Annotated in this window: 50 protein-coding genes (1 of these 50 cut by a window edge); 23 read left to right on the top strand and 27 right to left on the bottom strand. The window is 46.5% G+C overall.

The window, feature by feature from the left end:
* Positions 1-110: 110 nt before the first annotated feature.
* On the bottom strand, positions 111-884 hold the full coding sequence (locus BLR32_RS32910; RefSeq protein WP_089838814.1) for a C40 family peptidase: 774 nt from the start codon (positions 882-884) through the stop codon (positions 111-113).
* Positions 885-964: 80 nt separating this feature from the next.
* Here BLR32_RS32910 and BLR32_RS32905 point away from each other — a divergent pair, with 80 nt between their 5' ends.
* The 4 genes from BLR32_RS32905 to BLR32_RS32890 all read left to right on the top strand — a co-directional run bounded on the left by BLR32_RS32905 (position 965) and on the right by BLR32_RS32890 (position 3,826).
* Positions 965-1,537, top strand: a complete 573-nt coding sequence (locus BLR32_RS32905) for an RNA polymerase sigma factor (protein ID WP_089838812.1) — start codon at positions 965-967, stop codon at positions 1,535-1,537.
* On the top strand, positions 1,530-2,633 hold the full coding sequence (locus tag BLR32_RS32900) for a tetratricopeptide repeat protein (protein ID WP_176842518.1): 1,104 nt from the start codon (positions 1,530-1,532) through the stop codon (positions 2,631-2,633). The genes BLR32_RS32905 and BLR32_RS32900 overlap by 8 nt, the downstream gene beginning before the upstream one ends.
* Positions 2,634-2,848: 215 nt before the next feature.
* Positions 2,849-3,415 carry an RNA polymerase sigma factor gene (locus BLR32_RS32895; protein WP_089838808.1) on the top strand — a complete coding sequence of 189 codons (567 nt, stop codon included), beginning with the start codon at positions 2,849-2,851 and terminating at the stop codon, positions 3,413-3,415.
* 57 nt (positions 3,416-3,472) lie between these two features.
* Positions 3,473-3,826, top strand: coding sequence for an anti-sigma factor family protein (locus BLR32_RS32890; protein WP_089838806.1), 354 nt, complete (start codon positions 3,473-3,475; stop codon positions 3,824-3,826).
* A gap of 75 nt (positions 3,827-3,901) precedes the next feature.
* Here the strand turns inward: BLR32_RS32890 and BLR32_RS32885 are convergent, their stop codons facing one another.
* Positions 3,902-5,155 carry a tetratricopeptide repeat protein gene (locus BLR32_RS32885; RefSeq protein WP_089838804.1) on the bottom strand — a complete coding sequence of 418 codons (1,254 nt, stop codon included), beginning with the start codon at positions 5,153-5,155 and terminating at the stop codon, positions 3,902-3,904.
* 129 nt (positions 5,156-5,284) lie between these two features.
* Positions 5,285-7,873, bottom strand: coding sequence for a DNA gyrase subunit A (gene gyrA, locus BLR32_RS32880; protein ID WP_089838802.1), 2,589 nt, complete (start codon positions 7,871-7,873; stop codon positions 5,285-5,287).
* A gap of 117 nt (positions 7,874-7,990) precedes the next feature.
* Between gyrA and BLR32_RS34540 the strand changes: the two genes are divergently transcribed.
* Both BLR32_RS34540 and BLR32_RS32875 read left to right on the top strand, forming a co-directional pair.
* Positions 7,991-8,113, top strand: coding sequence for a hypothetical protein (locus BLR32_RS34540; RefSeq protein ID WP_262487455.1), 123 nt, complete (start codon positions 7,991-7,993; stop codon positions 8,111-8,113).
* Positions 8,114-8,280: 167 nt separating this feature from the next.
* Entirely contained in the window at positions 8,281-9,606 is a 1,326-nt protein-coding gene (locus BLR32_RS32875; RefSeq protein WP_089838800.1) for a saccharopine dehydrogenase C-terminal domain-containing protein, read from the top strand.
* A 94-nt stretch (positions 9,607-9,700) separates the two neighbouring features.
* On the opposite strand, the gene BLR32_RS32870 is transcribed toward BLR32_RS32875, so the two are convergent.
* On the bottom strand, positions 9,701-10,384 hold the full coding sequence (locus BLR32_RS32870; RefSeq protein WP_089838798.1) for an SIR2 family NAD-dependent protein deacylase: 684 nt from the start codon (positions 10,382-10,384) through the stop codon (positions 9,701-9,703).
* 82 nt (positions 10,385-10,466) lie between these two features.
* Between BLR32_RS32870 and BLR32_RS32865 the strand changes: the two genes are divergently transcribed.
* Positions 10,467-11,324, top strand: a complete 858-nt coding sequence (locus BLR32_RS32865; protein ID WP_089838795.1) for a phosphatase PAP2 family protein — start codon at positions 10,467-10,469, stop codon at positions 11,322-11,324.
* Positions 11,325-11,349: 25 nt separating this feature from the next.
* Here BLR32_RS32865 and BLR32_RS32860 read toward each other — a convergent pair whose 3' ends face one another.
* From BLR32_RS32860 to pdhA, 6 genes are all read right to left on the bottom strand, one after another.
* Positions 11,350-12,255 carry a DUF4349 domain-containing protein gene (locus BLR32_RS32860; protein WP_089838793.1) on the bottom strand — a complete coding sequence of 302 codons (906 nt, stop codon included), beginning with the start codon at positions 12,253-12,255 and terminating at the stop codon, positions 11,350-11,352.
* Between the two features lie 64 nt (positions 12,256-12,319).
* Positions 12,320-12,730, bottom strand: coding sequence for an EVE domain-containing protein (locus BLR32_RS32855; RefSeq protein ID WP_089838791.1), 411 nt, complete (start codon positions 12,728-12,730; stop codon positions 12,320-12,322).
* Between the two features lie 30 nt (positions 12,731-12,760).
* On the bottom strand, positions 12,761-13,480 hold the full coding sequence (locus tag BLR32_RS32850) for a (Fe-S)-binding protein (RefSeq protein ID WP_089838789.1): 720 nt from the start codon (positions 13,478-13,480) through the stop codon (positions 12,761-12,763).
* 125 nt (positions 13,481-13,605) lie between these two features.
* Positions 13,606-14,097, bottom strand: a complete 492-nt coding sequence (gene ribH / locus BLR32_RS32845; protein WP_089838787.1) for a 6,7-dimethyl-8-ribityllumazine synthase — start codon at positions 14,095-14,097, stop codon at positions 13,606-13,608.
* 19 nt (positions 14,098-14,116) lie between these two features.
* Positions 14,117-14,821, bottom strand: a complete 705-nt coding sequence (locus BLR32_RS32840) for a tetratricopeptide repeat protein (protein ID WP_089838784.1) — start codon at positions 14,819-14,821, stop codon at positions 14,117-14,119.
* A 141-nt stretch (positions 14,822-14,962) separates the two neighbouring features.
* Positions 14,963-15,973 carry a pyruvate dehydrogenase (acetyl-transferring) E1 component subunit alpha gene (gene pdhA, locus BLR32_RS32835; RefSeq protein WP_089838783.1) on the bottom strand — a complete coding sequence of 337 codons (1,011 nt, stop codon included), beginning with the start codon at positions 15,971-15,973 and terminating at the stop codon, positions 14,963-14,965.
* Between the two features lie 182 nt (positions 15,974-16,155).
* On the opposite strand from pdhA, the gene recF reads away from it, so the two are divergent.
* From recF to BLR32_RS32820, 3 genes are all read left to right on the top strand, one after another.
* A complete protein-coding gene (gene recF, locus BLR32_RS32830; RefSeq protein WP_089838781.1) occupies positions 16,156-17,238 on the top strand; it encodes a DNA replication/repair protein RecF in 1,083 nt (360 codons plus the stop codon).
* Between the two features lie 46 nt (positions 17,239-17,284).
* On the top strand, positions 17,285-17,551 hold the full coding sequence (locus BLR32_RS32825; RefSeq protein ID WP_245705584.1) for a DciA family protein: 267 nt from the start codon (positions 17,285-17,287) through the stop codon (positions 17,549-17,551).
* 73 nt (positions 17,552-17,624) lie between these two features.
* Positions 17,625-18,044, top strand: a complete 420-nt coding sequence (locus BLR32_RS32820; protein WP_089838778.1) for a DUF3828 domain-containing protein — start codon at positions 17,625-17,627, stop codon at positions 18,042-18,044.
* Between the two features lie 118 nt (positions 18,045-18,162).
* On the opposite strand, the gene BLR32_RS32815 is transcribed toward BLR32_RS32820, so the two are convergent.
* The 6 genes from BLR32_RS32815 to BLR32_RS32790 all read right to left on the bottom strand — a co-directional run bounded on the left by BLR32_RS32815 (position 18,163) and on the right by BLR32_RS32790 (position 22,589).
* Complete coding sequence (locus BLR32_RS32815) at positions 18,163-18,672, bottom strand: DUF4252 domain-containing protein (RefSeq protein ID WP_089838776.1); 510 nt, start codon at positions 18,670-18,672, stop codon at positions 18,163-18,165.
* 29 nt (positions 18,673-18,701) lie between these two features.
* Positions 18,702-19,226 carry a DUF4252 domain-containing protein gene (locus tag BLR32_RS32810; RefSeq protein WP_089838774.1) on the bottom strand — a complete coding sequence of 175 codons (525 nt, stop codon included), beginning with the start codon at positions 19,224-19,226 and terminating at the stop codon, positions 18,702-18,704.
* A gap of 35 nt (positions 19,227-19,261) precedes the next feature.
* Complete coding sequence (locus BLR32_RS32805) at positions 19,262-19,768, bottom strand: hypothetical protein (protein ID WP_089838772.1); 507 nt, start codon at positions 19,766-19,768, stop codon at positions 19,262-19,264.
* On the bottom strand, positions 19,758-20,273 hold the full coding sequence (locus tag BLR32_RS32800) for an RNA polymerase sigma factor (RefSeq protein ID WP_089838770.1): 516 nt from the start codon (positions 20,271-20,273) through the stop codon (positions 19,758-19,760). The genes BLR32_RS32805 and BLR32_RS32800 overlap by 11 nt, the downstream gene beginning before the upstream one ends.
* 170 nt (positions 20,274-20,443) lie before the next feature.
* A complete protein-coding gene (locus tag BLR32_RS32795; protein WP_089838768.1) occupies positions 20,444-21,496 on the bottom strand; it encodes an ABC transporter permease in 1,053 nt (350 codons plus the stop codon).
* 4 nt (positions 21,497-21,500) lie between these two features.
* A complete protein-coding gene (locus tag BLR32_RS32790) occupies positions 21,501-22,589 on the bottom strand; it encodes a BT_3928 family protein (protein ID WP_089838766.1) in 1,089 nt (362 codons plus the stop codon).
* 84 nt (positions 22,590-22,673) lie between these two features.
* Between BLR32_RS32790 and folP the strand changes: the two genes are divergently transcribed.
* Positions 22,674-23,543: a dihydropteroate synthase gene (folP, locus tag BLR32_RS32785; protein WP_245705583.1), complete on the top strand. Its 870-nt coding sequence runs from the start codon at positions 22,674-22,676 to the stop codon at positions 23,541-23,543.
* A 29-nt stretch (positions 23,544-23,572) separates the two neighbouring features.
* Positions 23,573-24,382, top strand: coding sequence for a diadenylate cyclase CdaA (gene cdaA, locus BLR32_RS32780; RefSeq protein WP_089838762.1), 810 nt, complete (start codon positions 23,573-23,575; stop codon positions 24,380-24,382).
* 422 nt (positions 24,383-24,804) lie between these two features.
* Here the strand turns inward: cdaA and BLR32_RS32775 are convergent, their stop codons facing one another.
* Together BLR32_RS32775 and BLR32_RS32770 are read right to left on the bottom strand one after the other, a co-directional pair.
* Positions 24,805-25,686, bottom strand: coding sequence for an FKBP-type peptidyl-prolyl cis-trans isomerase (locus tag BLR32_RS32775; protein ID WP_089838760.1), 882 nt, complete (start codon positions 25,684-25,686; stop codon positions 24,805-24,807).
* A gap of 27 nt (positions 25,687-25,713) precedes the next feature.
* Positions 25,714-26,718: a DHH family phosphoesterase gene (locus tag BLR32_RS32770; RefSeq protein WP_089838758.1), complete on the bottom strand. Its 1,005-nt coding sequence runs from the start codon at positions 26,716-26,718 to the stop codon at positions 25,714-25,716.
* A 161-nt stretch (positions 26,719-26,879) separates the two neighbouring features.
* On the opposite strand from BLR32_RS32770, the gene BLR32_RS32765 reads away from it, so the two are divergent.
* From BLR32_RS32765 to BLR32_RS32755, 3 genes are all read left to right on the top strand, one after another.
* The gene (locus BLR32_RS32765; RefSeq protein ID WP_089838755.1) at positions 26,880-27,299 is read left to right on the top strand and encodes a nucleoside-diphosphate kinase; all 420 of its coding nucleotides are present in this window, start codon (positions 26,880-26,882) and stop codon (positions 27,297-27,299) included.
* A gap of 88 nt (positions 27,300-27,387) precedes the next feature.
* A complete protein-coding gene (gene xerD, locus BLR32_RS32760) occupies positions 27,388-28,284 on the top strand; it encodes a site-specific tyrosine recombinase XerD (RefSeq protein WP_089838752.1) in 897 nt (298 codons plus the stop codon).
* Positions 28,285-29,140: 856 nt separating this feature from the next.
* Entirely contained in the window at positions 29,141-30,112 is a 972-nt protein-coding gene (locus tag BLR32_RS32755) for a phosphatidylinositol-specific phospholipase C (RefSeq protein WP_089838749.1), read from the top strand.
* A gap of 136 nt (positions 30,113-30,248) precedes the next feature.
* Here the strand turns inward: BLR32_RS32755 and BLR32_RS32750 are convergent, their stop codons facing one another.
* On the bottom strand, positions 30,249-31,115 hold the full coding sequence (locus BLR32_RS32750; protein WP_089838747.1) for a hypothetical protein: 867 nt from the start codon (positions 31,113-31,115) through the stop codon (positions 30,249-30,251).
* Between the two features lie 431 nt (positions 31,116-31,546).
* On the opposite strand from BLR32_RS32750, the gene BLR32_RS32745 reads away from it, so the two are divergent.
* The 4 genes from BLR32_RS32745 (at position 31,547) to BLR32_RS32725 (ending at position 35,153) form a co-directional block, all read left to right on the top strand.
* Positions 31,547-31,957: a hypothetical protein gene (locus BLR32_RS32745; RefSeq protein WP_089838746.1), complete on the top strand. Its 411-nt coding sequence runs from the start codon at positions 31,547-31,549 to the stop codon at positions 31,955-31,957.
* A 692-nt stretch (positions 31,958-32,649) separates the two neighbouring features.
* Positions 32,650-33,453 carry a sensor histidine kinase gene (locus BLR32_RS32735; RefSeq protein ID WP_089838741.1) on the top strand — a complete coding sequence of 268 codons (804 nt, stop codon included), beginning with the start codon at positions 32,650-32,652 and terminating at the stop codon, positions 33,451-33,453.
* Between the two features lie 139 nt (positions 33,454-33,592).
* Positions 33,593-34,252: a response regulator transcription factor gene (locus BLR32_RS32730; RefSeq protein ID WP_089838739.1), complete on the top strand. Its 660-nt coding sequence runs from the start codon at positions 33,593-33,595 to the stop codon at positions 34,250-34,252.
* Positions 34,253-34,316: 64 nt separating this feature from the next.
* Positions 34,317-35,153, top strand: a complete 837-nt coding sequence (locus tag BLR32_RS32725) for a DUF2911 domain-containing protein (protein ID WP_089838737.1) — start codon at positions 34,317-34,319, stop codon at positions 35,151-35,153.
* Between the two features lie 126 nt (positions 35,154-35,279).
* Here BLR32_RS32725 and BLR32_RS32720 read toward each other — a convergent pair whose 3' ends face one another.
* The 5 genes from BLR32_RS32720 to BLR32_RS32705 form a co-directional block, all read right to left on the bottom strand.
* Complete coding sequence (locus tag BLR32_RS32720; protein WP_089838735.1) at positions 35,280-36,989, bottom strand: sodium:solute symporter family transporter; 1,710 nt, start codon at positions 36,987-36,989, stop codon at positions 35,280-35,282.
* A gap of 134 nt (positions 36,990-37,123) precedes the next feature.
* Entirely contained in the window at positions 37,124-37,285 is a 162-nt protein-coding gene (locus BLR32_RS34215) for a hypothetical protein (RefSeq protein ID WP_176842517.1), read from the bottom strand.
* A 9-nt stretch (positions 37,286-37,294) separates the two neighbouring features.
* Positions 37,295-39,772, bottom strand: coding sequence for a PIG-L family deacetylase (locus BLR32_RS32715; RefSeq protein ID WP_089838733.1), 2,478 nt, complete (start codon positions 39,770-39,772; stop codon positions 37,295-37,297).
* 80 nt (positions 39,773-39,852) lie between these two features.
* Positions 39,853-40,182 carry a DMT family protein gene (locus tag BLR32_RS32710; RefSeq protein WP_089838730.1) on the bottom strand — a complete coding sequence of 110 codons (330 nt, stop codon included), beginning with the start codon at positions 40,180-40,182 and terminating at the stop codon, positions 39,853-39,855.
* A 542-nt stretch (positions 40,183-40,724) separates the two neighbouring features.
* On the bottom strand, positions 40,725-41,039 hold the full coding sequence (locus BLR32_RS32705) for a peptidase associated/transthyretin-like domain-containing protein (RefSeq protein WP_089838728.1): 315 nt from the start codon (positions 41,037-41,039) through the stop codon (positions 40,725-40,727).
* Positions 41,040-41,424: 385 nt separating this feature from the next.
* Between BLR32_RS32705 and BLR32_RS32700 the strand changes: the two genes are divergently transcribed.
* The 3 genes from BLR32_RS32700 (at position 41,425) to BLR32_RS32690 (ending at position 46,582) form a co-directional block, all read left to right on the top strand.
* Positions 41,425-41,964: an RNA polymerase sigma-70 factor gene (locus BLR32_RS32700; protein WP_089838726.1), complete on the top strand. Its 540-nt coding sequence runs from the start codon at positions 41,425-41,427 to the stop codon at positions 41,962-41,964.
* 146 nt (positions 41,965-42,110) lie between these two features.
* Positions 42,111-43,124: a FecR family protein gene (locus tag BLR32_RS32695; protein ID WP_089838724.1), complete on the top strand. Its 1,014-nt coding sequence runs from the start codon at positions 42,111-42,113 to the stop codon at positions 43,122-43,124.
* Positions 43,125-43,138: 14 nt separating this feature from the next.
* On the top strand, positions 43,139-46,582 hold the full coding sequence (locus tag BLR32_RS32690; RefSeq protein WP_089838722.1) for a SusC/RagA family TonB-linked outer membrane protein: 3,444 nt from the start codon (positions 43,139-43,141) through the stop codon (positions 46,580-46,582).
* A 342-nt stretch (positions 46,583-46,924) separates the two neighbouring features.
* Here the strand turns inward: BLR32_RS32690 and BLR32_RS32685 are convergent, their stop codons facing one another.
* Both BLR32_RS32685 and pyrR read right to left on the bottom strand, forming a co-directional pair.
* Positions 46,925-47,866, bottom strand: a complete 942-nt coding sequence (locus tag BLR32_RS32685; RefSeq protein WP_089838720.1) for an aspartate carbamoyltransferase catalytic subunit — start codon at positions 47,864-47,866, stop codon at positions 46,925-46,927.
* Positions 47,867-47,950: 84 nt separating this feature from the next.
* The gene (gene pyrR / locus BLR32_RS32680) at positions 47,951-48,472 is read right to left on the bottom strand and encodes a bifunctional pyr operon transcriptional regulator/uracil phosphoribosyltransferase PyrR (RefSeq protein WP_089838718.1); all 522 of its coding nucleotides are present in this window, start codon (positions 48,470-48,472) and stop codon (positions 47,951-47,953) included.
* Positions 48,473-48,574: 102 nt separating this feature from the next.
* Between pyrR and BLR32_RS32675 the strand changes: the two genes are divergently transcribed.
* Positions 48,575-49,087, top strand: coding sequence for a peroxiredoxin (locus tag BLR32_RS32675; RefSeq protein ID WP_245705582.1), 513 nt, complete (start codon positions 48,575-48,577; stop codon positions 49,085-49,087).
* 338 nt (positions 49,088-49,425) lie between these two features.
* Here the strand turns inward: BLR32_RS32675 and pruA are convergent, their stop codons facing one another.
* A protein-coding gene (gene pruA, locus BLR32_RS32670; RefSeq protein ID WP_089838716.1) for an L-glutamate gamma-semialdehyde dehydrogenase crosses the window boundary here: on the bottom strand, positions 49,426-49,899 show its end. The gene runs 1,161 nt beyond the window's last position; the window shows 474 of its 1,635 coding nt (coding positions 1,162-1,635); its start codon lies off the right edge, out of view; its stop codon occupies positions 49,426-49,428.

The following is a 49,899-nucleotide window of genomic DNA, read 5'->3' as shown; positions in this document are numbered from 1 at the left end:
AGGGGTCTTGTGTTTGTAGCGCGGGGTGATAACCCGGGGAACCCAAACGGCACCCCAGGCCCGGGAAACGGAACGCATGCAATTCCGGAACAAACGGTATCATTCAACCGTTAAAAATATCGTTTAATGATCCTCAGTTTATGCGTTCTCACCCCCGTATCTGTATTGGTAATTCCCTGGTTGTCAATAGGGTCTACTCTCACTTTACCTGACGAATGAATAATCTCATGATCGTTCAGCAATATCCCTACATGCGTAATACGGCCCTCTGCATTATCAAAGAAAGCCAGGTCTCCCAGGCGTGCTTCCTGCAGAAAATCGACCGTCGTTCCCTGCGTAGCCTGCTGATAGGCATCCCTTAACAGGTCGATCCCTAATGTCCTGTACACTGTTTGTGTAAACCCTGAACAATCCGCTCCAAATACAGATTTACCACCCCATAGATAAGCCGTGTTCAGATACTGGAAAGCAGCTGCAGTCAACGCTCCTTTATCTACTGCATCTGCCCTGCCTGGCGCAGCCAGCTTTTCCTCAAACTGTACCGTCACCCTTCCCCAGTTTGTCACAGGCCCTGTTCCCGGCTTTACAGCGCATCCGAAAGGCACATGCATAGGCTTACCGTTCAGCTGTACTTTATTCACCCAGGCAGTCGTATAATGCGTATAAGGCGCAAGGAATAATGCCTCGTCAATGGTTTCCAGGTGATTAAAAGTAGCCCATCCCTCATAACCGTCAAACTGGCATTTTACTTTTACCCAACCATCCGTTCCGGTAGTAATAATTTCACTGCATTCCCCCCACAAGGCTTGTGAGATAATTTCACTTTTATGAGATGGTTCCGACCGTAATGGCATTACCGGTACAACTGTAATCGCGTATGGCATACTAATTGTCTAAAATAATTATATGTCAAAGACAACAAAATGAACATTTTTGTCTTTAGTATGTAAATATAGGTAACACTATGCTACAGCAGTTAACTAATTTATCAGATAAAGAATTGATTTCCCGGGCAAGAAAACTCAAGGACCAGGAAGCAGAAGGTGTACTAATGGAAAGATACAGCCACCTGATGGTTGCTGTTTGCCTCCCTTACCTTAACAATGGTCCCGGAACCGCACCCGAAGAGGTTTATCCCAGGCTGCTGCAGCGCCTCAGCGCCAGTCTTAAAACCCAGACGATCCCGAAAGCCAATGAATGGATACACTATACTATCAGGGCACAACAGGCCCAGACAGAAAAGAATAGTCCATTTTTTCCCAGTACGGAATCCAGGGAACAGCAACAGATGGAAAACAAGGTAGAGAAAGTAACTACCAACCTTAAAGAACAACAAGTGCTGGCAGCAGCGATGGAACAAGCCCTTGACAAGCTGCCTGCAGAAGACAAATATTTCCTGAAAGAATTTTACGTGAACAATAAAACATTTACAGAACTGGCAGCCACTAAAAAGTATAGTGTTGAAAAAACGAGGCAGATTCTACAGCAGGCAAAGCAAAAAATGGCTTCCTTATTGATGAATGAAACCTATGAGTAACTTGGAAAACAATCAAAGAATACTGAAGATCTTCAGTAACATCCGCTGTTTGAACAGGGATCAGCTTCCCCGTTACCTGGATGGTCGTCTTACAGATGTTGAAAAGCACCTGGTGGAGCAACATCTGGTTGACTGCGACCTCTGTTTTGATGCATTACAGGTACTCCAGCAATCCCAATACCGGGAAAAATACCAGCCGCTTGCTACCAGCATGCAGCAATACATCCGCAGCAGTATCAAGCGGGCATCTCAGGTACATAAGGTAGAACGCTACCAGCGCCAGGAGCAGAAAAAGGAAAGCTTCCTGATCTACTTCTGGATAGTGGCGGCTATCGGCATCGGTGCAGGTAGTATATACCTCGTACAACAACAGGGCAAGTTTAAAACGCCTGTGTCCAAAGCAATTGCCAGTAATACAGACCTCCGCACCACACAGTCTGAAACGCCGCCTGTACAGGCGTCTATCGTTACTCCTGTGCGCGAGGAAAATGAAGTCAGCCGCAAACCTGCGGAGCCAGTTACAACTCCTGTTGCTGCACCTCCTGTGGTAGCAACACCTCCGCCTGCCGCTGTACCTAAACCAATAGTAAAGGACTCTGTAAAAGCAACTGTTAAGCCACCGGCAACAGTCACCGCTGTTAAAGACAGTATCAGGGACAGCGCCCGGAAACAATTAGCTGCTACGCCTAAAGCCCCGGAAGTAAAAGAACCGCCTAAGGATAAACCTCCTACTCCGGATCGTAAGGATACACCCACTGTGGTGAAGAAAGCAGAAGATAAACCGGAGCCTAAAGCTCCGCCAAAGAAAGAGGCTTCAGACGAAAAGAAGGCCGCTGCAACGCCCACAAACACGGATGAATTCCTCTATAAGGCTGCTATGGTATATCACCAGCAGGGAGACCTGAATGAGGCTATTTCCCGCTATAAACACCTTTCTGAAAGCCCCGGCAAATATGGAGAACTATCCCGCTATCAACTGGCTGTCTGCTACCGCAGTAAAGGCCAGACCGGTAAAGCCCGCCGTATGTTCAAGGAAGTGGTGCGTATGAACGGCAGCATGAAAGAAAAGGCACAGGCGGCGCTGGATAATCTCTGATCAATATTCATAACCCGATACCCGGTAAACGGCTTAAGCAGCCCTTAAAGCATTCCCAATACCCCATAAAACGGAGTTCTTTACAGGCGGTAACAGGCCTTACCTTATCGCACAACACAACAACCTCTTCCCTGCCCCATTGACTAATGCTTTTATTTTTATGGAAATTCCCCGGCTAAGGCATCTTTATATTACAAGTATTTTATCTTTATCCAGTGATTTATAAGAATAGCCAGGAATTAACAGACGAAGAGCTGCTGGAACGGTTCAAAGCCGATGATAACAGCGATTGGATAGGCATCCTGTTCGACAGGTATGCGATCCTATTATTGGGTATGTGCATGAAATACCTTAAAAATGAAGAGGATGCGAGGGATAGTGTACAACAGATCTTCCTGAAGGTATTAGCCGAGATCAATAAGCACAAGGTACAATTCTTCAGGGCCTGGATCTACCAGGTAACCAGGAACCATTGTCTGATGCAGTTAAGGCAAAAGAACCAGGTAAGACAGGAAGAAGTCAGTGAGAAACACCTGAACAATCCTACAGAACAGGAAGAGGATAAAGCCAGATTCGTTGAGAAGGATAATATGCTGGAGAATATGCAGCATGCGCTGGAACAGTTAAACCCTGAACAGCGTATCTGTGTCAAACTATTTTACCTGCAGAAATTATCTTACCAGGATATTGCCGGTCAGACCGGTTATACTTTATTGCAGGTAAAGAGTTATATTCAGAATGGAAAGCGTAACCTGAAGCTGTTATTGAGTGCACAGGGATAGCAATGTATTGTATGAACGCATCAGATAGTATGCACGAATTTAATTATTGACGATTTTATGAACGAAGAATACCAGGATATTTTCACCACAACGGCTTGTCCTACACAACAGCAATTGCTGGATTATGTGCAGGATCGGTTAACGGCAGAAGAGCGGCATGAAGTAGAACTTCATCTGGCTGATTGTGAGATGTGCAGTGAAGCTGTGGAGGGATTATCTGCGTTTGAGCAGAAAGAAAAGATCCCTGTATGGCTGCGCCAGATGAAATGGCAGATGCTGCGTAAACTGCGTGCCCGCAAGCGCCGTAAGCACCAGGTGTCCTACTTTATTGAACTGGCTATCATCGTGATCGTGGTCCTGTTCATTATGCTGGGAGCATTCTGGGCGTACCATTTCATGTCGCATAAATAGAAATCTTTCACACATAAAAAAAGTCCCGGCTGTATATACAACCGGGACTTTTTTATGAAAAATGTATCAATACTATTATTTCAGACCTTCCAGCTTTTTCTTAACAACTTCTACTTTCGCATTGTCGTTCTTGATAGCGTAGATCTTCTGCAGTGCATACAGACAGCTTTCGTAAGTCTGTTTGTCGCTTGGCTCCAGGCTTGCAGCTTTAGCAGTGAAGTTTTCGTCTGCTTTCTCGAAGAAAGGCAGCGCCTGATCCATCAGACCAGTAACTTTTGTCTGCAGTTCTTTTGCTTTAGGAGTGCTCAGCGATTTGCTGTCCATTGCATTCAGCTCTTTATTGAAGCCTACTGCACGGTTGAAGTACAGTGCACCTAACTGGAAGTTGGCAGTAGCATCGTCTGCTTTCAGTTCGATCGCTTTTTTGTAAGCGCCTTCTGCTTTGTTCATCAGCTCATCGTAGTTAGCTGGTTTTGCAGCATCCTGACCGTTTTCACCACGAGGGTTAGCCAGGTTGTCTACACGGATACCGTAGTCCAGTACTGTCTGGAAATCATTTGGATTTTCCGCCATTTTCTTTTCCAGCATAGTCAGTAACTCTGCAGTTTTACCGGTTTTGGAGTAGTACATCAGCTCCATATCGTTAAAACGCTTGTCTTTAGGGAAGGTAGCTTTACCTTCTTCGATGGTTTTCAGCCAGTTGGCGTTGTCACCTTTTTCTTCGTAAGTCTGCGCCAGGAGCACATACAGGGCTGGTTCAGCCTTGAAATGCATGTCAGCAGCTTTTCTCAGATAAACCAGGCCATCGTCTTTCTTGCCAGCCTGGTTAGCAGCGTAACCAGCGTAGAAAGTCATAGAAGTATCTGCAGGAATAGAACCACCTAAGTTCTTACCGTTATAGAATTCAGCAATGCTGAAAGCGTCTTTGAAATGTAAATACGCGGAATCCCATTTCTGGTCATTCAGGTTAGCGTAACCTGCGTTACCAACGGTAGCATACAGGTTAAACATGCGCTGGTTCATTTCCAGCAGTGCTTCAGGTAATTTAGCATTGATATCCAGTGCTTTCTTGTAAGCATCGAACGCTTCCAGTGCTTCTTTAGGATCTTTCTTCTCAGTAGCAGTTGCTTCGAAGATCTTACCCTTTACATACCAGGTTTTAGCCTCTCCTTTAGTTTTTTCATTTTCCAGTGCTGCCTGAATATCAGCTTTCGCTTTATCATAGTCTTTTTTAGTCAGTGCTTCTTCTGCGCTGTTTACCTTCGCACGTTGCGCTACAGCAACCAATCCTGCACTGCAAAAGACCAATGATACCAGTAATTTTTTCATGTTGCTCAATATTTTTTTGTTTTCTTAAGTATGGCCTTAGATTTTAATGCCTGTTACAACCATAATAAATACAATCTGCCGCAGGTTAACCATTATTAGTTCGCACAAATATTTTGCGGTTTCTTATAATTATTCTGCAGGCGTTTCATCTTCCGAAGCCTCAGCTGCTGCTGTTCCCGGATCTTCTGAGCTGTCATCCCGGAGCTGTTCGCTTCCTTCTCCTTCCATACCTTCAACATCGAGCTTTTCTTCTTCCTGTTCGTCCAGACGTGCTACAGCTGCGATTTCATCAGTGTCGTCCAGTCTGATCAGGCGAACCCCCTGTGTAGCCCTGCCCGCCTCGCGGATGTCAGCTACCGCCATACGGATGGTGATACCGGACTTACAGGTGATCATCAGGTCATCTTTCTCTGTTACGTCAAGGATCGCGATCAGGCTACCTGTCTTTTCTGTGATATTGATGGTTTTAACCCCCTTACCACCGCGGTTGGTAATTCTATATTCCTCAATATCAGTACGTTTGCCGAATCCTTTCTCAGAAACCACCAGTACAGTACGTGTGGCATCCTCCTTATTTACACAAATCATACCAACCACTTCATCTTTGTCATTATCCACCTCGATACCCCTTACACCGATCGCGCCACGGCCTGTGTCACGTACGGTATTTTCAGGGAAGCGGATAGCACGGCCGCTCTTAATTGCCATCATGATCTCGCTGTTACCATTGGTCAGTTTAGCTTCCAGCAGCTGGTCGCCTTCATTGACAGTGATAGCGTTCACACCATTCTGACGCGGACGGGAGAAGTCTTCCAGCAGGGTCTTCTTGATGATACCATTCGCTGTACAGAGTACAATATAGTGGGAGCTGATAAAATCTTTATCACTCAGGTCCTTAATATCGATAATTGCCCTGATCTTGTCATCTGTAGGCAGGTTGATCAGGTTCTGGATAGCACGTCCCTTACCGCTCTTCTCACCCTCTGGGATCTCGTACACTTTCAGCCAGTAACAACGGCCTTTCTCGGTGAAGAACAGCATGGTATGGTGGGTAGAGGCTACGAACAGATGCTCGATATAGTCCTCTTCACGGGTCTTACCACCCAATGCACCACGACCACCACGTTTCTGCTGACGATAGTCATAGGCGGAAGTACGTTTGATATAACCCAGGTGGGAGATAGTGATCACCACATCTTCTTCTGCGATGATATCTTCCATACGCATTTCGCTCGCCAGGTACTGGATCTCGGTTTTACGCTCGTCACCGAAACGTTTCTTCACATCTTCCAGTTCATCCTTGATGATCTTGAAACGCAGTCCCTCGTCAGACAATACATCCTTCAGGTAAGCTATCAGTTTCATTACTTCCTCGTATTCTTCCTTGATCTTATCGCGCTCCATACCGGTCAGACGTTGTAAACGTAGTTCCAGTATCGCTTTAGATTGGATCTCACTCAGTTCGAAGCGGCTCATCAAACCATCTTTCGCTTCTTCCGGCGTACGGGAAGAACGGATCAGGGCGATCACTTCATCCAGGTGATCCAGCGCTATCAGATAACCCTGTAAGATATGCGCTTTCTCCTCAGCTTTACGCAGTTCAAAACGGGTTCTGCGTACTACTACCTCATGACGGAACTCTACGAACTCCGACAACATTTCTTTCAGGTTCAGCACACGCGGACGGCCTTTTACCAGGGCCACGTTGTTGATACCATAAGAAGTCTGCAGTTCTGAATATTTATACAGCTGGTTGATCACCACGTTAGCGATCGCTTCACGTTTCAGATCAATTACCAGGCGCATACCGTCGCGGTCACTTTCATCACGCGCTTCGGAGATGCCTTCAATTATTTTGTCGTCAGCCAGCTGCGCGATTTTCTGGTGCAGGGCAGCCTTATTGATCTGGTAAGGCAGCTCATAGATCACCAGGCGCTCACGGCCTGCCTTAGAGGTCTCTACGTTGATTTTACCACGCACCACTACCCTTCCGCGACCAGTTTCAAAACCCTGTTTCACCCCTTCATAACCGTAGATGATACCTCCGGTCGGGAAATCAGGCGCTTTCACATGTTTTATCAGCTCTTCAATCGTAATGTCACGGTTGTCGATGTAGGCGATCAGACCATCCACTACCTCTGTCAGGTTGTGCGGCATGATGTTGGTAGCCATACCCACCGCAATACCGGATGCACCATTGATCAGGAGATTTGGAATACGTGTAGGCAATACAGTAGGCTCTTCCAGGGTATCGTCAAAGTTCAGGGAGAAATCCACTGTTTCTTTGTCGATGTCTTCCAGCATGGCCTCTGCCATTTTCTGCAGACGGATCTCCGTATAACGCATTGCTGCCGGCATATCCCCATCCACAGATCCGAAGTTACCCTGACCGTCTACCAGCATGTAACGTAAGCTCCATGGCTGGGCCATACGTACAATGGTATCGTAGATTGAGGAGTCACCATGCGGGTGGAATTTACCCATTACCTCCCCCACGATACGCGCCGACTTCTTGTAAGGCTTGTTACTGTTGTTTCCTAACTCATTCATACCAAACAACACGCGGCGGTGTACGGGCTTCAAACCGTCCCGAACATCCGGAAGAGCACGACCGACAATAACCGACATAGAGTAGTCTATGTAGGCCGTTTTCATCTGCTCCTCAATGTTAATCTGGATGATCTTGCCGTCTTGCGGATTTTCCGTATTTTCTGACATTGTATATTGTTGATTTACAATTTACTTCCTAAAAAAATAAATAGACGCAAATATAGCCATTTTAAGCCGTATTCCGGCCTTTTTGACAGAGAATGTGAATAAAAAAGGAATTGTCATATGGCACAAATACGCTATGCAATGGTAACAAATTCTGCAGATACTCCATTTAATCCTTATTTTGCAGCAACTCCTTCAATTAATATTCCATATAATAGAAAAGAGGAATATTGGGAAAATTAAATATTGGCAAACATTTTGTTTTTAACCCGGTGAAAATCAGAGGGTCGCGGACAGTTAATTAAAATTCAGGTAGGTTAAAAACGAAATTTACTGAAATTTCGAACATTAGTAACACGACTGATGTTAAATCCCTGTTCTGTAACCATATTAAAGATGAACAAATTAATATGAAGAATATACTCTTGTTTGGCGCCGGAAAGTCGGCCACTAGCCTGATCGACTACCTGGTATCAAATGCTCCGCGGCAAAAATGGCATATCACTGTCGCGGACCAGGACCTTGCACTTATTAAGTCAAAAACCGGCAAATCTTATTACGTTACCCCCGCTGTTATTGATATCCGGGATCAGGCATCCAGGCAGAAACTGGTGCAGGAAACAGACCTCGTGATATCCTTGCTTCCACCCCAATTGCATATTTTCGTTGCCAGGGATTGCCTGCAGTTCGGTAAAAACCTGCTCACCGCTTCTTACATCGATCCGGAGATCAGGCAGCTCGAAAAAGAAATAGAACAGGCAGGCCTTCTCTTCATGTATGAAATGGGACTCGACCCCGGTATTGACCATATGAGCGCCATGAAGCTCATTCACTCTATCGAAAAGAAAGGCGGACAGATCTCTGCATTCCGCTCTTACTGCGGCGGCCTGGTCTCCCCTGAAAGCAATGATAACCCCTGGCAATACAAGATTTCCTGGAACGCACGCAATATCGTGCTGGCAGGTAGCTCAGGGGCCGTATTCAGGGAGAAAGGGAAAGTGAAGGAGATTGCCTACCAGCAGCTGTTCGATCAGCCTAAAACCATTCATATTCCCAGCCTGGGCAAACTGGCCTATTACCCTAACCGGGATTCCATGGGTTATATGAATGCCTATAATCTGGAAGAGATCCCCACCTTCATGCGGGCTACCCTGCGATACCCCGACTTCTGCGAAGGATGGAGCACACTTGTGAAACTGGGACTCACAGACGACGCTAAAAAGATACAGACCGATGCCATGACCTATTACGACTGGGCCAGTCAGAAGATAAACCAGGATTCTAAACTGAGCAATGATGAGAATATTGCCAATTACCTCGGTATCAGCGCCAAATCCAAAGTACTGCGACAACTGAAGTTCCTGGGACTGCTGAATGGTGAAAAAATCGGCCTCGGCGAACAGACCAATGCCTCCATCCTCCAGCATGTAGTGGAATCAAAACTGGGTATGGAGCCTGCCGATAAAGACATGATCGTGATGACACACGAAATAGAGTTCGAAAGAAGAGGCATGACCACCCGCCTGCATAGTTACATGATCACACAGGGAGAAGACAGCCTGCGTACCGCCATGGCAAAGACAGTGGGACTGCCACTGGGTATCATGGCTAAACTGATCCTGCAGGAAAAGATCAACCTCAAAGGATTAAAGATCCCGATCATGCCGGATGTATATAATCCTGTTCTGAAAGAACTGGAAGAATACAATATCCGCTTTGAAGAAAGCTTCGAATAATGCTGCTATACATAAACTGCGAGAGGCCATCCACCGTAAGGTAGATGGCCTCTCGCAGTTTAACCGTTCCCGATGGTAATACGGGAAATGTCTCTTATAACTTCGCCAATGCCTCCTCCAGCTCCAGGATCCCCAGCGTAGCTGGCTTTTCTATCTTTATCACTCCCTGACGGGACATTTCAGGCAGCTTTTTATCGATCACATAAGAAGGGACTCCTTCCTTCAGGCAGTCGACCAACCCTGCGGCAGGATATACAACAAGGGAAGTGCCTATCACAACAAAAATATCAGCAGACATCACTATTTCAGCGGCATCTACGATCTTATGCACGGCTTCTCCGAACCACACGATATCCGGACGTAGCTGTCCACCGTCTGCCGCCATATCTCCCAGGTTGATATCTCCTTCTATCGGGTAACTGCGTGTTTCATCCAGCACACTGCGCATTTTAAAGATCTCTCCATGCAGATGTAATACTTTTTTTGAACCCGCTTTCTCATGCAGGTTATCAATATTCTGGGTGATGATCTCTACGTCAAATTTCTCCTGCAGGCGGGCCAGGCCAAAATGTGCAGCATTAGGCTCCGCAGCCTTCACATCCTGGCGGCGCATGTTATAAAAATCGAGCACCAGCTGAGGATTTTTACGCCATCCCTCAGGGCTGGCCACCTCGTACACATTATACCCTTCCCAGAGCCCATCACTGTCGCGGAAGGTACGTAATCCACTTTCTGCACTGATGCCGGCACCTGTTAAAACAACCAATTTAGTCTTCATTAGTACAAGATATTTTCAAATTTTAAATATACGGGTTTTAACATTTACCGTAACTTTATCGCTTAGAATAATATAACAGCAATTGAAGATCTTACAGACGCTTACGCTGTGCAGCGTATTATTAGTGCATGTGAATGCCAACGCACAGTCAGACACCACAACCCAAAGCTATACTGATAGCACAAAAACAAGGGAACAACATACATTAACTGCTGCGGATACTACTATACGTTACCGTATAAACGGCGCATACCTTGGCAGTATGTGGACCGACCTTAAATATACTGTATCCAGGCCTGCGCACTGGAATAAGAAAGACTTTACCAGACTTGGCATCGTACTCGGTACCGCCGGTGGTTTGCTGGCGGTTGACTATGAAGTGAAACAGTTCTTTCTCCGTAATCATACCAACTTCTGGAACAGTGTAACCGGCCAGGTAGAACCTTTTGGAAATGCTTACTCTCCTTACCTGGTAGGCGGTATGTATGTAGCAGGTGTTATATCAAAAAACCGGCAGCTGGAACATACCTCACTGATGACAGCCAAATCATTGCTGATCTCTACCCTGATCTATACTTTTACTAAGTCGGTGGTAAGACGTGGCCGCCCAACATACTATGATGATAACCTGGTATTTAACGCACCCTTCTCTATGGATAAATACCATACCTCCTTCCCTTCCGGACATATGCTGACAGTAACGTCTGTGGCTACCGCCCTGGCAGAGGCGTATGGTGAGGATCATCCATGGGTGCCCTGGGTAGCTTATTCCATTGCGATCATGACAGGTACAACACGCCTTTACCAGGAAAGACACTGGAGCAGTGATGTATGGCTGGGCGCATCTCTCGGCTACTTTGTAACCAAAGGCGTCTTCAAACATCATCGGCAGCTGGAACGTAAAAAAGCAATGGCAGCCTTAGCGGCCACCATGCCATGAAAACCCACCCAAAAAATCACTTAAATCAGGCAGCAGCTTTTGCCATGCGGCGTTTTCTGTATCTGCGGATAATAATAATGGTTGCAGCCACGGCTACCCATACAGGCCATAAGCCGATGAAGGAAATAAGCGCTCCCAGTACATGATTCCAGCCATCCTTGATGGAAAAGAGAATACTGGAAAAGAAGCCTGGTCCCTGTGGCGTTGTATTGGAAAATGTCTGATAAAAAGAGAGGTGGATAGCACTCATGGATACATTGTGATCGATATACTGCAAGCGTCCCTGAGCAGCTTCCACCTCTTCACGAATCGTCTTCAACTGCGCTTCCACTTTCAATACATCTTCTACATTCTTTGCCTGTTTCAGAATATCCAGGTAACGCTGTTCAACTTCTTTCCTGGCCTTCATCCTGGCGGAAACATCCACGTATTCCTCTGTGACGTCTTTTGATGTGATACTCTTTTCAAGCAGGGTCTCATCTGCACCAGCCAGGGTATTGAGACAGCTGTCAAATTTAACCGAAGGTACCCTGATCTCTAACTGTGCCTCCCATGTTGTTTCTGAACGACTCTCCTGTTCACTGATAATCTCTCCGCCAAAGCGGGCAATCATTGCTGTCAGTTCTTTATGTGTACGTTTATAATCACCGACGGAGTAACGGACAGTGCCTTCCTTGATGATCTTTTTGGAAATATCGGCAAGGGAAGCCGGAGGAGCCGGAGGTTCTTCTGCGTCAGAGGTTACTTCCTCGTCCTTCGTTATAACCGGAGGGGTAAAAGCAACCGTCTGCTCCGGCGCTTTCATTTGAGCGACTGCTTTATACCTATATTCTTCTCCGTGGTTACCACAGGCGCTTAGCAGCATTATGGCTACCAGCATACAGGGGATAACAAATACAGTATGCTTTAAAACAGAACATCTTCTTGTCATAGGAATTTATTTTTAGGATAAATACTATAACAAGAAGATGCCGCAGGAACTAAAATTCCATAAACTATTTCATATCTCCCATTTCCAGGATGGTCTCATACTCGTCTGCAGTCACTGCACACACCGAGAGACGTCCCTGGCGGATGAGGGAAAGATTTTCCAGTCTTTTCTCCACTTTCATCTGCGCCAGCGTAACCGGTGTTTTGAAAGGTTTTACAGGTTGCAGGTCTACCACTACCCAGTTAGGATCCTCTGTAGTCGGGTCCTGGTAATGTTCTTTCGCTACTTTGGCAATACCTACTACGGCCAGGCCTTCATTACTGTGGTAGAACAATACATGGTCTCCCTTTTTCATGCCTTTCAGGTTGTTGCGCGCCTGATAATTACGCACACCGTCCCAGAAGGTTTTTCCATCCTTTACAAATTGGTCCCACGAATACTTAAAAGGTTCTGATTTTACAAGCCAGTAGTTCATTATCTGATGATTTAAATTCGTCTTCGCCGCTTACCAGCCACTGGCCAGTACATCAGCTATATGCATCGTTTTAATATTCAGTTCATGTTTTTTGATATAGCCGTCCAGGTGCATCAGGCAGGAAAGGTCAGTAGAGATCAGGTAATCTGCGCCGCTGGCCACTGCATTATTCACTTTCTGTTCTCCCATACCGATAGAGATAGGTTCGAACTTCACAGAGAATGTACCCCCAAAGCCACAGCATACCTCACAATCATTCATTTCTTTCAGCTCCAGTCCTTTCACTTTTGAGAGCAGGCTGCGCGGACCTTCCTTGATGCCGCATTCGCGTAAGGCGCCGCAGGCGTCATGGTAGGTAGCCACGCCATTGAGCGTAGCGCCTAGATCTGTTACATGCAGCACATCTGTCAGGAATTCGGTGAATTCATACAGCTGTCTGCGCAGCATCTTTACATCATTATGTGCAGCTGAATTGTCGAATAGTTTGCCGTAGTAATTACGCACAAACCCTGTGCAGGAGCCGCTGGGCGCCACTATATAGTCGACAGTATGGAAGTCTTTGATGAATTTGTTGGCAACAGAGCGGGCTTCATCCCAATATCCTGCGTTAAAGGCAGGTTGTCCGCAGCAGGTCTGGTTGGGATTATAATTAACGGTACATCCCAGCTTTTCCAGCACCTTCACCATATTGAAGCCTGTTTCCGGGAACAGCTGATCTACGAAGCATGGAATAAAAAGCTGTACGTTCATTGAGTTAGTCTTTAGTTATAAGCCGCAGTTTTGGTAGCTGCTGGCAACACGAATATAGCATACCGGCTGAAACTCTGGCGACAATGAACATCACACGTAACTAATATGGGGCTTAGCGGTTATGCTTACAATTGGCGCATCATAGATATCATTTTCAGTGCGGTGATAGCGGCTTCCTCCCCTTTGTGCCCATGTATGCCTCCCAGTCTTTCTTCTGCCTGCTGCATATTGTCAACAGTCAGTATACCAAAGATAACGGGTACCGGCAATTCAATATTCAATTGCATGATACCTTCCGTTACACCTTTACAAACATAGTCAAAATGCGGGGTTTCTCCTCTTATCACGCATCCGAAAGCAATAATAGCGCCAGGTTGTTTAGCAGTACCCTGGGTACGGTGCCAGTACTGCTTGCAGGCAAATGGCAGTTCAAATGCGCCCGGTACCACTACTTTTGAGACCTTTGATACGTTATATTGTGCCAGCGCCCTGTCGCAACCTGCCACCAGTTCGTTGATCACCGTATCATTCCATTCGGTATATACTATAACAACACTGGCATCCTCTAAATTGAGAATGCCAGCATCGTTCAATAAGCTTTGATTATGTATTGACATGACCAGATTAAAATATCAATTAATTCCTCACTTCACCCAGGCGCGCCAGGTATTTATCCATTTCGCGGCCTTCCTGGGTCTGAGGATATTTATCGCGGATTTCTTTGTAAACAGCAATGGCATCAGCAGGTTTGTTTGCTTTCTCCAGTGCCAGTCCTGCGCGGAACAGGAAAGTAGGTGCAGTCAGCTCGTTGTTGCTGTGATGAGCTGCTTTCTTATAATATTCGATACCGTCTTCAGTTTTACCCAGTTCCATATATGCATCGCCGGTCAAACCGTAGGCCATCGCCTGTACGATCTGATCGCCGCTGCTGAAATCTTTCAGCATGTCTACGCCTTTCTGGAATTCACCCAGTTTCACGTAGCTCACGCCTGCATAATATTTTGCTAACTGACCTGTTTTGGTGCTGCCGTATTTATCAATTACCTGCAGGAATCCGTAATAGTTACCGTCTCCATTTAATGCAACACGGAAAGAATCCTTTTCGAAATACTGCTGTGCATGGAATACCATGTCCTGTGCTTTCTTTTCGTTAGGAGCCTTGATGAATCTGTTGTAGGCAAAAGAACCGCCCACTACCACTACTATTACGAGCAGGGCTATGATAATGCTGTTTTTATTCTTGTTAAAGAACTCTTCCGCCTTGTGGATAGAGTCTTCCAGTTGGAATTCCTTTGACGCGGAAGTATTTTCAGCTGCGGTCTTATTTTTTGTCTCGGTCATTGTAAATGTGATCGTTAAAATTGTTATTTCTTATTACGGTACAGGTTACGGCTGTGTAAAATTCCCGCAAATATAAAAAAGGTTAGCGAATCTACCCCGTTTATATTAAACGGCCAAGATCGCTAACCTTTTACATATTACTTAGTCAACAATGAATGGGTAATCCTGTTGAACATATACGTCTTTCAGCAGCTCATCATCTGAAGGCCATGGAGACTCTTCTGCGAACTGTACGCAATGCTCCACTTCCTGTTTTACCTTTTCGTTGATAGCTTCGATCTCGGCTTCTGTAGCCCATTTGTTTTTCTGGATAGTAGCCAGTACCTGGTTGATCGGATCTTTTTCCTTGTACTCTTCTACTTCCTCTTTGGTACGGTATTTAGCCGGATCACTCATGGAGTGACCACGATAACGGTAAGTCTTGATTTCCAGCAAGGTAGGACCTTCGCCGGCACGAGCACGTTTTACCGCTCTTTCTACACCTTCGTGTACCGCTTCTGCGCTCATACCATCGATAGTAGCACTAGGCATATCGTAGGCATTCGCTAACTTATAGATATCCAGTACGTTGGAAGTACGTTCTACTGAAGTACCCATCGCGTACATGTTGTTTTCGCAAATGAATATTACAGGCAGTTTCCACAGCATGGCCATGTTGAAGGTCTCATGCAGCATACCCTGACGGGCAGCACCATCACCGAAGAAGCAAAGCGCTACGCTGTCAGTACCCTTGTACTGCTCAGCAAAAGCCAGTCCTGCACCGGTACCGATCTGTGCACCCACGATACCATGACCACCATAAAAACCTTTATCAGGAGCAAAGAAGTGCATACTACCACCTTTACCCTTGGAACAACCTGTTGCTTTACCATACAGTTCAGCCATACACTCATCAGGAGTCATTCCTTTTGCTATAGCCAGCGCGTGGTCGCGGTAGGCAGTGATGAACTTGTCGTCCGGTTTAGTCGCAGTCATCGCACCTGCGGCAATTGCTTCCTGTCCTATGTACAGGTGACAAAAACCACGAATCTTCTGCATCCCATACAATTGGCCGGCTTTTTCTTCAAAGCGGCGCAGCAAGAGCATCAATTCATACCAGTACAAATATGTCTCTTTGGTGAATTTCGTCTTTACGTCTGTTTTTGTAGCCACTGTTTCTTAATTTGTCCGCAAATATAACAGGAAAATCCTAAAAACTAAATACTTTGCAACTTTGCAGCAACTTGTCCGCAAATAGTGCCCTTTCGGGAAGGCCTGATTACCAGTCTTTCTGCACACACCGGCAGGTTACGATAAATTTATTTTTAATTCATAACTGATAATCAGAAAGTTAATTGCTGTCGCTCAGAAAGATATCATTAGTTCAGTTTAAAAATTACTCCGGGAAAAGTTTCAACTTCAATAAACGCATCATCGGCATTACCGGACGCAACGGCTCCGGTAAGACCAACCTGCTCGATGCCATATATTATATATGCTTCACCAAAAGCTACTTTACCAGCAGCGAAGCACAGAACACCCAGTACCATACCAATGGCTTCCGCCTGGAAGGATATCTCGACCGGGAAGGCCAGGAAGGAAAGATCGTCTGTACCCTCAAAGAAGGCAAAAAGGAAATTGCCCTCAACGATGAGCCTTACGAACGCTTCTCCCGCCACGTGGGTCAGTACCCTGCGGTCATGATTGCGCCCGACGATGCAGAGATCATCCTCGGTGGCAGCGAAGAACGCCGTAAATGGCTGGATGCCTTGTTATGCCAGTTGCATCCCGGCTACCTCGACCATCTGATTACCTACCAGAAAATATTACAGCAGAAAAACAGCCTGCTGAAAACCATCGCTACCCAGGGCGGTAACCAGGATGCCCTCCTCGATGTATTTGATGAACAACTGGTACATCATGGTACGCCCGTATTCGAATGGAGACGCGCCTTCCTCCCGGGATTTATCAAACAGGTACAGGAACTCTATGATTATCTGGCCGGTAAACATGAAATTGTCAATATACAATATCAATCCGGTCTCCATGAACAAACCTTCACTGAACTACTGGCTGCCAACCGGTATAAAGATATGATGATGCAAAGGACCACCGGTGGTATTCACCGGGATGATCTGCAGTTCCTGCTGGACGATCATGCCATGAAGACAAGCGCCTCACAGGGACAACGTAAGAGTTTTCTCTTTGCATTAAAACTGGCACAGTTTGAAGTGATCAAAGCACATAAAAAATTTCCACCACTCCTCCTGCTGGATGACGTCTTTGAAAAACTGGATCAGGAAAGAGTGAGTAGACTGATAAAACTAGTGAGTAGTCCGGCATACGGCCAGGTCTTCATTACCGATACACATGCTGCAAGAATACGCGATGCGTTCAAAGAAAATGAAGAGAGTTTTCAGTTAATCGAGATGGAGTGATGCACGAAATACGTATCTTTGTCGCATGCGCTACGGAATGACGTCAATGCAAGATGCACTCAGAGATTTTATGTCTAAAAGCCGGCTTAAACCGAGGCTGACAGAGGTGCGTATACAAGAGAACTGGGAACAACTAATGGGAAAGACCATCTCTCGTTATACAGAAAATATACAACTCATTGACAGTAAATTACACATCACAACTACTGTAGCTCCGCTTAAACAGGAGCTGTCTTATTCCAAAGACCGCATTATCAAACTGGTAAATGAAATGCTGGGGGAAACAGTGGTAAGAGAAGTCATCATCAGATAAAATAACATTGTTAATAAAACAGAAAAAACCGTTTCAATGATCATTGAAACGGTTTTTTCTTAGATAGTATAATATGAAAACACAATTTTTAGCTTCCTGTTTTTTCTGTGTGCTGATATTCTTCAGCTCATTTTGCAAGGCCCAGAATAAGGCATCCAATGATAGCGCTGCAACTATGTTAAAGCAGTTTTATACCAGTTACATCACCACAGAAGAGGAATCGGACCTGGCTTTAATCAGAAAGAAATACTGCACAAAAAAAATCCTGAACAGGATAGCAAAAGATGAGGAACTGGATGCCGATCCATTTCTGCAGGCACAAGACACGGACCTCGACTGGGTGAAGACTTTGGTTATAAATAAGGATGCTCAGAAACCAAATGTTTACATTGTTTCTTATGTAGATAACTATAGCAAAAAGAGGATCGTTAACAAGCTGCTCGTAGTAAAACAAGGGCAAACTTATAAGATAGATGATATCCTGACGTATTGATATAGTGCGCCGGAATTGGCAAAAGGAAAGCCGTCCCAATAAACAAGGGGACGGCTTTCCTTTATATATGCTATATCTATGTGGCAAGACCCGAATAGCAACTGTATTCCACCGGCATCTAGTTCTTCGCAAACCCTTTTATCAGCATATTCACATCTTTCATCTGAAGTGTGGTACGCAGATTCACCATTACAAAATCACTCTCATCCTGTACGAGGATCACTACACGGCCCAGTTCATCATCCTTTCCCCTGTTCAGCAAATGCACCACGCTGTTCCCATCCCTTACTTCCATCAGCGGTTCAAACTTGTCTTTCTCTATCAGCATCTGCTTTAATTGCTGCATATCAGCAATGCCAACAGGTGGTCTTTCATCACCGGAGATAGTGTACACCTTTACCTTCTGAACCCGGGACAACAAGTGTTTCAACGGAATGCTGTCTTCTTTCATGGCACTCTTTGGTACTATCCAGCTGGCAAGCTTCAGCGGTACCCTGCCTACGCCGATCCTGAAGGAGAAGGCATCTCCACGGTGTGCACGGTAAAACTTACGGAGAGATTTCTTCTGGGCCATCGCCGGACTTACTGCCAGCAAAAGTGCTACTATAAGGATGGAACAATACTTCATTTCAAAAGCTTATGTGGTGATAAAATGGGTTAGGGTTGTTTCTTCAGGTTCTTGAGTTTGTCAAAACCATCAATGTTCATATTCGATGCCAGCTGACTGATCTCCGCCAGGTCGATATCTCCCACCAGGCTCATTGCCAGGAACTCATCATCGCTGCCGACCAGCATGATCAGTTCTGCAATATTTCCTTTCGCATTTTCCTTCACCATAAAACGAAGGTCGTCTTTTCCATCGCGGACAGTCATCAGCTCTTCAAATTCTTTATTCAGCATGGACGATGCTTCTTTGAATAAGGCATTACCTCCTTTGGTGTTTTCTTTCGCGAGGATACGTAGTCCCCTGATCTTTTTTATGATCTGAAGGAATTGTTTTCCTTCGGAGGAATTGATGTCCAGTTTACTGAACATGCTAAACATCTTGGGTGTGACACTTATCAGGGTGAAACTCTGATCGCTCTCATATTTTTCAAAAAAGCGGTCTATTCCACTTCCCTGCTGGGCAAATAGTTGCATGCTGCTGACTGCAAGCAGCATCAGTAACAAAAAGCGTTTCATGTGTTTTTTTTTATTAAAAATTAGAATGGCCTCAATTAATTTGCTTTGATCTTCTCCGTTGCCTCGTTGAAGTAAGCCAGTTTCTGCATCTGCGCTGTGCCTTTGTTCAGGTTGCGCGACAACAGCTGCAGTGCTTTTTGTGTAACAGCAAATGCTTTTTCCGGATCATCAAAAGTATCCTGCTCGGACACTGCTACTGCTATCTGGTCATGCCTGGACTCCGCCTGCCTGATGGCGTAACCAATGCCTACTGCTATCAGCAAAACAGCAGCATATTTCATCCAGTGCTGCCATATCATCTGTTTCACAGGCCTTGCAGGCGTCTGTGGCTGAGCAACAGCGATCTCTATATCAGGGAATACCGGCATCGGAATATCGCGCTCCGCAGCAAAGTAGCTGAACAAGGGCTGCGCCTCTTTCAGGTCCGCAGGGAGATTGGCGATGTCTCTGCTGAAAAAACTGCGCAATGCTTCCTCTTCCTCCAGTGTAGAGGTACCATCCCAATAGCGGTCCAGTAATTCCCTGACTTTGTTAAACTCCATACACTTGCAGTTTTTGTAATTGTTCACGTACTGTTTTCCTTGCCCGGTGAAGGTTGATCTTCACTTCACTCATCTCCACCGACAGTATCTCTGCTATCTCCTGATAGCTATACCCATCAATATCCCTCAGTTGTATAATAGTACGGTATTTTTCCGGCAATGCCGCGATAATACGGTGTACATTGTTCATTACGTCCTGTTGCTCTGCAGCGGCATGTGGATTAGGCTGATGTTGTGCCGGCATATCTCCTGCCCTGTCCAGCTCTTCCGACCTCCTGTATTTCCTGGCTTTCAGCTTGTCCAGCGCCAGGTTGCGCACAATACGCATACACCAGGCTTCCATATTCTGCAAATCGGTCATCCGCTCCTGCTGCTGCCATACCTTCATCAGGGCGTCCTGTGTTACATCCATCGCATCTTCCTCGTTCTCAAGTAGTCTGTAGGCAAAGCGGTACAGCTTCTGCCTGACGGGAACTACCTGGGAGAGAAATAGTGTTAAAGACATAATAACAGATTCCTTGTTCTAAGTTACTAATTAACCCCTATCTCTTCTTCTCTCCTTGTTCATCCGCTTGCTACAGGGCGTTTATACAAAGAAGACGACCCACAAAATACTTTGTTACAAAAAAAGTGAAGATTTTCAGAAAAGATGACAATCTGTTAGAAACGAATCGATTATAATTTTATCCGGGGATCTATAACGCTATACAATACATCCGCCAGCAGGTTAATGATCACAAAAATACCTGCCGTAAATAAGACAGCCCCCATCAGCACTGGAAAGTCAAACTTCTCCAAAGCATCCACCGTTACTTTTCCAATCCCTTTCCATCCGAAGATATATTCCACGAAAAAGGCCCCTGCCAGCAACTCGGCAAACCAACCGGTGATGGCGGTAATAACGGGGTTCAGTGCATTCCGCAGTGCATGTCTCAGCACCACCAGCCATCGGGGCAGGCCCTTGGCGTATGCAGTACGTATATAATCCTGGTGCAGCACGTCCAGCATGGCGCTGCGCGTTAACTGTACAATAATGGCCAGCGGCCGGATACCCAGCGTAATGGCAGGCAGGACGAGGTTCCGGAGATTGATGGTCCTTCCTGCAAAAGGATCTATTTCATATAAACTGCCCGTCATATGGAGGCCGGTATAATCACTCCATACGAAGCCAAACAGGTAAGCCACCACAATGCCCATAAAGAAGGATGGTGCGGAGATCCCCATCACACTGGCAAATACCGCCCCTGTATCCATCCAGGTATTTTGTTTTACTGCTGATAGTATACCCAGCCCAATACCCACTACCGTCGCAAACAGCATCGCTGCCGTAGCCAAAACCAGCGTTCCCGGCAGGGCTTCTGTCAGTATTTCCCATACGTCTTTCTTCCCCTGATAGGAACGGCGCAGATAAGGCGTTTTCAGCACGAGTATCCTGCTGCCGGATAAGTGGGCCAGTGTGAGATAATGTAGTGTCCCTTTCGCATCTTCCTGTGTATGAATACTCAGCGGAGAAAGGTCATTTAAATATAAAAGGAACTGCACCGGTAATGGTTTATCCAGGTGCAGTTCCTTTCTTACATTTTCAAGCGATGTCACATCTGCGCGCTGTCCCAGTGTCAAACGGGCCGGATCTCCCGGTAATACGTTGAACAGGAAGAATACAAGCAGTACTACGCCCAGCAGTACCAGTATCCCATAACTGAATTTACGCAGCAGAAATCTGAACATGCATTTATGGTATATCGTTATAATGCCATTTGCCTTTTACGGTGCCTTTCTCCAGCAATATCAGGCAGGGATTGCTTCTTCCCGCTGTCTTAATAGCCGTGCCATCCATCTGCAGGAAAGGGAACTGCAACCCGTGTGCAGCGGTAAAAGCCGAAATATCTGCTTTGCTGGAAGCGGTCACACCGTAAATGTAAACCTTACCCGTCTTGGCCTGTTCCTGCAGGGCATGCATTTTAGCATCCCAGCCTTCGCCTGCTTCCTTCACATTCTTTACGAGGAACAGGTATACCGGTGTTGGCTCTGTCAGGATAGCCTGGGTCTGGTCTCCCCCATCCAGGTCTGTGAGGATGAAATCCTTCACAGCCGCCTCTCCCTCTGCTTCACGTATCAGCTTGTCGCGACGGTCTACAAATTTCCAGGTGCTGTCTGACCATGGATAGTTCTCAGGCGTAAACTCCTGTTGCTTGCCATCCTTTTCGTATATCAGCACCGTTTTATATTCCGCAGGACGTGCGCCCGGAGGCAGTTTCATTTTCTCAGGAAGATTGTTGCCGACTTTATATCCCAGACAGTCAACGATAGGCAGATGCGATAAAGTATACCACTGTAAGCCCACCGCAAATAGCACAGACAAAAGCGTCAGCACCAATGTCAGTTTTTTGCCAAACAGCGGCTGTATGCGTTTCCGGTAGATGAAGATGATCAGGATCATCACCAGCAGTATCACATCTTTCCAGAACGTTTCTGTGGCCGTCAGTTTGATACAGTCGCCAAAACATCCGCATTCCTTTATTTCCCCGCTATACAGGGCATAACCTGTCAGGAAGGTAAAGAACGCGATCATGATGAGCAGCAAGGTAGACGTTAAACGCATGCTGAATCCTAAGAGCAAAGCAGCGCCCAGCGCAATCTCCAGGGTATTCATCACCAGGGAGTAGGTAAGCGATAAGGGAGACATAAAGGTCATATGCAGGACCTCGAAAAACTCCTCCATTTTATAACTGAGTCCCAGGGGATCATTTGCTTTGACGAGACCTGAGAAGATGAATAAAACGCCAACGATAATTCTTAATAGGTTCAGGAGCAGTTTCATGGATAACTATTTTAAGTGGTGTTCACATACTTACTTGCAGATCACCACATTATTCTATTTTTGTCTGGCAAAATAATCAATAAAATGCAAATGGATACTATGGAAGGGAAGAACGGCGAATATACCGGCACGATCAACTGTCAGGGCACCTTACTGGATTTGTCCAAACCAGTTGTTATGGGCATCATCAATATCACAGAAGATTCCTTTTTTGCCGGCAGCAGAACGCAGCATATTGATCTCATGCTTGAAAGAGCGGCACAGCTATTGGATGAAGGTGCACAGATCCTGGACATTGGTGCACAGAGCACCCGTCCCGGCGCTATTGACGTTGGTCCTGAAACAGAACTGGAACGCCTGTTGCCGGCGGTCAGGATTCTGAAGGAACATTTCCCAACAGCCATCCTCTCTATCGATACTTACTATGCGAATGTAGCAGAACAGACTATACATGCGGGCGCAGCGATCATCAATGATATCAGTGCCGGCGATCTGGATAAGAACATGATTCCCACCGCAGGTCGCCTGCAGGTACCTTATATCGCCATGCATATGAAAGGCACTCCTGCCGATATGCAGCAGCGGCCAAATTATGAAGATGTAACACAGGAAGTACTTGATTACTTTATCCGTAAACGCGCAGCATGTTTGCAGGCGGGCATTAAAGATCTTATCATCGATCCCGGATTCGGTTTTGGAAAAACCATCGCGCACAACTATACGCTGATGAAGAAACTGCATGTGTTTCATATGCTGGATTGTCCGCTGCTGGTAGGCATCTCCAGGAAATCCATGATCTATAAATTACTGGAAACAACACCTGCAGAAGCATTGAATGGTACAACAGTACTGCATACACTTGCTTTGCAGCAGGGCGCTCACATCCTACGCGTACATGATGTAAAAGCGGCTGTGGAAGCAGTGAAGATCACGCAATATATGAAGACACTTTAGCTGATAAATATTCGCTATTTTTACGATCTATGGAGAACTTATTTAGCTTTTACGGTTATCGTTTCCACTGGTTGAACATACTGGACCTGGCGATCGTGATCTTCCTGGTAGTGCAATTGTACCGCCTGTTGAAAGGTAGCCTGGCCTTCAATATCTTCGTAGGACTCTTAATCATATACCTGGCTTACTTTGTGGTGCAACGCCTGCAGATGCCGATACTTTCCACGCTGTTACAGAGTTTCATCAATGTCGGACTGATCGCTATCATCATCATTTTCCAGCCCGAGATCAGGAAATTCCTGCTGGTACTGGGAAAGAAAGCGCCGTTGAGTAAAGACAGTTTTTTCACCAAACTGTTCCTCCCTGATAAGTTCAAGAGTTATAAGGAAGAAGAAAATATCATCAACGAAGTGATCACTGCGGTTGCCCGCATGGCCGGCACCCGCACAGGAGCACTGATCGTGATTGCCAATACTTATCGTGTGAAGTTTGACACTGCTTCCAGTATCGCGATCGACAGTAACATCAACGCCAAACTGCTGGAAAGCATCTTCTGCAAAGGAAGTCCCCTGCACGATGGCGCCCTGATCATTGTCGGCAACAAAATACTGGCGGCTAAGGTGATCCTGCCTGTATCAGAGAATCCTAATCTGCCTACCCGCATCGGTTTACGTCACCGTTCTGCCGTAGGGATCACAGAGCACAGCGACAACCTGGCTATCGTGGTTTCAGAAGAACGAGGAACTATCTCTTATGCCGAGGATGGCAACCTGGTACAGGATATCTCACTGGAAGAGCTGAAGGTGAAGATGTACGAAGTGATGGTTGATGGATATTGAGGGTATACAGCAAAACATAATAGGACTCCGCTAGGAGTCCCAGTGTTTGTAGCGCGGGGTGATAACCCCGGGATGTTTGTAGCGCGGGGTGATAAACCCCGGGAATGTTTGTACCGCAGGACGATCCCCCCGGAATGTTTGTAGCGCGGGGTGATAAACCCCGGGAATGTTTGTACCGCTGGACGATCCCCCCGGAATGTTTGTAGCGCGGGGTGATAAACCCCGGGAATGTTTGTACCGCGGGACGATCCCCCCGGAATGTTTGTACCGCGGGGTGATAACCCGGGAATGTTTGTACCACGGGACGATTCCCCCGGGGATTGCGGGTTTCAATTCCCTGTATTTGTAATGTTGATTAATAACACATAAAACAAAAACGGCCGCTCATACGAGCGGCCGTTTTTTATATCAACAAATGCTGATTATTTCTTACCAGGCTGCAGTGCAGCAGGAGCAGCAGGTGCTTCAGGAGCGCCAGCTTTAACATCTACCAGCTGAACATCGAATGCCAGTACGGAGTTACCTGGGATTGCAGGAGGACTACCCTGTAAACCGTAAGCTAAAGTAGAAGGAATGATCAGGGTTGCCTTGCTGCCTTTTTTCAGTGCAGCGATACCAGCATCCCAACCTTTGATCACGAAACCGCGACCGATAGGGAATTTGATAGGCTCGATCTTCATACCTGGTCTCAGTGTAGAATCCAGGCTGGAATCAAATACTTTACCATCCAGCAGTTTACCGGTATAGTGTACATACACAGTATCACCTACTTTAGGCTGAGCACCGGTACCTTCTTCCTTAACGGCTACATATACGCCTTCCGGAGTTGGGGTTGCGGTGATCTTGTTTTTATCCATGTATTCTTTGATGGTCTTTTCATCTTTTGCTTTCTGCTCAGCAGCAGCATATTTACCTACTACGATGAAAGTCACGTTCAGCTTGTCACCTTTTTTACCGAATGGTGGATGAGGCTCAGGCAGGCTATCGATAGGAATAGAGAAAGTAGCGCTATCACCTTCTTTCAGCATAGCCAGACCGTCCATCAGATCGTACTTGTTAACGGATTTAGAGATAACGAAAGGTACGGGACCTCCGGCCATCTTGCGGGATTCAACGAGTACGGAATCATTCAGACTTTGGATGATGTTCAGCAGTACAGTGTCACCCAGCTTCAGCTGCGCACCAGTACCTGACTTATGAACAACGAAATCTACGCCACCGGGTGTCTTTTTAGTGCCACCGGCACCGCAGCTGGCCAGGAAGAGGCCTAATGCTGCAACTAACAACTGTTTGTTCTTTCTCATTTGACTGTATTAGTAGGATTGAATAACTTATTGTAACTGTTCTTCGTTCTCTTTAATGGCTTCAATAAAATGTTGCACGGTTTTTTCAAGTGTCTCGGAGCTATGGCCGCCGGCTGCGTGGAAATGACCGCCGCCGTCGAAATATTTCCTGGCGAACGTGTTCACATCAAAATCACCTTTGGAACGGAAAGATAGTTTTATTTCCGCATGACGGTCTATGATCAGCGCTGCCAGCTTGATACCCTGGATAGACAGCAGGAAGTTCACCACTCCCTCTGTATCGCCGGTCTGCAGGTCAAAACGCTTCAGGTCCGTATACGGTATAGCCATCATGGCAGTATTATATTCATAGTATACCTCCATGCGGTTCAGCAGGCTGTGGCCCAGGAAGCGCAGGCGGTTTTCCAGGAAATTGTCATAGATCGCAGAGTGGATGATCTCATGTTTAAGACCGCGGTCAAACAGATCGGCCACCATACGGTGTACTCTTGCGGATGTAGAAGTAAAACGGAAAGAACCTGTGTCAGTCATGGTACCCGCATAAATGCACTGGGCCATGTCTTCATTAATCAGTGCCTCATCTCCCAGTTTGTAGATGATCTCGTATATCAGCTGGGCAGTGGATGCCGCAGTGGTGTCGCTGATACCATAATCAAAAACAGGTTGTGGTTCCAGGTGATGGTCTACCAGGATCTTTGTGCAGGCCAGCTGTGTCAGGTATGGCTCCATACTCTTTGTGCGGTACAGCGCGTTGAAGTCCAGGCAAAACAGCAGGTTGATACCTTCCAGCGCTTTCATCGCCTTCTCCTGCATGGATTCAAAATCAATTACTTCCTTTGCACCAGGCATCCATATCAGGAAATCCGGGAAATTAGTAGGGGAAATAACGGTTACATCATGACCTTTCTGTCTGAGATAATGGTATAAGGCCAGTGATGAGCCCATTGCGTCTGCATCTGGTTTCTGATGCATTGTTATTACCACTCTTTTAGGGGTTTCCAGCAAGGGCTTAATTTCCTCTATCCTCTTCATTCTTAACCTTTAAGTATACAGGCATGCCTGCTTTTATATGAACAATAAAATATAACTGTTTTTTTGCCAAAAAATGAAGTGCGAAGTTCTCTTTTTTTTCATCACTAAACAAATTCTGGTTACATTTGCGCGCAAAATTAGTTAATTAGGAATCTAAATATATGGCTAACAACAGAACTTTTACAATGATTAAGCCGGATGCCGTTGAAAATGGGCATATTGGTGGTATTCTGGCGAAAATTAACGCTGCCGGTTTCCGTATCGTGGCAATGAAAATGACCAGGCTCTCTTCTGAGAAAGCAGGTGAATTTTATGCTGTGCATAAGGAAAGGCCTTTCTACGGCGAACTGGTAGAATTCATGAGCAGCGGTCACATCGTGGCAGCTATCCTGGAGAAAGCTAATGCTGTGGAAGACTTCCGTAAACTGATCGGCGCTACCAACCCTGCCAATGCAGAAGAAGGTACTATCCGCAAACAGTACGCTGAGTCTGTAGGCCGTAACGCTGTTCACGGTTCTGACTCCGACGAGAACGCAGAGATCGAAGGCAACTTCTTCTTCTCCGGTCTGGAAAAATTCTAATTGAACTACCGGCCTACCGATTGCCGGTGAATGATATAAGAGGCCTTCCCATTGCTATGGGAGGGCCTTTTTGTGTAAATTGCCGTCCATGTGGGACATATACCTGAAAGGATTTAAAGCTTATCTCCAGCTGGAGCGATCCCTGTCTGCCAATTCTATTGAGGCCTATATCCGCGATGTAGAGAAGCTGGTGCAATACCTGCAATCGGTCGGCTTACAACTGCCCCCCGACCAGGTAACACTGTCTGAACTACAGGCCTGTGTGCAGTGGATTGCCAGCCTGGGTATGAGTGCTACCTCCCAGGCCAGGATCATTTCCGGTATCAAGGCATTCTACCGCTATCTGCTGCTGGAAGATATCATCCGCCAGGACCCTACCCTGCTCATTGAAGCGCCTAAAACACGCCGGCAACTACCTGATGTGCTCAGCTTTGATGAAATAGAGCAGATCATTGCACAGGTAAAGGCCGGTACCCCGGAAGGACAACGCAACCGGGCTATCCTGGAAACTATGTATAGCTGTGGCCTGCGCGTCAGCGAAGTAATCAGCCTGAAGATCTCCCAGTTACATTTTGACGCAGGTTTCATCCGTGTGGTCGGTAAAGGCGACAAGGAACGCCTGGTGCCTATCGGTCCCGATGCCATCAAGTATATCAATATCTACAAAGACGAGATACGGGTACATGTACCCGTCAAAAAGGGACAGGAAGATATCCTTTTCCTGAACCGCCGGGGCAGCGCATTAACCAGGGTGATGATCTTCCTCGTGATTAAAGACCTTACTGCTGCTGCGGGGATTGAGAAACAGGTGTCACCCCATACCTTCCGCCACTCCTTTGCCACCCACCTCGTAGAAGGCGGCGCCGACCTCCGCGCTGTACAGGAAATGCTGGGACATGAGAGTATTACTACTACGGAGATCTATACACATCTGGATAGGGAATTTTTGAGGGATACCTTGCAACGGTTTCACCCCCGGTTCTAATTTCCATATCCGGCTAATATCGCACATTCCGGTGTGTTGCTGCTCCCCGGTTAACGCCATTCCCCGGTTAACGCCATTCCCCGGTTAACGCCATTCCCCGGGTTATCACCCGGGGCTACAAACACGCACGCTCCTGACGGAGCTGAATGCAGCGAGTTAACAAATCAGCTTTCTCCCCAATTATTTCGGATATACGTTGGTTATCCCAGGCCATTTGACCCCGTCAGGGGTCTTATTGTTTGTAGCCCGGGGTGATAACCCCGGGAACAAAAATTCCACCGCCCCCAACCACAAGCATCCAATCAACGGAACGACCCAAATCCATCCAAAATCCATCCCAACCCCATCTTATAACATCCACCTCTAATACGGACTATCTTTATTACCAACAATTAACAAAATAACTATTTTAAACAGTCCTTGTAAAGCTTTTACCATAGCCTGTTCGGTGAGATAACCCATATATAACCCATATATAAGCCATATATGACCCATATATAACCCATATTTATAGAAATATGGGTTATATATGGCTTATATATGGATCGAGAATGGTTTATTATTGGATAACCATAAGGAAAAGACACTGTTAGAAGCGAAATTCGGATGCCTGAAGCACCCGAAAACAGCCATAAAAAAAGCCCTCAGCATAACCACCTTATGAAGGTTGTTATACTGAGGGCCCTATCCTTTCGGAAGATCTGCCTCCGATTATTACCGTATTGTTAACTCCTTTTTTCCAATAGTTATACCCGTTATCCTGAGTGTCATATAAGTGTGCAGGAAGTATTGACCCGTATGACGAAAACCTGTAAACAGATACCTTATAAACCCTTATAAACCTAAACCTACACCGATGAAGACACAACGTTTCATGCCTCTTGCAGGCATCCTGCTGACTGGCGTATTTTTCTCCGGCTGTTCGAAAGAGGACGCTGTAGCACCGGCCCTGAAAGCAGACAATGCTGTAGCCGTTACAGCTCAGGCAGCAGCCGTGGCGATGAACAGCTGGATGACCAGCCTTCCCGACAACAGCAGCATTGCTTCCCTGTCCATTCCGGGTACACATGACAGTGGTGCCCGCGTTGAACCGGTATCAGGTACCGCCAAATGCCAGGACCTGACTATCGCTGCCCAGCTGGAAGCAGGTGTCCGTTTCCTGGACATCCGTTGCCGCCACATTGGCAACGCCTTTGCCATTCACCATGGTTCTATCTATCAGAACATGAACTTTAACGATGTGTTACTGGCCTGCACCGGCTTCCTGACCAGCCATCCGGGTGAAACCATTGTTATGAGCGTGAAGGAAGAGTATGATGCTACTGACAACACCAGGACCTTTGAGCAGACTTTTGACTCCTATGTACAACAGTATTCCAGCTTCTGGTCTTTAGGTGCTACTATCCCTACACTGGGTCAGGTAAGAGGAAAGATCGTATTACTGAGAAGATTTGGCGCTACCGCTACGCCTAAAGGTATCGATGCTACTGCCTGGGCTGACAACACTGTTTTTACTATCAACAACAGCAATGCCAGTCTGAAGATCCAGGACCAATACGTCGTGCCTGACAACAATGCAAAGTGGAACAACATCAATGCACTGTTCACCGAAGCGAGCACACAGAGCAACAACACACTGTACATCAACTTCACAAGTGGTTACAAATCACTGATCTTCGGTATACCAAGCATTACAACGGTATCCGGCAACATTAACCCAAGGCTCAATACCTACTTTACCACCAATACGCATGGTAGATTTGGTATTATTCCGATGGATTTTGTTAATGCTGACAGGGCATCCCTGATTGCCAATACGAACTTTTAGGGCATAAAAAAACAGCTACCCTGGGAACTGGAAAAGGGGTAGCTGTTTTTTACTGAATGTGTGTGTATGTGGGTCACCAAACTTAATATTGAGGGCATGTAGTACCGGAATATAGGTTAAATAGTACCTTATCTCTTTAATGACTTACCAGTGAGAATTTTCGTCCTAGTACGGCCCAGTTGTTCCACCAACCGGGTACATGGCCTGATGCCTTTTTGAGTGCAGGAACCTGCATAATGATGTTAATCATACTGCAGGGACTCACTCCTTTTCGTTCCGGCATTGTAGCTACCTGGGCTTCTTCCTCCCATAGTAGCTGTTTATTCCGGTACACCTTAAAATAAATATCCGGTCCTTCCGGGTTCCGGCGATTACCGCCCAGCATCAATCTGCTGGTCAGTTGTTTTCTGCTGAACCGGAGCTGATACCGACCTTTTTCATCGGTACGCGCACATCCCAATAAGCGATGGTTTCCGGCATTGTACGCTTCTACTTTTAATTGTGCTTGTCCCTCTCTGGCATGTAACCGCCTTACTGTTCCTGCGATTACCCAGGTACCATAATTGGCCCTTATCTGACGCCAGCTTTCAACTGGCAAGATGTATGCATAAGCCGCAACGTATTGTTGTCCTGAACGTTTCCAGTTTGGCGCCATCATCCCCAGATTATAATGGGATTCCATCCCTCTGAAGTTTGCCTGTTCAGGCATATGACGCAAACAAATATCAAATTCAAGTGGCTCCGTAAATAAATGTAATTGTTCCCAGGTCAGCGTAAAATTCCCCTTCTCATCCAACCTGGTCTCAGCAAGTAAGCGATCCTGCTTTGCTTCGACCTGTCCCGCTGTAAGCTGACCGGGACCACTAAAAATGTCTCTTTTGGGGTAGGCTCCTATGGGGTGACGCCCATCTGGTAAATAAACACGTAAAAATGCATCTACCAAAGGTTCTGTACAATCATCCGAGATCAATGCAGAAATGTTTCCAATTAACAGGTAACACATAGCTTTAAAGTTTTAAAAAAAAGGGGTTAACACACTTAACCACATTCTGGCCGATATGGGTAGCCGCTTTTTTTTCTCTGCATTGTCTAGTAAAGGAAGAACAAACATGGGTAGAAAGGCCCATTTTTCTATGCTTGTGTGAGATAAAGATTTGCCCCCTTAACTCACAATGCAAAGATTGTTAAGTTATTGACGTCAGACAAGCGTTAAAGTACTGTTTGCACAGAATACGTAGTTCTACGCATTTTTCGTGGTTCACTACGTTAGTGTTAGGCGTATAAAATGGACAAAAACGACTTAATCAATTAATAGTCAATGTATTAATATATTATCAGAACACTACGTGGTACAAAGATGTTATATACGTATATGTTTTGCCAAGTGATTATTTATAATAATTTTACCACCAACTTAAAAACCACAGCACAATTATGGAGATACCTAAACATTTCCCCCCAGACGCCGGCGCCTTTGTCTCCAAGAAGGAAGCCGAACGCTTAAGGGACAATCACATGAAGAAGAAAAGAAAAAAGCATGGACATGATGATTTCATCCAGGCTTACTTCTTCGGAAAAGAAAAAATATTGGAGCTTCTTAACTGTCAGGAAGACATTACCGGATTACGTATCTACTACGGTAATGATACAGATGGCGACGGAATAGATGACAGGAAAATGGTCATTTACGCTGTTGATCCAAAGGGGCAGAACATTCTTTACAAGAAGAAAAAAGAAACCACAGATGTAAATTCATTCTCAGCTTCCTCTGCTGCTAAAGGCGCAGACGACGACGAAGGTGGTGCACTGGATAACGGCCTGCCATGCCCAGCAAATTGTCCGTGAGTGGTTCATCTATTAAACCCAAACTAAGTGTACATTCATCTGATTTTGTTTTACATCATGTGGGGGATCGAATGCTTGCTTTTGATCCCCTTTATCATTCACTTCGGGAAGCTTGGAAAAAGTGGCAAGTGGATTTTTTATTTCCTGATCTGCAGTATCATTTTTGCAGCCGGATCGAAGCTAATCGCTCAAATATGGGGAAATAATCTGTGGTTCTATAACACGATGTATTTCGTGGCATTTGTAATCCTATCCTTTTATTTTCGGGAAGTCATTAAATACAAGACGGTGCGCAACATTATCATGGGAATGCTATTCCCTGTATTAGCATTCATCATCCTTGACTATACGAAACTGGAGGGACCCAACGTCTTCAATTCTTATGCGATATCAGCGCAGACTTTTATCCTAATGATCTATTGTACTATCTTTTTCTGGCAATTAATCCGGGACGAAGACCTGGTGAGAAAGTCTGTTTTTATCAACTCACTCCCTGATTTCTGGTATAATTCCGGCATTTTCGTTTTTCATTCTGGTTTCTTTCTTTTCTCGCTTGCCTATAATATATTAAAGTTAAGTTTTACGATAAAAGGTGATTCTGGGTTGTGGACATTTGCAATAACATTCGGCGCCGGCATCATCCAGTTGATCCTATTATTTATTGGTGTTTTAAAAGTAAAAAAGAGCCACACATGAGGTTCTCAGAAATATTAATCATTGGGACATCAGTCATGTTGTTGCTTAGTATCCTGGTAGTAGTACTGGTGATCTTCCAGCAGAAGCAGGTAATACAACACAAACTTGCCATCCGTGATAAAGATCTGCAATTACAGAAAGAACGGCTGATGGCCATCCTCCAGGGACAGGAACAGGAACGCAAACGTATTGCGGAAGACCTCCATGATGAAGTGGGGGCGCAGTTATCCGTACTGAAACTCAATCTAAACCAACTACAACCTTTATTGAAGAACGGTAATGGAGAAACAGAGCAGTTAAAGGAAACCAAAGATTTTACAGATACGATCATACAGCATCTCCGCTTCATCTCTCAAAGCCTGCATCCCCAGGCACTTGAAAACCTCGGACTATCCAAAGCACTCGATTCTTTCTGCAGTCTGATGAATAAAAACAAACAGGTGAAGATCCTGTTTAAAGATGAAGGCGGACAACAAGACGTGGAATTTGAAAAAGCCCTGAACATCTACCGTGTTGTACAGGAACTGATCAACAACATCCTGAAGCACGCCCAGGCCACCCAGATAGCAATTACTTACAGAAGTACCCCTAACTTATTGCAGATCAACGTAACTGACAACGGTAACGGACTACTGCTGCGTTCCCTGGACGATTCACGCCAGAAAACCGGTAGCCTTGGATTGAAGAATATTGAGAGCCGGCTGAACGTTATCGGCGGTAGTATCCGATACCTGCCGGGCGAAAATGGTGGTACAAATGCGGAAATAAGAGTGGAAAATTTTCAAAGACCTGAGGAATAAGCCGAATTTTTCTAGCTTTGTCCTTGCTGAGCAGTCGATATATCCTATGGCCTGGAGGACTAACCTCCCGTCATGGTGAGCATTATTGTGCTGTAAAGCAAAGGGACAATCTAATAAAATATTTAAACAGCCTCCCCCTATGGTGAACAACATTAAGGTAGCCATTGCCGACGATCATAAGATCTTCCGTAGTGGCGTTATTAATACCCTCACCCCATACGAGAATATAAGTGTTGTGTTTGAAGCTGAAGATGGGGCGCACCTGCTGCAGATAATGGAAGAGCAACAGCCTGACGTTATACTGATGGACCTGAAAATGCCCAATATGGATGGTATTGAGGCAACCAAAAAGGTGCGGGAAAAATATGCTGACGTAAAAGTGATCGTACTTACCATGTATGAAGACGACAACTTTATCGTACACCTTATCGAAAACGGCGCCAACGCTTACCTGCTCAAAAACGCCGAACCAGGAGAAATATACGAAGCCATCTGCACCACCTACGAAAAGGGCTTTTACTTCAATGAGAACGTAAACCTCGCCCTCCTCAAAAAGGTGATGCACAAGAACAAGCAACACTTCAAACCTACTTTCCGCAATGAAGTACAGCTTACTGATCGTGAGCTGGAAGTACTCCGTCTTATCTGTAACGAATATACGACCCAGGAGATCTCCAAGGAAATATTCCTGAGTCCTCGTACTGTTGAAGGCCTGCGCCAGAAACTGCTGGAAAAGACCGGCGCCAAGAATATTGTTGGCCTGGTAATGCACGCTTTCAGAAACGGATTGATTGAATGATAAGTGGGTTGCCAGAATGATAAAGAAGACTCATATTTGCAGCAAATTAAACCACCAGTCAATTATGAAACCTTTATTTCGTTACCTGGCTGCCGGCTCTCTGCTGCTCAGCGCACAGTTATCATTTGCGCAGGTAAAAACGCCAGCTCCAAGCCCCGGACAGACCATTCACCAGGAATTTGCATTATCATTTGTTGAGGTAAACTATTCCCGCCCTGCTATGAAAGGCAGGACCATCATGGGCGATCTCGTTCCTTATGGTAAAGTATGGAGAACCGGTGCCAACGGCGCTACTACCATCACTTTCGGCGACGACATCACCTTTGGTGGCACCGCAGTGAAAGCTGGTAAATACGGCCTGCTGACCATCCCCGGCCAGTCTGAATGGACAGTGATCCTCACCAAAAGCCTGGATGTAACCAGCCCTGCTGCTTACAAACCTGAAAATGATGTAGTTCGCGTAAAAGTGCCTTCCAATGAACTGCCTTTTGCCGTTGAAAACTTCATGATCACTTTTGATGATATCAGTTCCAATGAAGCCAACATGCTGCTGATCTGGGATAAAACCATCATCTCTGTTCCGCTGAAAGCTGATGTAGACAGCAAAGTGATGGCACAGCTGGATGCTGCTATGAAAGGTGATAAAAAACCTTATTTCCAGGCGGCTTCTTACTACTATGAAACAAACCGCGACCTGAAACAGGCGCTGACATGGGTAGAGGAAGCTATCAAGGAAAATCCGACCGCTTTCTGGATCGCTACGCTGAAAGCCCGTATCCAGGCTAAAGCAGGCGACAAAAAAGGTGCAAAAGCTTCTGCTGAAAAAGCGATCGAACTGGCAAAAACTGCTAAGAACGATGACTACGTAGCCATCAATCAGAAGATTATTGCTTCTCTGTAAGAGCCTTACTGCTATTACATCTATATGCGTGAACGTTATTTGTTTCCGTAAACTGAAATGAGCTGTACCACTTGCGTCGTACAGCTCATTTTGTTTTTGATAAGCCCTTTTCAGGTCCAGTAAATATTATGCAGTCTTCTCTAATCGTTTATTTTCGTCGCCCATGATCAACTGAAAGATGGCTGCAATACCAATCACCAGGAAACAGCCGATGGCATTCAGCCAGAGGAAGGATACAATGTTCCAGAGGTATATCACTATCACGCCCAGTTCGGAGACAACAGCGGCCCAGAATGTAGCAGTCCCCCCTATTCTTTTGCAATAGAATGCCACGAGGAAGATGCCCAGGATAACACCGTAAAACAGTGATCCCAGGATGTTCACTGCCTCTATCAGGCTACCCAGCTGACTGGCAAATTGCGCTACCACTATACAGAATAAACCCCATGCAACCGTCCACCAGCGGGATACCTGCAGATAGTGCCCGTCGGTTTCCTCCTTTTTATACATACGCTGGTAAATATCAATCACCGTCGTGGATGCCAGTGAGTTCAGTGCTGCGGCAATACTACCCCAGGCTGCCAGGAAGATAATGGCAATGAGCAGTCCTACTAATCCCTTCGGCAAATTATTAACAACAAAATGCAGGAAGATGTAATTCGTATCGTTTGTATCCGCTGCAGGATCTGCTTTTTTAATCAGGCCAATGGCTTTTGTACGAGTCTCCTCAGCTGCACTTTCTGTCTTTTGCAATGCAGCCTTACCGCTGGCAATAGCTGCTTCATCTCCCTTTTTTATAGCAGCTGCCATTTCTGCCACCTGCGCCTGTTTTACAGTCGCCAGCCGGTTATATTCACTCTCTACCGCCTTAAAAGCGGTGCCCTGCTCTGACTTGTAGACCTTTTTTATCTGGGCTTCATTGAAGAATACCGGCGCTCTGAAATAGAGATAAAACACAAATACCAATGCCCCGATCAATAGTATCAGGAACTGCATGGGTACCTTCACCAGTCCGTTCATCAGCAGGCCCAGACGACTTTCGGTCACAGAACGGGCAGTCAGGTAACGGCCTACCTGCGACTGATCCGTACCAAAGTAAGACAGCGCCAGGAAGAACCCTCCTATCAGGCCACTCCAGATGTTATACCGGTCCTTCCAGTCGAAATCTGTAACGATGACATTCAGCTTATTCATTTTGCCCGATACCTGCAAAGCATCTATGAAGCCGACATTCTCCGGCAGCAAATGCACAACCATCCAGCCTGCCAGGAACATGGCGGAAAAGATGATCACCAGCTGGAATGTCTGCGTATAACTCACCGCCCTGGTGCCTCCTGATACGGTATAGATGATCAGCAGGCCCCCCATGATGATGTTCGTCAGATAGATATTCCACCCCATCAGAGAAGACAGGATAATAGAAGGCGCATAGATGCTGATACCTGTTGACAGCGCCCTTTGTAAAAGGAAGAGTCCTGAGGTAAGGGTCCGGGTTTTCAGGTCAAAGCGCTGCTCCAGGTATTCATACGCCGTATATACTTTCAGTTTATGAAAGATGGGCACAAAGGTGATACAGAGCACCACCATCGCCAGGGGTAATCCGAAGTAATATTGTACAAAACGCATCCCGTCGGTATAGGCCTGACCGGGAGCAGACAGGAAGGTCACCGCACTTGCCTGCGTGCCGATAATAGATAACAATACGATGTACCAGGGCATGGACTGGTTGTCCAGGAAATATCCCTGCATGTCGCGCTGACCGCGACTTTTCCAGACACCATACAAGATGATCCCTACCAGTGTAACCACCAGTACAATCCAATCAGCTGCGCTCATGAAAATACTTTAGTGAACAAATAAAAGCCTGCTATCAGTAATGCCAGCCAGACAATTACAAATACGTACCACATCCACCAATGTGGTAGTAATGGTGGTCTTTCTTCTGTCATAACAGATTATTTTTACTTCCTTTATCTTTTTCGCAACATGTTTCCGCTCAGTAATCCCAGTCCAAGACCTATCAGCAGTCCTATATGCACTCTTTTGATCTCAAAACCGATCACCAGTCCTACGATTATACAGAGCACGGCCGTTATAGTGAGCCGCGATCCGTTTTGCCTTTTATTGCTCATTGGATGGGTTTATTTCTTCGTTGAAATAAGATTCACAAACAGGCGGTAAGCACCGGGCACACCTGCGGGCAATTCTCTGAAGAATGCCAGTGAAGTGTAGACATATCTGCCTTTGCCGTATTTCGCCACCAGTGTAGAACCCTGCAAGGCTTCCTCTCCCTTATCGTGCATGGCAAACAGTTTCTCATATGCCGGATCAGCCATCTGGGTGAAGTAAAGTCCTCTCTCCTGTATCCATCCATCAAAATCATGATCAGTGATGTTATTAGGATAATGCATGATCTCACTCTGAGGCGTTAACATCGTCACAGCTGCTGTTTCATCAGTTACACGATCACGGGTCAGCGTGAAGGGATAAGGTCCCATATCAGTTATTACCAGTGGAGAGCTGACGTTGTATTGTACCAGATAAGTACCGCCGTTCTTCACATAGTCCATCAGGCGTGGCTGCCAGTATTTAATACGTGGATTAACGTTATATGCCCTTACGCCGGCAATGATGGCATCATACTGTTGCAGGTTGCCGTTCATGATCTCTTTTTCGTCCAGCAGGGTCACTTCGTAACCTACCTGTCGCAGGGAAGCCGCCACCATATCGCCTGCACCGGGGATGTATCCCAGCTTACGACCATTGTGCTTCAGGTCAACAGTCACCAGTTTCGCAAAAGCTTCGGGGAAGATGTTGATTTCCGGAATATGATCATATGCGATGGTGTGCAGGCTTTGGGTATACAGCTTACCCTCGCTGCGCACTTCCACACGCAGGGTGTCAGTACGGTTAATACCGGCCACTTTCTGCGGAACGATATTGAAGGTTACGACAGTTTCATCTCCTTTGGACGACAGTTCGAAAGGCTGTTCTGCCTCCTGGCTGGTAAAACCTGCCGGCAGCTGCAGACGTACGGTTCCTTTCATCTTCTGGCCCATAGCCCGCAGTTTCACCTGTACGGGTTGCGGCTGCGTTTGTGTAAAGATGAAAACATTGGTATGTAGCATCGCCACTACCGGCGGAGCCACTACCAGCGGTTCATATAATTCTCCCTTTACAGGATCAGTAAATTTATATTGTACGGGTCTGGTAACAGTCAGCGGTTCTCCATTGATACGGAGCTTAATCACTGCCTCCAGTGAAGGTTTATTTTCCGGGTAACCTACCTGCATAGGATCTTTGATGGTGTAGATCCCGATCGGGTGTGGCGACTGTAGCCAGTAAGGCTGGGACACAGGCAGGGAGGCGGGTAAGGTCAGTGATTCTGTGATGGTACGTAAACGGTTATACTCCAGCGGCAACTTGTTCAATGTAGTATCCTTGCCGTCGAAGCTGATCTGGTCTACCGTCACGTTAGTATGGCTGTTGCACAGCAGTTGTACGTTTCCTTCCATCGGCTGGCCGGGCACCACTACCTGTGTATTGCTGTAGGCTTCCATCCAGAGACCAGCACAGGCCATGATCAGGTCTTCTGTTTCCTTCAGTTTCTGTGTACGCCAGTAACCTTCCGGCAGTGCCTGGATAGCTTTGCGGATTTCCAGCAGGGCCGGTACCGAAGCTGCAGGATCTTCCATATTATAGGCTGCCTGGGCTTTATCGATCATCTCACCGATTGGTTTACCGCCTTGTACGCGGGTCCAGGTGGTATTTACACCGTCCAGTAAGCTGCGTACCGGTTTATCTCCCTTTACAGGACTGAAATATTCTAAAGAGCTACCTCTTGACGCAGGTACGCCAAATCCCTGGCTTTTGTGCTGGGAACGGCTTTCTGCGGCAATTTCGCCATATCCGCGACCCAGCAGATAGTTGAAGGTGCCCACGTTCAGTTCAAAGAGATTTCCGGCAGAATTGTCAACCTGACCACCCCAGTTAAAGGTATTCCACATGATGCGGTGGGCTTGCCAGGGAGCCAGTACTTTCAGCTGCTCGGGGAAACGTTTTGGATCGGCTGCAGCTTCGAAGGCTTCTTCTGCCAGCATAGCGGAGGCGGTATGATGCCCGTGACCTGCACGGCTGTCGGGTGGGAAGCGGCATACAATCACGTCGGGCTGGAACTTGCGGATCATCCATACCACATCTCCCAGGATCTTTTCCTTATCCCAGATGGTAAATGTTTCTGCAGGATTTTTCGAGAAGCCGAAGTCCAGTGCGCGGGTGAAGAATTGTTCTGCCCCATCTATACGACGGGCGGCCAGCAGTTCCTGGGTACGGATAAGGCCCAGTAATTCACCCTGCTCATCCCCTACCAGGTTTTGTCCGCCGTCCCCCCTGGTGAGGGACAGGTACCCGGTACGGTATAATTTCTCTTTTGCCAGGTATCCCAGTAAACGGGTGTTCTCATCATCAGGATGAGCGGCGATATATAAAACGCTACCAAGCGTATCCAGTTTCCTGAACTGTAATCTGATGTCTGCCGCATTTACGACCGGTGAGCGCTGAGCCCATGTGGTAGCGGCTAACAATCCTAAACTAAGTGTTAAAAACAATCCTTTGACCATTGCTCTTGTTTATTAAACAGTGGCCAAAAATAGTGATTAAATATAGCCGTAAAAGAAAATGTGATAAAAGGTGAAAGATATCACTTCTTAAACATGAAATAGACGGCGCCGAGAATGAATAAAAAGGAGATGAGATAGTTCCAGCGGAGCGGTTCCTTTAATACAAAGATGGCAAAGACAGCGAAAACAGTCAGCGTGATGACCTCCTGGATGGTTTTGAGCTGGAAGCCAGAGAAGCCCTCCTGGGCGCCGAAACGGTTGGCAGGCACCATGAAGCAGTATTCAAAGAAGGCGATACCCCAGCTGATCAGGATCACTTTCCATAGTGGTACGTTTTCATATTTTAAATGGCCGTACCAGGCAAATGTCATGAAGGTGTTGGAAATCAATAAAAGAATGATGGTGCGCATGTTGTTAAAGTCTCAAAAAGGGCATAAAGATAGACGATAGATCTAAAATAATTCCATTAGCAGGCAAGCATTGCTGGAATTATCGTCACTATCGTCTATCAGCTTAGTAAGATATAGTGAGGGAGAAATAGAAAATCGGCTTCAGGTACGACGGGGGTTGCTCATATTACCGAAAGATCCGTTTCCGAACAGACTGAAAATCTGATGAACGATTATATTTCAGCCAACCCTAACAGCCCATTAGGTGATACCCCGGGCGACATAACGTGATCATTCGCTTCGATCGGCCCCTGAGGAGCCGTTTGTTTGGAACCCCGGGCGCAACTCCTGGAGCAAAATGGATTGTCTCAGGCCCCCTGAGGAGCCGCGTGTCTATAGGTCCGGAGTGTTCCCTGGAACAAAATGGATTGTCTCAGGCCTCTGTTCACACAGCATTGCTGAAAAAAATAAACCGGCCCAAAAGAGCCGGCCGGTTGTTACAGGTCTCAACTTTCCTATCATGCTTAGGAGTTGTAAGTTTAAACGCTAAAGCGGTAATTTCATTAGTCCAGCTTTATTTCCCCCAGGTCTGTTGTTTTGCCGTCTTCGACTTTTACGTCTTTGAGGGTGGCGTCTTTATAAGGATCTTTAGCGTCGATTATCACGGTATAGGAGCCCGCTTTTGCGGACTGTACTGAAAATGCGCCGTCTGTGATGGGAGCTTTCAGGGTATCCATTCCTGAAATAGCCCATACTTCTGATGCCCCGTCTGCCGGTGTGATCTTGCCGCTGATGGTTCCTCCATCAAAGGTGGTAAAAGCAAAAGCTCCAACTACCAGCGCAACAAGAGCCGACAGCCCAAACGTTGTCGTTTTCATACAAATTGGTTTTAGGTTTTTTACAATAATCGAAATGGTTATAAAAAACTTTTATTAAAACCGCACTTGATTAGCAGGCGCCTGCAAAGTGCCGCTTTGTTCACTGTCTACATATACAATACAACCAATTTTAACCTCACCATTAGTCCTTTTGAAAAAAAAGTTGTCTTTTTTTTAGCATTTGGGGAATTTCACTGAAAACCGGCTACTATGGCGGATTTAATTTTTTATAAATACGAAATATCCGGTTCAGGAGCCTATGGGTCAGTCAATTGGCTGTTTAATTGCGAGAATAAACTAATTTTGCTACGTTCTGTTTTTGATAGCCGACTTTAGTCCGTTGCAATAGCAATTACATAAAAGAATAGAAAAGATTAGTTACAGGATGCCGCTCAACAATACAGATATAGTTAATGGGGTCCGGAACAGGGATAAAAATGTATTTGAGATCATTTTCAATCAGTTTTCATCCGCTATGTTCAGCATCGCCCTGCGATACCTGCGTGACCAGGACGAGGCACAGGATATTGTGCAGGACGTATTTCTGAACCTATGGCGCACAGCAGACAACCTGGACGAACGCGCCCCCATCCAGCACTATCTGGCAAGGGCTACGGTGAATACCTGTCTTAACCGGATAAAGAAGGCCCAAAGACAACAGCAATATACTAAGGAACAACAGCTTACCTCTACGGAATCCACAGTCGAACATCTGTTACTGGAACACAAAGAGCTCGAAGCCCAATACTTATCCATCCTTGAGAAATTGCCGGAACAATGCCGCCGGGTATTTGAAATGAGCCGGTTCAAGGGATTGTCACCCACAGAAATTTCCCAACAACTGAATATTTCCATCAACACAGTTTATACGCACCTTACCACTGCATTGAAAAAGATCAGGCTGGGACTGCTGAATCAGCAGTAAGGAGGAACAAAGACCTTATATTATCTGTTTACCTTCTATATATATTATTATATAGCACCGACAATAAAGACAGGTCTCCCCTCACGAGGTTTTTTTTAGAAATGAACTAATGGTAAGGCTATTTTTGATTGTATTAATACTAAGAGATGAAACAGCAACCTGATATCGATGTCGTTATCCGCTACCTGGAGGAACCAGGGAATGAGGAGCACAAACGTTCACTGGATGAATGGTTGCAGCTGGATGCTGCCAATCTGGATATCTTCCTGGAAACGAAAGCGTTGTGGCAGGGAGATGTATTGCCTGCAGCCGCATCTTATAATATCTCTCAGCAATGGCAACTACTGGATGTACAGCTTACTGCTGCCAACGTCGCTCCTGTTACCATTACTGCCCAACCCCAACCGGCCCCCGCAGCTCCTGCTGAAGAAAAAGGCCGTATTAAGCCAATTATCACCCGTTACTGGTGGGCTGCTGCCGCCGCTGCTGCTGTAGTGGTAATAGCGGTAACCCTGTTCCGCCAGCCTTCATATATCGCCCAGCAAACCGCTCAGAATACAGATAGCCTCCTGCTGCCCGACGGCACACGCCTCTATCTGAATGCCCACACCAGTGTAAAATACCCCCGCCGTTTCCAGGGAAGCAACAGGGAAGTGTTTGTACAACAGGGTGAAGTATTCGTAGATGTAAAACACATGCCGGAAAAACCCTTCTCCGTTCATCTGAAGAATGTGGATGTAGAAGTACTGGGAACCTCTTTCGACGTGAAAGAGACCAAACAGGGAGTGAAGGTCTTCGTACAGACAGGAAAAGTGAAGGCGGTCTATAAAAACGGTAAAAAATCAGTGATCCTTACTCCTGGTGAAGAAGCAGAAATGCTGCTGGCCGGTACTACCATCAGTACCCGTCTCCACCAGAACAATAATCCTATCGCCTGGAAAACAGGTCACCTGACCTTTGTGGACGCTCCTCTCTCTGAGGTGGCTGAAGTACTGGGAGATTACTACAAGGTAGATATTGTTCTGAAGGGAGAAGGTCTGGCAGACAAGAAACTGCTCGCTACTTTCCATAAAGAATCTCTCTCTGAGGTACTGGACATTCTGTCCAAAACTTTGCAGGTAAAGGCCATACAAAAAGATAGCCTGGTAGAAATTTATTAGTCGTACGGAGGAAAATGCAGTTTACGATACAGGCACTCCGTAAGGCGGCTTACTATAAGCGCTGGTGCATACTACTATTTTGGGTATGTATAGGCTTGTCGTTTGCACATTCTTCCCGAGCAACCAATAGTCCTATCCCCTATACCGATTTTCAGGACGGAGATACCATCAAGGTAACCTTGAAGGTATACCGTGCTAATCTTCGGCAGGTGATACGCCTGATCGAAAAACAGACAGGTCTCACCTTTGCTATCTCCTCTACCCTGCTGGACAATGCCCGCTCCGTATCCATACAGGCACAACGTCAGCCACTTACCTCCGTTCTCCGCCAGATATTTGCAGGCAGCAGATATGCCTTCGAGATCCGCAATAAACAGATCATCGTGTACCCGGAAGATCAGGCGCCTGCCACACCAGGTATCGTTAAACGGCCGGCCGACAAAGAACTGGAACAGTTTGTTGTTACAGGTCTGGTTACCGACGGAGAAAGACCATTGGCAGGGGTTTCCATACGTGAAAGAGACACACACAATGGCGCCAGCACCACTGAGAGCGGCCGCTTCCGCATACCGGTAGCCAACGGACAGGCAGTATTGCAATTCTCCCTTATCGGTTATGAGACCCGGGAAATTGCCCTGAGAGACAGAAAAAACCTGGAGATCATCCTCCAAAGCGATACCAAAACATTAAACGACCTCGTGATCATCGGTTATGGTATCCATAACAAAGCAAACATCACCGGCTCCATCACAAAAGTGGAAGGCCGCCGCTTAAAAAGCCGACCTGTTACCAATGTGATGGCAGCATTACAGGGTACGGCTCCGGGTTTGCTGGTGACCCGCAACAACGGCCAACCCGGTAAAGAAGGCTTCAATCTCCAGATCAGGGGACTCTCCTCCGGCAACTATAGCGAACCGCTTGTACTGGTTGATGGAGCGCCCGGTTCCATTACCTTACTCAATCCCAATGATATTGAATCCATCTCTGTGCTGAAAGATGCCGCCGCTGCATCTATCTATGGCCCGCTGGCAGCAGGTGGTGTAGTGCTGGTCACCACCAAAAGAGGGAAGCCTGGCAAGATCTCCGTGGAATATAACAGCCTGTTTGGTATAGAAAAGCCGATTGCATTGCCTAAGCGGATGCGCTCCTGGCAAGCAGCTTCCTTACAGAATGAAGCGGCGCAAAATGCAGGTCTGCAGCCTGTATGGACGGCACAGGAGATTTCCCTGATGCGGGACCCGAACATTAATTATCTACCAAAACTGGACGGCAGCGGGAACTATAATTATTACGATGATTTTGATCCGCTGGACAACGTCACCCGTAATAACAGCACTACGTCCACCTTTACCATTACCGCCAAAGGCGGCAGTGCAGAACATCAGTACCTGCTTTCCCTCGGACAATTCTCCCGGCAGGGGTTATTCAATACCGGTCCGGATAAGACGTCCAGAACCAACGTACAATTCAATGCCAACAACCGCTTCAGCGACGTACTGAGCCTGGAAACCAGTCTGCAGTACGCCAACAGCAATACCCTCTCTCCCGGATGGCGGGTGGATGGGAACTATGGCCTGCTGAACTTCTTATACCAGGCGCCAGGCAATGTACCCGTTTACGTACCAGGCACCAATCAGTATACCGCAGGTTATAACAGCATTGCGTTACTGAAAGGCGCCGGCAAACGGGATGAGCGCAGCTCCTACGCGGATGCTGTATTCAGCCTGAAAGCGGAAAACCTGTACAAAGGGCTTACCTTAAAAGCGGTGTATAGTCCTCAGTTGACCACCAGTCACGACGGACTTGGTAAACGTACTGTCAACTTCTATGATGGCAGTGGTTTTATCAATAGTGTCAATGATCCTAATTCCCTGAAAAGAGGCTACCTGATGGAAGTACAGCACAGTTTACAGTTGCTGGCAGACTATGACCTTCCTGCAGGAAAGAAGAATACGGTGCATATACTGGGCGGTTATGCCTATGAAAGTCATTACCAGCATCAACGGATCATGACCGCTACGGGTGTAACAAATAATGAGCTGTCGCAGCTTTCATTCAATGATCCGCTCAAGGCCAATACCCTGCACTTTAAAGGTGCAGGCGGACTATCATCCATCTTTACGCGTATCAACTATAATTTCAAGGACCGCTACCTGCTGGAGGCAAACCTGATAGCGGCAGCGCTGACTTACAATACGACCCAACAACCGGAGATCAACAGGAAACATCTGTTCCCCTCCTTCTCTGCTGGCTGGCGACTGAATAACGAGAAATGGTTTGCGTCTGCATTCCCCTTCTTTGATGAATTCAAGCTACGCGCCTCCTGGGGGATGCTGGGCAACTTCAACTGGCGCAGCGGACTCAATGATTTCAACTACCGCGATCAGATATTACACCCGACGGCATACCCGATCATGACTTACGATGAGAATGACCGCTACATCCCCGGGAATAATAACTGGGAAACCGTTTCTACCGCCAATGCTGGCCTGGACCTGACCTTCTTCAAAGGCCGGCTGAATATCAATGCAGACTATTTTGTGAAGCACAATTCCCATATGCAGATCGCTACACAGACCTATCCGCAGGTGGACTGGCTATCGCCAACCTTCTATACCGCGGAGCTGCGCTCCTGGGGATGGGAACTGAACCTGGGCTGGCGCGATAACCGCGGACCTTTCAGCTATTGGGTGAATGCAAACCTGTTTGACGATCAGAATAAGATATTAGATGCCAGCGGTAATACCGCCTGGCTGAATGGGAACAACCGCGGACTTGTAGGACTGCCTTATAATGCCATCGTGGGTTACAAGGCTACCGGATATTTCCAGAATGAGGCGGAAGTGGCAGGTCATGCTTACCAGGGTGCTACTACTGCTCCCGGTGATATCCGCTACCAGGATGTCAATAGGGACGGCGTTATCAGTGGCGGCAGTCACACTACCAACGATCACGGGGATCTGGTATACCTGGGCAGCTCACAACCGAGATATTCTTATGGCTTCGATGCAGGATTTTCCTGTAAGGGTTTCGACTTCTCTGTTTTCTTCCAGGGAATCGGGGCCAGGAAGGTACTGGTGCCGGCAAAGTACGGCATGCCATTCGTTGATGGCTGGCAGCAGCCCTGGCTGATACACAGTGATCACTGGTCACCGAATAATCCGGATGCAGCTTTCCCGCGACTGTATGCCGGGTATAATCAGAACCTGCTGCCATCGTCTTTCTGGGTGATGAATGCGTCTTATATCCGTTTAAAGAATCTCCAGATCGGTTATACTTTCCACTTTGACAAGAATCGTCCGCTGATCAATAGTCTGCGGGTTTATTTCTCCGGCCAGGATCTCTGGGAGGTGAATAAGATGAAGATCCGGTATTATGATCCGGAACAGGCGAGTAGTATTGGTTATCAGTATCCGTTCTTCCGGTCGTTTACGATGGGGTTGAATGCGAATTTTTAGGAGGGATACCGTGAGTCACCAGTTCATAGGCGTATCACAGGTTACCGATGGATTACGGGGTTATTGGATATCGGGATTATGGGTTATCGGGTTATCGGGGTTATCGGTTATCGTTCCCGGGGTTGAACCCCGCGCTACAAACAATAAGCCCCCTACCGGGGTCTATTGGCGCGAATGATCACATTATGCCGCCCCGGGGTTGTCACCCTGCGCTACAAACACACGGCACCTACGGAGCCGATTAATGCGAATGATACCCATAAGGTATCACCTGCATTTCAGGGCATAAAAAAAGGTGAAAGGTAGCAAAACCCTTCACCCGCTTATTTTTTAGTTGTGTGATTACTCTACTACTTTACCGGCTTTCCTTCCAGACAGCAGGTATAACACCGCCATACGAACCGCCACGCCATTCTCTACCTGGTTCAGGATGATGGAATGTCCGGAATCTGCTACGTCAGAGCTGAGTTCTACACCGCGGTTGATAGGACCAGGGTGCATGATCACGATCTCTTTTTGCAGGCTGTCCAGCAGCTGCCTGTTCACTCCGTATGCCAGGGAATATTCCCGGAGGGATGAGAACAAAGGCGTGTTCTGTCTTTCCAGCTGTATACGCAGCACGTTTGCTACGTCGCACCATTGCAGCGCTTCTCGGATGTTGTAACTTACGTTTACTCCCAACGCAGCTTCCATATGTTTTGGAATCAGTGTGGGAGGACCTACTACGGTCACTTCCGCTCCCAGCTGCCGCAGGCAGTAGATATTGGAAAGAGCCACCCTGGAATGCATTATGTCGCCACAGATAGCGATCTTCTTACCAGTTACACTACCCAGTTTTTCCCTGATGGAAAAAGCATCCAGTAATGCCTGTGTAGGGTGTTCGTTGATACCATCTCCCGCATTCACGATCGGTACATCAATATGTCTGGAGAGGAAGTGAGGCGCTCCGCTGGCGGAGTGTCTCATTACCACCATATCCACTTTCATGGACAGGATATTGTTGACCGTATCAATAAGCGTTTCACCTTTGGAGACAGAGGAACCTGATGCAGAGAAATTCACTACATCTGCTCCCAGCCTCTTTTCAGCCAGCTCAAATGAAATGCGTGTACGCGTTGAATTTTCGAAGAATAAATTAACGATGGTAGTATCCCTGAGAGAAGGAACCTTTTTGATCGGTCTTTGCAGAACCGCTTTGAACTCATCAGCTGTTTGAAAAATAAGCTCTATGTCCTGACGCTGCAGACCGCGTATCCCGAGAAGATGATTTACTGATAATGACATTTAAGATGCAAATATAAATGACCTGACTACAAATCCCAAAATCAAAATCCGGATGCGGACAATCCGCGCATCCAACAGTACTGCTTATTCAAGGATGACCTCGTCTTTACCATCACGCTCTGCCCAGCGTACCTTCACTTTCTCGGAGCTGATAGCATCGACGGTACGGCCCGTATAATCTGCCTGGATGGGCAGGTGACGGGTAAAACGGCGATCTATCAACACCAGTAATTCTACCACAGAAGGACGACCAAAATCCAGCATTGCAGCCAGCGCCGAACGGGTAGTACGGCCTGTATACAATACGTCATCCACCAGGATCACTTTCTTATTTTCCAGGGAGAAATTAATGGTTGTTTCGTTAGGTACATGCAACTCGGTATTGAAGTCATCCCTGTAGAAGGTGATGTCCAGTTTTCCGTAGTTGATATGTACTCCGGGCAGTAATTTTTGCAGGGTGTGATAGATACGGTCGGACAGGTAGATCCCTCTCGGCTGTAAGCCTATCAGCACACTCTTTGAGAAATCCAGGTGATTTTCAATCAACTGGTGACAAAGCCTGTCTACGGTTATGGCCACTTGCGTACCATTCAATATGGTCTTCAAATTATGTGGATTTAAAGCGCCAAAAATAATGATTAATAGCGGGTAAGAAAAGTTTCCCTGCTATTTTCTATTTACGCCGTACATTTATCACAACGTAAACGAATGAAAAAGCTATCCACCATACTCACACTTACTTTTATGTTTCTATTTGGTAATGCCGATGCCCAGCTCAAAGCGGGCGATAAAGTGCCTTCTTTTCAGTTAAAGGACCAGGATGGTCAGACTTTCGATATTAACAGTGTGCTTGGCAAACAGCCGCTTGTGATCTATTTCTATCCGAAAGATGAAACAGGCACCTGTACCAAAGAGGCCTGCGCGTTCCGGGATTCATACGAAGATTTCACCAGCCGTGGTGCAAAGGTGATCGGCATCAGCGGAGATGATGTGGCGTCTCATAAAAGCTTTGCCAACCATCATAAGCTGCCGTTTACATTGCTGGCAGATACGGGGAATAAGGTGCGTAAGTTATTCGGCGTGCCTAAGAAATTTATCATACCTGGCAGGGTGACGTATATCGTAGATAAACAGGGTGTTATCACCTATGTGTTTAATAACCTCCAGGATGGTCCGAGGCATGTGAAAGAGGCGCTGACGGCGTTGGAGAAGATGCATTAAGTGTAACACAATTATAACTCAGTCCGTAGGCGTCACTGTTTTTTTAGTCCGAGGATAAATATGGAATCATTCGTGGCAATCGACTCCGCCAGGAATTATTATGTTTTTAGTCCAAGGATAATATGGAATCATTCGTGGCAATCGACTCCGGCAGGAATTATTATGGTTTTAGTCCAAGGATAATATGGAATCATTTGTGGCAATCGACTCCGGCAGGAGTCGTCTTGTTTGTAGCCAGGGGTGATAACCCCTGGAATTCAAAATCCCAAACCATACAATCATAAACAAAACGGGGAGATCATTTCGATCTCCCCGTTTTTATTTCGCGTATATACGTCCTATTTATCTTCCTTCAGGAATGGATACCTGTAATCAGTTGGTGGTACCAGCGTCTCCTTAATCGTTCTTGCACTCAACCAACGGTACAGATTCAGCGCGGAACCTGCCTTATCATTGGTACCGGAAGCACGGGCGCCACCGAAAGGCTGCTGACCCACTACTGCACCGGTAGGCTTGTCATTGATATAGAAGTTACCTGCACTATTTACGAGTCTCTTCGTTGCCAGATCGATCGCATAACGGTCCTGCGCGATGATAGAGCCTGTCAGTGCATATGGGGAGGTAGTATCAACGATATCCATGATCTCGTTGAATTCATCTGCTTCATATACGTAGATAGTCAGCACAGGGCCAAAGATCTCTTCGCACATGGTTACATATTTCGGATCTTTCACCTCGATAACAGTCGGCTCAACAAAGTAACCTTCTGTTTTATTATAGTTACCACCAGCGATGATCTTAGCGTTAGGATC

Origin of the sequence: Chitinophaga filiformis, from assembly GCF_900102545.1 — a bacterium.
GTDB lineage: Bacteria > Bacteroidota > Bacteroidia > Chitinophagales > Chitinophagaceae > Chitinophaga > Chitinophaga filiformis.
Note: the sequence above shows the minus strand (reverse complement) of the source record. Positions and strands in the feature narration are given on the sequence as shown.

What these genes read in the sequence shown, in the direction of transcription:
- BLR32_RS32730 (WP_089838739.1), top strand. Translation starts at nt 33,593, where the DNA reads ATGGTGAACAACATTAAGGTAGCCATTGCCGACGATCATAAGATCTTC.
- BLR32_RS32710 (WP_089838730.1), bottom strand. Translation starts at nt 40,182, where the DNA reads ATGCGCACCATCATTCTTTTATTGATTTCCAACACCTTCATGACATTT.
- BLR32_RS32890 (WP_089838806.1), top strand. Translation starts at nt 3,473, where the DNA reads ATGAACGAAGAATACCAGGATATTTTCACCACAACGGCTTGTCCTACA.
- BLR32_RS32850 (WP_089838789.1), bottom strand. Translation starts at nt 13,480, where the DNA reads ATGAACGTACAGCTTTTTATTCCATGCTTCGTAGATCAGCTGTTCCCG.
- BLR32_RS32795 (WP_089838768.1), bottom strand. Translation starts at nt 21,496, where the DNA reads ATGTTCAGATTTCTGCTGCGTAAATTCAGTTATGGGATACTGGTACTG.
- BLR32_RS32725 (WP_089838737.1), top strand. Translation starts at nt 34,317, where the DNA reads ATGAAACCTTTATTTCGTTACCTGGCTGCCGGCTCTCTGCTGCTCAGC.
- BLR32_RS32875 (WP_089838800.1), top strand. Translation starts at nt 8,281, where the DNA reads ATGAAGAATATACTCTTGTTTGGCGCCGGAAAGTCGGCCACTAGCCTG.
- BLR32_RS32870 (WP_089838798.1), bottom strand. Translation starts at nt 10,384, where the DNA reads ATGAAGACTAAATTGGTTGTTTTAACAGGTGCCGGCATCAGTGCAGAA.
- BLR32_RS32800 (WP_089838770.1), bottom strand. Translation starts at nt 20,273, where the DNA reads ATGTCTTTAACACTATTTCTCTCCCAGGTAGTTCCCGTCAGGCAGAAG.
- BLR32_RS32820 (WP_089838778.1), top strand. Translation starts at nt 17,625, where the DNA reads ATGAAAACACAATTTTTAGCTTCCTGTTTTTTCTGTGTGCTGATATTC.
- BLR32_RS32910 (WP_089838814.1), bottom strand. Translation starts at nt 884, where the DNA reads ATGCCATACGCGATTACAGTTGTACCGGTAATGCCATTACGGTCGGAA.
- BLR32_RS32805 (WP_089838772.1), bottom strand. Translation starts at nt 19,768, where the DNA reads ATGGAGTTTAACAAAGTCAGGGAATTACTGGACCGCTATTGGGATGGT.
- BLR32_RS32690 (WP_089838722.1), top strand. Translation starts at nt 43,139, where the DNA reads ATGCAGTTTACGATACAGGCACTCCGTAAGGCGGCTTACTATAAGCGC.
- BLR32_RS32700 (WP_089838726.1), top strand. Translation starts at nt 41,425, where the DNA reads ATGCCGCTCAACAATACAGATATAGTTAATGGGGTCCGGAACAGGGAT.
- BLR32_RS32900 (WP_176842518.1), top strand. Translation starts at nt 1,530, where the DNA reads ATGAGTAACTTGGAAAACAATCAAAGAATACTGAAGATCTTCAGTAAC.
- cdaA (WP_089838762.1), top strand. Translation starts at nt 23,573, where the DNA reads ATGGAGAACTTATTTAGCTTTTACGGTTATCGTTTCCACTGGTTGAAC.
- BLR32_RS32810 (WP_089838774.1), bottom strand. Translation starts at nt 19,226, where the DNA reads ATGAAACGCTTTTTGTTACTGATGCTGCTTGCAGTCAGCAGCATGCAA.
- BLR32_RS32735 (WP_089838741.1), top strand. Translation starts at nt 32,650, where the DNA reads ATGAGGTTCTCAGAAATATTAATCATTGGGACATCAGTCATGTTGTTG.
- BLR32_RS32765 (WP_089838755.1), top strand. Translation starts at nt 26,880, where the DNA reads ATGGCTAACAACAGAACTTTTACAATGATTAAGCCGGATGCCGTTGAA.
- BLR32_RS32825 (WP_245705584.1), top strand. Translation starts at nt 17,285, where the DNA reads ATGCAAGATGCACTCAGAGATTTTATGTCTAAAAGCCGGCTTAAACCG.
- BLR32_RS32840 (WP_089838784.1), bottom strand. Translation starts at nt 14,821, where the DNA reads ATGACCGAGACAAAAAATAAGACCGCAGCTGAAAATACTTCCGCGTCA.
- xerD (WP_089838752.1), top strand. Translation starts at nt 27,388, where the DNA reads ATGTGGGACATATACCTGAAAGGATTTAAAGCTTATCTCCAGCTGGAG.
- BLR32_RS32720 (WP_089838735.1), bottom strand. Translation starts at nt 36,989, where the DNA reads ATGAGCGCAGCTGATTGGATTGTACTGGTGGTTACACTGGTAGGGATC.
- BLR32_RS34215 (WP_176842517.1), bottom strand. Translation starts at nt 37,285, where the DNA reads ATGAGCAATAAAAGGCAAAACGGATCGCGGCTCACTATAACGGCCGTG.
- ribH (WP_089838787.1), bottom strand. Translation starts at nt 14,097, where the DNA reads ATGTCAATACATAATCAAAGCTTATTGAACGATGCTGGCATTCTCAAT.
- BLR32_RS32905 (WP_089838812.1), top strand. Translation starts at nt 965, where the DNA reads ATGCTACAGCAGTTAACTAATTTATCAGATAAAGAATTGATTTCCCGG.
- BLR32_RS32755 (WP_089838749.1), top strand. Translation starts at nt 29,141, where the DNA reads ATGAAGACACAACGTTTCATGCCTCTTGCAGGCATCCTGCTGACTGGC.
- BLR32_RS32750 (WP_089838747.1), bottom strand. Translation starts at nt 31,115, where the DNA reads ATGTGTTACCTGTTAATTGGAAACATTTCTGCATTGATCTCGGATGAT.
- BLR32_RS32815 (WP_089838776.1), bottom strand. Translation starts at nt 18,672, where the DNA reads ATGAAGTATTGTTCCATCCTTATAGTAGCACTTTTGCTGGCAGTAAGT.
- BLR32_RS32775 (WP_089838760.1), bottom strand. Translation starts at nt 25,686, where the DNA reads ATGAGAAAGAACAAACAGTTGTTAGTTGCAGCATTAGGCCTCTTCCTG.
- BLR32_RS32675 (WP_245705582.1), top strand. Translation starts at nt 48,575, where the DNA reads ATGAAAAAGCTATCCACCATACTCACACTTACTTTTATGTTTCTATTT.
- BLR32_RS32745 (WP_089838746.1), top strand. Translation starts at nt 31,547, where the DNA reads ATGGAGATACCTAAACATTTCCCCCCAGACGCCGGCGCCTTTGTCTCC.
- BLR32_RS32790 (WP_089838766.1), bottom strand. Translation starts at nt 22,589, where the DNA reads ATGAAACTGCTCCTGAACCTATTAAGAATTATCGTTGGCGTTTTATTC.
- BLR32_RS32715 (WP_089838733.1), bottom strand. Translation starts at nt 39,772, where the DNA reads ATGGTCAAAGGATTGTTTTTAACACTTAGTTTAGGATTGTTAGCCGCT.
- BLR32_RS32860 (WP_089838793.1), bottom strand. Translation starts at nt 12,255, where the DNA reads ATGACAAGAAGATGTTCTGTTTTAAAGCATACTGTATTTGTTATCCCC.
- BLR32_RS32885 (WP_089838804.1), bottom strand. Translation starts at nt 5,155, where the DNA reads ATGAAAAAATTACTGGTATCATTGGTCTTTTGCAGTGCAGGATTGGTT.
- BLR32_RS32705 (WP_089838728.1), bottom strand. Translation starts at nt 41,039, where the DNA reads ATGAAAACGACAACGTTTGGGCTGTCGGCTCTTGTTGCGCTGGTAGTT.
- BLR32_RS34540 (WP_262487455.1), top strand. Translation starts at nt 7,991, where the DNA reads ATGGCACAAATACGCTATGCAATGGTAACAAATTCTGCAGATACTCCA.
- BLR32_RS32770 (WP_089838758.1), bottom strand. Translation starts at nt 26,718, where the DNA reads ATGAAGAGGATAGAGGAAATTAAGCCCTTGCTGGAAACCCCTAAAAGA.
- gyrA (WP_089838802.1), bottom strand. Translation starts at nt 7,873, where the DNA reads ATGTCAGAAAATACGGAAAATCCGCAAGACGGCAAGATCATCCAGATT.
- folP (WP_245705583.1), top strand. Translation starts at nt 22,674, where the DNA reads ATGCAAATGGATACTATGGAAGGGAAGAACGGCGAATATACCGGCACG.
- BLR32_RS32685 (WP_089838720.1), bottom strand. Translation starts at nt 47,866, where the DNA reads ATGTCATTATCAGTAAATCATCTTCTCGGGATACGCGGTCTGCAGCGT.
- BLR32_RS32855 (WP_089838791.1), bottom strand. Translation starts at nt 12,730, where the DNA reads ATGAACTACTGGCTTGTAAAATCAGAACCTTTTAAGTATTCGTGGGAC.
- BLR32_RS32695 (WP_089838724.1), top strand. Translation starts at nt 42,111, where the DNA reads ATGAAACAGCAACCTGATATCGATGTCGTTATCCGCTACCTGGAGGAA.